The 41,460-nt window shown below is 41.5% G+C and carries 30 protein-coding genes and 1 pseudogene; 8 read left to right on the forward strand and 23 right to left on the reverse strand.

Annotation, left to right across the window (positions count from 1 at the left end):
• The first annotated feature begins 767 nt into the window (after positions 1-767).
• Entirely contained in the window at positions 768-1,577 is an 810-nt protein-coding gene (locus QYT14_RS03155) for a phosphoribosyltransferase family protein (protein WP_004319498.1), read from the forward strand.
• 393 nt (positions 1,578-1,970) lie between these two features.
• On the opposite strand, the gene QYT14_RS03160 is transcribed toward QYT14_RS03155, so the two are convergent.
• The 4 genes from QYT14_RS03160 to QYT14_RS03175 form a co-directional block, all read right to left on the reverse strand.
• Positions 1,971-2,759 carry a site-specific integrase gene (locus tag QYT14_RS03160; protein WP_288324220.1) on the reverse strand — a complete coding sequence of 263 codons (789 nt, stop codon included), beginning with the start codon at positions 2,757-2,759 and terminating at the stop codon, positions 1,971-1,973.
• A gap of 158 nt (positions 2,760-2,917) precedes the next feature.
• On the reverse strand, positions 2,918-3,616 hold the full coding sequence (locus tag QYT14_RS03165; RefSeq protein ID WP_005940641.1) for a response regulator transcription factor: 699 nt from the start codon (positions 3,614-3,616) through the stop codon (positions 2,918-2,920).
• A gap of 1 nt (position 3,617) precedes the next feature.
• Entirely contained in the window at positions 3,618-5,183 is a 1,566-nt protein-coding gene (locus QYT14_RS03170; RefSeq protein WP_288324219.1) for a HAMP domain-containing sensor histidine kinase, read from the reverse strand.
• 264 nt (positions 5,184-5,447) lie between these two features.
• Positions 5,448-7,607 (reverse strand): elongation factor G, encoded by a 2,160-nt coding sequence (locus tag QYT14_RS03175; RefSeq protein WP_237040446.1) that lies wholly within the window; start codon positions 7,605-7,607, stop codon positions 5,448-5,450.
• Positions 7,608-7,886: 279 nt separating this feature from the next.
• On the opposite strand from QYT14_RS03175, the gene hemW reads away from it, so the two are divergent.
• The 6 genes and pseudogenes from hemW to QYT14_RS03205 all read left to right on the forward strand — a co-directional run bounded on the left by hemW (position 7,887) and on the right by QYT14_RS03205 (position 14,743).
• Positions 7,887-9,023: a radical SAM family heme chaperone HemW gene (gene hemW / locus QYT14_RS03180; protein WP_288324218.1), complete on the forward strand. Its 1,137-nt coding sequence runs from the start codon at positions 7,887-7,889 to the stop codon at positions 9,021-9,023.
• Between the two features lie 47 nt (positions 9,024-9,070).
• Positions 9,071-9,623: pseudogene (locus QYT14_RS03185) on the forward strand (RNA polymerase sigma-70 factor).
• A 70-nt stretch (positions 9,624-9,693) separates the two neighbouring features.
• Positions 9,694-10,098, forward strand: coding sequence for a hypothetical protein (locus tag QYT14_RS03190; RefSeq protein ID WP_237040449.1), 405 nt, complete (start codon positions 9,694-9,696; stop codon positions 10,096-10,098).
• 26 nt (positions 10,099-10,124) lie between these two features.
• Positions 10,125-11,021 carry a FecR domain-containing protein gene (locus QYT14_RS03195; RefSeq protein ID WP_288324217.1) on the forward strand — a complete coding sequence of 299 codons (897 nt, stop codon included), beginning with the start codon at positions 10,125-10,127 and terminating at the stop codon, positions 11,019-11,021.
• Positions 11,018-13,705 carry a carboxypeptidase-like regulatory domain-containing protein gene (locus QYT14_RS03200; RefSeq protein WP_288324216.1) on the forward strand — a complete coding sequence of 896 codons (2,688 nt, stop codon included), beginning with the start codon at positions 11,018-11,020 and terminating at the stop codon, positions 13,703-13,705. Before QYT14_RS03195 ends, QYT14_RS03200 begins: the two co-directional genes overlap by 4 nt.
• A gap of 6 nt (positions 13,706-13,711) precedes the next feature.
• Positions 13,712-14,743 (forward strand): DUF4249 domain-containing protein, encoded by a 1,032-nt coding sequence (locus QYT14_RS03205; RefSeq protein ID WP_288324215.1) that lies wholly within the window; start codon positions 13,712-13,714, stop codon positions 14,741-14,743.
• 86 nt (positions 14,744-14,829) lie between these two features.
• Here the strand turns inward: QYT14_RS03205 and glmM are convergent, their stop codons facing one another.
• The 7 genes from glmM to QYT14_RS03240 all read right to left on the reverse strand — a co-directional run bounded on the left by glmM (position 14,830) and on the right by QYT14_RS03240 (position 22,866).
• Positions 14,830-16,218: a phosphoglucosamine mutase gene (gene glmM, locus QYT14_RS03210; protein ID WP_288324214.1), complete on the reverse strand. Its 1,389-nt coding sequence runs from the start codon at positions 16,216-16,218 to the stop codon at positions 14,830-14,832.
• Complete coding sequence (locus tag QYT14_RS03215) at positions 16,215-16,847, reverse strand: DUF4827 domain-containing protein (protein ID WP_237040454.1); 633 nt, start codon at positions 16,845-16,847, stop codon at positions 16,215-16,217. Before QYT14_RS03215 ends, glmM begins: the two co-directional genes overlap by 4 nt.
• Before the next feature lie 83 nt (positions 16,848-16,930).
• A complete protein-coding gene (locus QYT14_RS03220) occupies positions 16,931-17,971 on the reverse strand; it encodes a bifunctional oligoribonuclease/PAP phosphatase NrnA (protein ID WP_237040455.1) in 1,041 nt (346 codons plus the stop codon).
• Between the two features lie 49 nt (positions 17,972-18,020).
• On the reverse strand, positions 18,021-19,955 hold the full coding sequence (locus QYT14_RS03225) for a ComEC/Rec2 family competence protein (protein WP_288324213.1): 1,935 nt from the start codon (positions 19,953-19,955) through the stop codon (positions 18,021-18,023).
• Between the two features lie 136 nt (positions 19,956-20,091).
• Positions 20,092-20,745, reverse strand: coding sequence for a ribulose-phosphate 3-epimerase (gene rpe, locus QYT14_RS03230; RefSeq protein ID WP_237040457.1), 654 nt, complete (start codon positions 20,743-20,745; stop codon positions 20,092-20,094).
• 307 nt (positions 20,746-21,052) lie between these two features.
• The gene (locus QYT14_RS03235) at positions 21,053-22,321 is read right to left on the reverse strand and encodes an outer membrane beta-barrel protein (RefSeq protein WP_288324212.1); all 1,269 of its coding nucleotides are present in this window, start codon (positions 22,319-22,321) and stop codon (positions 21,053-21,055) included.
• Between the two features lie 2 nt (positions 22,322-22,323).
• Entirely contained in the window at positions 22,324-22,866 is a 543-nt protein-coding gene (locus QYT14_RS03240) for a sigma-70 family RNA polymerase sigma factor (protein ID WP_237040459.1), read from the reverse strand.
• 158 nt (positions 22,867-23,024) lie between these two features.
• Between QYT14_RS03240 and QYT14_RS03245 the strand changes: the two genes are divergently transcribed.
• Complete coding sequence (locus QYT14_RS03245; protein WP_288324211.1) at positions 23,025-23,771, forward strand: NigD-like C-terminal domain-containing protein; 747 nt, start codon at positions 23,025-23,027, stop codon at positions 23,769-23,771.
• A gap of 128 nt (positions 23,772-23,899) precedes the next feature.
• On the opposite strand, the gene fmt is transcribed toward QYT14_RS03245, so the two are convergent.
• The 12 genes from fmt to QYT14_RS03305 all read right to left on the reverse strand — a co-directional run bounded on the left by fmt (position 23,900) and on the right by QYT14_RS03305 (position 41,269).
• Positions 23,900-24,874 carry a methionyl-tRNA formyltransferase gene (fmt, locus tag QYT14_RS03250; protein WP_237040461.1) on the reverse strand — a complete coding sequence of 325 codons (975 nt, stop codon included), beginning with the start codon at positions 24,872-24,874 and terminating at the stop codon, positions 23,900-23,902.
• Positions 24,875-24,885: 11 nt separating this feature from the next.
• Positions 24,886-26,685: a chloride channel protein gene (locus QYT14_RS03255; RefSeq protein WP_237040462.1), complete on the reverse strand. Its 1,800-nt coding sequence runs from the start codon at positions 26,683-26,685 to the stop codon at positions 24,886-24,888.
• Between the two features lie 6 nt (positions 26,686-26,691).
• Positions 26,692-27,267: an L-threonylcarbamoyladenylate synthase gene (locus tag QYT14_RS03260; protein WP_288324210.1), complete on the reverse strand. Its 576-nt coding sequence runs from the start codon at positions 27,265-27,267 to the stop codon at positions 26,692-26,694.
• 148 nt (positions 27,268-27,415) lie between these two features.
• Positions 27,416-28,579, reverse strand: a complete 1,164-nt coding sequence (gene nagA / locus QYT14_RS03265; RefSeq protein WP_288324209.1) for an N-acetylglucosamine-6-phosphate deacetylase — start codon at positions 28,577-28,579, stop codon at positions 27,416-27,418.
• Between the two features lie 108 nt (positions 28,580-28,687).
• Positions 28,688-29,242 (reverse strand): hypothetical protein, encoded by a 555-nt coding sequence (locus tag QYT14_RS03270; protein ID WP_288324208.1) that lies wholly within the window; start codon positions 29,240-29,242, stop codon positions 28,688-28,690.
• A gap of 7 nt (positions 29,243-29,249) precedes the next feature.
• Complete coding sequence (locus QYT14_RS03275) at positions 29,250-29,621, reverse strand: DUF3244 domain-containing protein (protein ID WP_288324207.1); 372 nt, start codon at positions 29,619-29,621, stop codon at positions 29,250-29,252.
• Between the two features lie 152 nt (positions 29,622-29,773).
• Entirely contained in the window at positions 29,774-31,513 is a 1,740-nt protein-coding gene (locus tag QYT14_RS03280) for a hypothetical protein (protein WP_288324206.1), read from the reverse strand.
• Between the two features lie 346 nt (positions 31,514-31,859).
• Positions 31,860-32,384 carry a hypothetical protein gene (locus QYT14_RS03285; protein WP_288324205.1) on the reverse strand — a complete coding sequence of 175 codons (525 nt, stop codon included), beginning with the start codon at positions 32,382-32,384 and terminating at the stop codon, positions 31,860-31,862.
• A 34-nt stretch (positions 32,385-32,418) separates the two neighbouring features.
• Positions 32,419-35,607 carry an efflux RND transporter permease subunit gene (locus QYT14_RS03290; RefSeq protein WP_288324204.1) on the reverse strand — a complete coding sequence of 1,063 codons (3,189 nt, stop codon included), beginning with the start codon at positions 35,605-35,607 and terminating at the stop codon, positions 32,419-32,421.
• Complete coding sequence (locus QYT14_RS03295; RefSeq protein ID WP_288324203.1) at positions 35,604-37,088, reverse strand: TolC family protein; 1,485 nt, start codon at positions 37,086-37,088, stop codon at positions 35,604-35,606. Before QYT14_RS03295 ends, QYT14_RS03290 begins: the two co-directional genes overlap by 4 nt.
• Positions 37,075-40,155, reverse strand: a complete 3,081-nt coding sequence (locus QYT14_RS03300) for an efflux RND transporter permease subunit (RefSeq protein WP_288324202.1) — start codon at positions 40,153-40,155, stop codon at positions 37,075-37,077. Before QYT14_RS03300 ends, QYT14_RS03295 begins: the two co-directional genes overlap by 14 nt.
• A 46-nt stretch (positions 40,156-40,201) precedes the next feature.
• Complete coding sequence (locus QYT14_RS03305; RefSeq protein ID WP_288324332.1) at positions 40,202-41,269, reverse strand: efflux RND transporter periplasmic adaptor subunit; 1,068 nt, start codon at positions 41,267-41,269, stop codon at positions 40,202-40,204.
• Positions 41,270-41,460 lie beyond the last annotated feature (191 nt).

Genomic DNA, 41,460 nt, shown 5'->3' on the forward strand with positions numbered 1-41,460 from the left:
GCTATCGGATATTGCAGGTATAGGGCGGCACCAAGGATAGCACGCAAATACGCTATATTTTTCACGCAGTAGAAAAATGTCGGAAGATTTTCGTGTATGTCATTGGTCAGAACGGAGTGACCCGTAGATGCTTCGGCATCGCTGCATTATATCTTTGCATCTGAAAAATATTGTGACTTCGCCATCAAAAAGAGATTGGCGAAGGAAGGGTGAAGAAAATAGCAGTAACAGTCGGAAAGGAAGCTGAAGTATGCTAATAACCGCACGTGGCTCTATCCATGAGGTAAAGGAGCAAATCAGAATGGAAACTTCATTATGAAATGGGGAAGCCGTGAAAATTAGCAACCATATGGGTATTGTTGATATAAAGGCAATACTCATTGGGATATAGATAACGTAAGGCTGACTATAAAAAGTGGAGAAACGATATTGCCGGCAGTTTCAGTAGCCTATCGGTTGATAGAAGAAGGAAAAGGCTGTTAAACAAAGAAGAAGTTATCAGAAGGTTACTTTTCCTGTCAAAAAAGACTTTGGCTGTCTATTGGAAAAAGGATTGCGGTGAAACCTTTTATAACAGGAATGTATGTAAACAGATGATATATTAAGAAGAAAAACAAATGGAATAAGTTAAAAAAGGTGGATTGGAATACGCTGTTTCTGCGTATCTTTGCAAATGGAAGCGTAACATTATAAGAACGAACTATGACCTTCCAAAAGAAAAGGCATAACGTGCCTATAAAGCGTATCAATAACAAAGAAGATAGAGAATGGAAAAACTGATTATATGGATTGTCCTATTGGTGTTCTTTTACCTGATGAACAGGATAAGCACATGGAAAAAGAGAGCGGCTACGGCCTTTCTGGTGGTGGGGCAACGTGCGACAACAAAGGAGGAACGCAAATGGGGGTATCGTAATGCGCTGCGTGCAGGGGAACAGAAAGCGGAAAGATTCTATGTATATTCAGCTTTGGAAGATTTCATGGATGGGAAACCGATGATGCCTTTCAAGATGAAACTTTCCAATGGCAAGAAGATTCCGGCAATATTCATTGACTATTACATACCCAAAAGGGATTGGAATTTTATCACTGAGGAACAACGGAAGTTTGTACAAATGGTGTATGACTTTAAAGACGGACGTGTGTCTTGCAGCCGTTTATTCAAAGAAGCATTGGCAAAGCTGGATTTGCCGGATAGTGTTACTGTTGTATTCATGCCATGCAGCAATCAAAGCAAATACCTTACCCGATTCAGCCGGTTGAGCAATGCTTTGTCGTATGAAGAAAAGTTGCATCCGATGCTGTACAGTCTTACTTATCTGGAGGCTCGTGAAAGCAAACACAACATAAAAGACAGGGATAAGGTAAATGCGGATTCCAATGTCATTATCAATGCAGACATCGTAGGCAAGAAAGTCGTGATTATCGACGATGTGATTACAACAGGAAGCAGCATCAAGGAACACGCAGAGGAACTTGGCAAATATGGGGTGGAAGTTGTCGGGATTGTCTGTTTGGCTAAAACCGTGAAATATCCGGAGAAAGTAGAGATTTGGATTGAATCTCATTTCAAATAGGAAAATGTAAAGGAGTACAGGTTTAGTCCGGTTCTTGTAGTATATATACAAGATTTCATTAAACCTGTTTTTCTAAAGCTGGAGAATCTTGCTTTCCAAAAAAGGAAATCTTAAAAGTAAAATGTGACAGGTTTAGTTTAGTCCTTGTAGTATATATACAAGATTCAATTAAAACTATTATTATAAACTCATCCGGCTGATTACTTGATTATGCACTGAGTGGAAAATACAGTTGGTGATTTTTCTTTTGGGAGGCAAAAAATATCAAATATAGGGAGTGATTTGAGGTTGGAACTTACTTCTTACGATTTTGTATTGATTGGCTGAATTTTGAATAATTATGTTACTATCTTGTTAATCTAATAAATCTATTGTTTTGTATATTATTGTAATTCAGATATTTATAGTGCTATTTTTGTGATATTCCCATTTATGGCGCGGTACATAAGTAGTGAGATGTAGATGGGGAATATTCAACAACTTCTCTATTTTTTTAAGTTGAGCATTCTGATAGCGTAACGCATTGTAATATTGTTCTTGTAAGTCTCGAGAAATATTAGAATGAAGAATAGGCAATACATAATCTGACCCCTCAGTGAGGGAACTATATTTCTCTATAATTTCTTCCATACAAGGTTCAAGACCTATAATCAGCTGCCGACCTGTCTTTTTACGATGATAAGTGATAAGACCATCTTTGATATCCTTTTTACACAAATGGGCCATATCTACAAAAGCCATACCACGTGTATAGAAACTGAACATGAACAAATCACGAGCTAATTCCAACTTTTTCTTACCACTTAAATCCAACTCTTTCAACAGACGTAGTGCTTCTATACTTAAAGCACGTTTCTGCGTCTTATCAATTCCAGTGTACACACCCTCAAACGAATGTTGTTGAACAGCCAAGTTCTTGCTTACAGCCTTATTATACACAGCACGCAATACACGCATATAAAACGAGGAGGTATTCGACACCACACCACGCTGTTTCAGCCAAGATTGATAACTCTTAATCTGCTCGGAAGTTATCTCTTCTATACTGAGGTCTTCTCCCTTACGGAAGTTAAAGAAACTATTAAAAGTACATGAGTAAGAAACGGCGGTCTTAAACTGACCGTTGTTTTGCAGAAGTTCTTCCTGCTCTTTCATAAAAGAAAAAAATGAATTGCTACACATAAATTATTTATTAAAATAGACAATGCCAACATGACATTGCGAGGTTAAATGTATAACAACGGTCGCGGTTAAAAAAGGATTCGTTTATTTAAATTCTTAACAATCAATAAAAAAGCCCGAAACGTTCGCTTCGGACTTTTCTATATACTTGACTTCATTTATTCAACTTCCGGTGTAATCAGTTTATAACCCTTACCGTGAATGTTGATGATTTCGATAGAGTCGTCTTCTTTTAAATGTTTACGCAATTTAGTGATATACACGTCCATGCTTCGGGCATTGAAGTAATTATCATCAATCCAAATAGTTTTCAATGCAAAGTCACGCTGCAGAATTTCATTGGCATGCGCACACAGCAATCCCAACAATTCTGACTCCTTAGTAGTAAGTTTGGTGTTCTTGCCATCAATAGACAGAATTTGTTTCTGAGTATCGAAAGTAAAGCGACCAATCTTATAAATATTACTTTCCTTATTTCTCTTACCACGCACACGACGCAAGATGGCTTCGATACGGAAAGTCAATTCTTCCATACTGAACGGCTTGGTGATATAATCATCAGCACCGATTTTAAACCCTTCCAAGATATCTTCTTTCAGCGTCTTTGCTGTCAAGAAGATAATAGGAATTTCAGCATTTGCAGCACGAATTTCCTGTGCCAGCGTGAAACCGTCCTTTTTAGGCATCATCACATCCAGTACACACAAATCATATTTGTTCTTCAAGAAAGCCTTGTAACCGGCATCACCATCCGGACAAAGTTCAGCCGAGTAGCCTTTTGCCTGCAAATATTCTCTCAAAAGCATGCCAAGATTCTCATCATCTTCGCATAACAAGATACGCAATTTCTCGTCCATATTATTCATTTTTTAATAAAGGTAATACAATAATAAATTTAGTTCCTACATTCAGTTCACTGTCAGCACGTATAACGCCTTTATGATCCTGAATTATTTTCTTCACGTAAGCCAAGCCCAAACCGAATCCTTTCACATCGTGCAGGTTACCGGTGTGTACCCGATAGAACTTATCAAATATCTTTTTCAGGTTTTCCTTCTTGATACCGATACCATTGTCCTGTATCGAGATATAAAGTTTACCTGACTCGTTCCATGTCCGTATGTTCAGCAGCAGTTCTCCTTCCGGTTTCTTATACTTCACTGCATTGTCCAGCAAGTTAAAGATAACATTCGTAAAGTGCATTTCGTCCACAAATATATCAGGATTCTCTGCATCTAAACTGGAAGTGATTTTCCCATTATACTTTTCCACTTTCAATGTAAAAGTATTAACGACTCCCGCTATCAGTTCATTTGCATTCACTTCCTTCATCTTGAGCGTTGCCTTCTGCCTTTCGAACATTGACATCTGCAATACTTTCTCTACCTGAAAACGCAAACGTTTCGTCTCGTCATTGATAACCCCCGAAATATGCTGGAACATAGCCGGAGACTTACCCACTGCAGGGTCTTTCAACATCTGTGCCGCCAACGAGATGGTAGAGATAGGTGTCTTAAACTCATGCGTCATATTGTTGATGAAGTCATTCTTTATCTCTGTCAGCTTCTTCTGGCGGAAGATGATATAGATGGTAAAGATGAATGTCACAAGCAATACAAACGTAAAAATGAGCGACGGTATCATAAATTTAACAGAACTGAATATGTAACTGTTCAAATCAGGGAAGTGAACATTTACCATTCCCATTCGTGCAGGCGGATCATTCTGGAATATTACCTTGCGGTAAGTGTTCTCGCTACCCTCGTTCGTATAGTCGGGACAATGATAAGCCTCCGTTCCCTCACGATCCGTTACTGTAAAATGATACGGAATATCAATACCGTTATTCAGTAATTCCGTCTTTATAAACAAATCCAACTGCTTAAAGTTAATACGCTCTTTAAGCGGTTTATCACTGGCTGTACGCAAAATAGTATAAACCACTTCGTCTAACAATGCCCGCTGGTATACATATCGCTCCTTGATGATCTCCTGCAACGCTCTGGCTGTTTGCGGGATATTTTTACCGGTAGAGATAATTGCCTTCGGAACATTGGCCGGGCGGTTTGTACTAATCTTCATCTTGAGTTCGAAAGTAGAATAACCGTCCAACCCATCCGAAGAGACAGCATAATGCTGTGTGTGTGCAACCACTTCGCCTTCATCCTTTCCTTCTTGTGCAGCCTGCTGCCGGGATAATTGAGCAGCTCTTTCGGTAGCAATAACATCGTCTTCCAAATATTTCTTTGTTTCTACCAGCTCAATATTCCTGCACGCCTGGTCCAAACTGCGCCGAACCGATTCATCAAATTGCTCTCTGCGCATCTTCACCATTTCTTCAATATAGCTTACCTGCAAGTAAAGCAAACTCAGAAATGAGAGACCCATTACAATTCCTAATATCCAAATAGTAGACTTTTTCATGCCAGCAAAATTAAAAGCGTTAAACCTTATTACATAATGGATTAACCAAATTTAAACGGCAATTCTCTATAATTAACCGAAAAAGTCATTTAAACTAATAATCTGACTACTATAACAAAATTAACGCCACTTGGTTTGCAAAAATAATAAAAAATTAAGTTCAAAACCAAATAATAAACCTAAAAGTTTAAGGTTACTTAAATAAAAAGGAACGCCTTTTTAACGAAAAGCGTTCCTTTTAGATGCTATTTTTTACAGTTTACATTATTCGTCCTTATTTTCATTCGCCTCAAATTCTTTCATTAATTTATCTTGAACGTCACCCGGAACGAGTTCGTAGCTGGCAAACTTCATAATGAATGAAGCACGGCCACCGGTCAATGAGCTCAAAGAAGTGGAGTAAGAGGACATTTCTTTCAAAGGCACTTTAGCAACTAATTTCTCATAACCGTTTTCGCTGCTCATGCCCATAATCATACCACGACGACCCTGCAAGTCGCTCATCACATCGCCCATCTTGTCACTTGGAACAAATACTTCAACATCATAAATAGGTTCCAGAATCTTCGGACCGGCATTCTTAAACGCTTCACTGAAGGCATTACGTCCGGCAAGCATAAAGGAGATTTCATTGGAATCTACCGGGTGCATCTTGCCATCATAAACAATCACGCGGACGTCACGGGCATAAGAACCGGTCAACGGTCCTTGCTCCATACGGCTCATGATACCTTTCAAAATAGCCGGCATGAAACGTGCATCAATAGCACCTCCCACTACACTGTTAATGAACACTAATTTACCGCCCCATTCCAATGGAACTTCTTCAGTACCCTTTACGTTTATCTTGAATTCCTGTCCGTTAAACTTATAAGTATCGGGAACCGGCATACCTTCATAATAAGGTTCTACGATAAGATGAACTTCACCAAACTGTCCGGCACCACCTGATTGTTTCTTATGGCGGTAATCGGCACGGGCTGCTTTGGTAATTGTTTCACGATAAGGAATCTTCGGCTCTTCAAATTTAATCTGCAACTTCTCGTTGTTTTCCAAACGCCATTTCAATGTACGCAGATGGAACTCACCCTGTCCGTGAACGATGGTCTGTTTTAATTCTTTAGACTGTTCGATTTCCCAAGTGGGATCTTCTTCACGCATACGGTTCAGTACAACCATCATCTTTTCCACATCCGCCTCGTTCAGCGGTTTGATAGCGCGAGAATATTTAGCATTAGGATATTTGATGAAATTGAAACGGTTGTCGCAATCTTTACCGTTCAGCGTATTGCCAGTTTTTACGTCTTTCAACTTCACTGTACAGCCGATATCACCGGCACGCAATTCTTCAACGGGAATACGGTTTGAACCGGCGCATACAAAGAGCTGTGCCATACGTTCCTTTGAGCCACGATCCGCATTTGTCAAATCATCACCTTCATGTACGGTTCCACTCATTACCTTGAAATATTGAACTCCGCCAATATGCGGCTCAACAGCTGTTTTAAAGAAATAAAGTGAAGTAGGACCTTCAGCATTCGGTTCTACCACCTCACCTCTGGTATTGTGTACTTTCGGCATTTCATCTACAAACGGAACTACATTTCCCAAGAATTCCATCAAGCGGCGAACACCCATATCTTTACCTGCACATACACAGAACACGGGGAACATGCCACGTGCAGCCAATCCCTTACGGATACCTTCACGCATTTCGTCTTCGGTCAATGACTCCGATTCAAAGAATTTCTCCATCAAAGTTTCATCGTGTTCGGCAGCAGCCTCAACCAATGCTTTGTGCAGTTCCATCGCCTTTTCTTTTTCCGAATCCGGAATTTCTTCAATGGTAGGTGCACCACCTTCAGGACCCCATGAATATTTCTTCATCAACAGCACGTCAATTAACTCATGGAAATTAGGCCCGGTCTCAATCGGATATTGTACGGGAACTACTTTAGATCCATAGATGGCTTGCAATTGTTCCAATACATTGTCATAGTCACACTTTTCATTATCGAGCTGGTTTACCAGGAAGATGACAGGTTTACCTAATTTTTCGGTGTAGCGGAAATGGTTTTGTGTACCTACTTCGGGACCGTATTGTCCGTTCAACAAAAGGATAGCAGTGTCTGTTACATTCAACGCAGTAAGGGCGGCACCTACAAAGTCATCACTGCCCGGGCAGTCAATTATATTAAGTTTTTTTCCGTTCCATTCTACATGATAAACGGTAGAGAACACTGAATAACCATATTCTTGCTCTACCGGAAAATAATCACTAACCGTATTTTTGGCAGTAATTCTGCCACGACGTTTTATAATACCACTCTCAAAGAGCAATGACTCTGTGAGGGTGGTTTTACCTGATCCATCATTGCCTAGGAGTGCAATGTTTTTAATTTCGTTAGTCTGATATACTTTCATGATATCTAAGATTTAATTATTAACAAACGGATATGTGTCTCATATCTCCTTAAAAGTGGAGCGCAAATTAGGAAATAAAGACAAAAAAAGCAACCTCAAGGCAGGTGTTACTAAACTATGTTTTACGGCAGGATTATCAAACTCCCAAACGTTATGCCCTCTTATTCTTAACCTTAATACTATCTACTCTTCCGATAATCCCTCAAATAAATATAAATATCTGTTCGATACCGCGAAAAGCAATGATAGTTTTCGTAGTTTTGCGCATTATTTTAATATATGGCCGGACTCTATTTACATATTCCCTTTTGCAAACGACGTTGCATCTACTGCGATTTCTTTTCCACTACCCAAAGTGAAAAGAAAACAGCTTATGTATCTTCTTTATGCCGTGAGCTGGAGATGCGCAAAGATTATGTTTCGGGAGAATCAATAGAAACCATCTATTTCGGTGGAGGAACTCCTTCCCAGCTGTCACAAGAGGATTTCATCAGAATATTCTCTCTTATATATAAGGTGTATAATGTGGAGCCCGATGCCGAAATCACACTTGAAGCAAATCCGGATGACCTGACGCCGGAATATATCACTATGCTCCGCAGCCTGCCTTTCAACCGTCTGAGCATGGGAATCCAAACGTTCAATGAGGACACATTGAAACTATTACAGCGCCGCCACACTGCCGCACAAGCCATCCACGCTTTTAACGACTGCCGCCGAGCAGGATTTCATAACATCAGTATCGATTTGATGTACGGACTTCCCGGTGAAACACTCGATTCGTGGCAGAAAGACTTGGTTCAGGCGATAAACCTGCATCCCGAACACATCTCCGCCTATCATCTGATATACGAAGAAAATACTGTTTTATGGAAACTTCGCGAACAACATAAAGTAGCCGAAGCCGATGAGGACTTGAGCGTTGCCTTGTTCAGCACTCTTATCGACAGCCTGAGTGCTGCCGGATATGAGCATTATGAAATATCCAACTTCTGTCTGCCCGGACTGCATTCCCGACACAATTCCAGTTATTGGACCGGAAAGAAATACTTGGGTTGCGGACCGTCGGCACATTCCTACAACGGCATTTCACGTCAATGGAATATTGCTTCACTGGACGAATACACTAAAGGCATAGAAGACGGAACTCCGGCGTTCGAGATTGAGGAGCTCGATTTATACACCCGCTATAACGACTTTGTAATTACCAGTATCCGTACCGAATGGGGAATGCCGCTCTCCAAACTCCGCAGAGAATACGGTGAGAAATTATATGCCTATTGTCTGCGTATGGCACAGCCCCACTTGAAACAGGGAACACTGGAGATAGTCAACGATACACTAAAACTGACACGAGCGGGTATTTTCATTTCAGACGGCATAATGAGTGATATGCTCCGTGTAGAAGATTTTTAGTAAATTTGTCATCGATTTAACAACCAACAGACACACCCTACACAGCAATGGAGGAAACTGAATTACTAAAGAAAATACAAAAGCATGACTCCGAACAAGCTTTCCGGTCTTTATACAATCTGTATTACGACCGCTTTTTCCGTATTGCTTTCTACTATCTGCAACGTGACGAATGGGCACAAGAAGTGGTATTGGATGTTTTCACCGGTCTATGGAACAATCGGAAACGACAAGTGATTCCCGATGACTTCAATAAATACAGCTATGCACTGATACGCAACGCCGCCCTTAATTATCTGGAAAAGGAGCAACGCCGCGAAGCCATGCCATTGGACAATATCCCCGAAAGAATATCCTCCTCCCCCTTCCCCCGAAGAACGGATTATTAATGAAGAATTATTCGCTCTGTACGAAAATTCACTGAATGAACTGCCCGACCGTTGCCGAGAAGTTTTTATCAAAGTACGTGAAGAGAAACAAAGCTATGCTGCTGTTGCCGAGGAACTTAACATTAGTCCTAAGACAGTAGACGCCCAACTGCAGAAAGCCGTTACCCGACTAAAAGAAAAAATAAATAATTATTTTAGGAATAAAGAGTAGGGAGATTTACCGATATGCCTGTCTTTACTTATAGAGAAAACTAATAAACTAAAACTAAAAAGTAAAAGACATGAGAACAAGTACACGTATGGCCCTCCCCTTCTTCTATGCATTATTAGTAGGGGCGTGCAGCAACAATGACAGTTATCCGAAAGAGTACATCGGATTTGAACGCGCTATGACCGACCACACTTTTGACGCCAACAACCAGGAGGAAACAATCACAATCAAGATTGTTGCCGGCGAAAAGCAAGACGAAGACCAAAAACTAAAACTAAATTCATCACAACCACAAGTATTAAAAATTACAGAACCTAATCCGATTATTGCCAAAGGCAAAAAGTCTGTAAAAGTAGATGTTATACTTTATCCGCAGAAGATTGCCAAGGGCCAGCGTATGCTTACTCTCACTTGCAAACCTGAAAGAAAAGATACAAAAGTTTCGGAAATGTCCATTCATCTGCGAAAGAAGTAGTATCTTTACCGGGCAAATGAGATAACATGAATTCACCGAAATCCGATAAAGAGCTGAACGAATGGCTGGAGCATCTGGCTTCATCTACTCATTCACCGCAGGGAAAATTCTCGGCGGAAGAGGGTTATGACATCTTGCAAAAACGCCTTAAACCGGCATCCCACAAACGCAAAGTATTTACCATTCGATACATTGCGGCGGCTGCCGTCCTCGTTCTCCTCTTAGGATTCGGTTGGATGTTCTATTCTTATCAGCATCCTTCTCCCCTGTTGATGGCATCGACCGGAGCCGAAACCCAAGTGCTAGAACTGCCCGACGGTTCAACTGTGACTCTAAACCGACATTCGCAATTGAGTTATCCCGAAACTTTCGGTAAGGAGCGTATCGTGGAACTGAACGGGGAAGCTTACTTTGAGGTCAGCAAGAATCCGGAAAAGCCTTTCCGGGTAAAGACTTCCGGGGTAACAGTCTGCGTATTGGGAACACATTTCAATGTCAATGCCTATGCCGCCGATTCTTTAGTTGAAACAACTCTGCTGGAAGGAAGTGTTGCCGTAAGCGACAATGCCAATGGCAGCCAAGTGATATTAAAACCTAATGAAACGGCCATTTATCATAAACAGGCCGGAACGCTCACCACACAACCAGACGAGGATGCAGGTAATGAAATAAGCTGGAGAGACGGTGTCTTGTCCTTCAATGATATTTCGATGGAAGACATTGTCCGCCAATTATCTCATCACTTCAATGTAAAGATTGAGATTACAGGGGAACAATTGCGTACATACAAGTTGAATGCCCGTTTTAAGCACAACGAAACGCTGAAAGAAATTCTGGACATGCTCGCCGTAATCGGTGACTTTACGTATCAAACTACACAAGCCAACGTAATAGAATTAAAACAGAAAACTAAAACTAAATGATTTTTGTATTTTACCGAAAGCATAGCATCAGGAAACTAATCTTGATGTTATCACTTTGCTTTTCAATTTCCATCGCTAAGGCACAGACACCGGATATGCCTGTCAGTCTTCATCTGAAACAAGCTGACCTGAAAGAGTTCATTGCCCGAATAGAGGAAGCAACAGGATATTCTTTTATCTATGGTGAAGAGGTGGTATTGAAACATCCTATAACTATCAGCCAAAAGAAAGTACCTTTACAAACCGTACTGACCAAGGCATTTATGGGGCAGGATATCAAATTTGAGTTTGTGGCACATCATATCCTATTAAAGAAGGAGAAACCGCAAACTGTCAAACGACATGTTACATTAAATGGTTACATGCTGGACGCCACTTCTAAAGAAACACTGATTGGCGCCAACATCTATAGCAAACAAAACGGACTGGGAACCATTACCAACCCGTTTGGTTATTTCAGTATAACATTACCCGAAGGAAACACAAAACTAAACTTTTCATATATCGGCTACACGACGCAGGAAATGAATCTGAACTTATGCAATGACACACTGATTACCATCCAAATGTACAATGATAACCAGTTGGATGAGGTCATTGTCTTATCCGAGAAGCCGGAAACAGGTATCCGAAGCAGTCGCATGGGAGCCAGCAACATTCCAATTGCACATATCAAGAACACACCCGCCTTACTTAGTGAGGCGGATGTGCTTAAAACCATCCAACTACTGCCCGGAGTACAAGGTGGTGTCACCGGTACCAGCGGCTTGTATGTGCGTGGAGGAGGGCCCGACCAAAATCTGTATTTATTAGATGGAGCGCCCCTATACAATGTAGACCATACTCTAGGCTTCCTGTCGGTCTTTACACCCGAAGCCGTCAAGAAGGTAGATTTATACAAAGGCAGCTTTCCGGCCCGTTTCGGCGGCCGCCTCTCATCAGTAGTGGATGTACGCACCAACGATGGAGACATGCAGCACTATCATGGAAGCTTCAGTATCGGATTGCTTACGTCGCGTCTGCATTTTGAGGGACCGATATGGAAAAACCGCACCTCTTTTCTGATTTCAGCACGTCGCAGCTATCTGGATTGGTTGATTAAGCCCTTCTTGGACAAAGACAGTAAAGGAGGATATTTCCTTTACGACATCAATGCCAAACTCAATCACCGCTTCAACGACCGCAACCGACTTTTTCTGTCCTTCTACAACGGTCAGGACAATATAAACTTCAAGAACAAATACACCGTCAACGGAAATGAGCAACTATGGAATGAAAAGGAAAAACAGGTCATTAACTGGGGCAGCACTCTAGCTACATTGCGCCTGAACCACGTTTGCAATGAACAATTGTTCAACAATACCACGCTGTCTTACAACCATTTCCGATTTCATATCAAAAACGATGCATCATACAAAGATGAAACCTTTAAGAGCCGTTACCAATCAGGTATTGATGACATAGGAATGATTTCGGATTTTGATTTCCATCCCTCCCCTTCCCATTTTATCAAGTTTGGAGGCAAATATCTGTATCACCTGTTCCGACCGGAAGTGCAGCATGTGCTGACACGTCACCAAGATAACCAAGAGCTTGCCAACATTGGAGAAGGGCCTATCCGTTCTCATGAAATATCGTTCTACGCCGAAGACGACTTTAAACTGAACGACCGATGGAAAGCGAACATAGGTGCTCACCTCTCTTTATTTCATGTACAGCACCACACCTATTCCTCTCTGGAGCCCCGACTCTCATTAAGTTATAACGCACGTCCCGATTTGACATTCAAAGCGGCATATACCCACATGACACAATACGTTCACCTCCTGACCTCATCAGCCATTGCAATGCCCACAGATTTGTGGGTACCTGTCACCAAAGACCTTCATCCGATGCTGGCACGTCAGTTTTCGGTAGGTGCCTACTACACCGGAATCCGTGGATGGGAATTTTCTGTAGAAGGCTATTACAAAGCCATGAAAAATATACTGGAATACAAAGACGGCAATGCATTGGGAGGCAACTCTACCAATTGGGAAGATAAAGTGGAAATGGGAAGAGGACGCAACTTCGGAATAGAATTCATGGTAGAAAAGAAAAGCGGCCGTACCAACGGATGGATTAACTACACCCTGGCCAAAGCTGACCGGAAATTCAGTGAGCATGGTATCAATGGCGGACGCCGTTTCCCCTACAAATATGACCGGAGACACTCAGTTAATATCACCCTCAACCATCAATTTACCAAAGGCATATCCATGAGTGCCTCATGGACGTTTGCATCAGGCAATACAGCTACCCTCCCAATGGAAAAAGGTACTGTGATATTGCCGGACGGACATATCTGGTGGGAGAATTATTACTATTATATGGGATACTCAGGCACTCAGAATCCTATAAACAATAATCAGAATATATCACCTACCGAATATTGCAGCTCACGAAACAACTATCGTTTGCCTGCCAGCCACCAACTGAATATAGGAGTCAACTTCCGAAAGAAGACCAAGCATGGCGAGCGCATTTGGAATGTAAGTCTGTTTAATGCATATAATGCCATGAACCCTAACCACATGTATATCGAATATAAAGAACCCAGTCCCGGAGAACAGGCAGTCCCCATACTCAAGAAACTGACACTGCTTCCCTGCCTTCCTTCTTTTTCGTATACCTATAAATTCTAAAGAATAATGAAACAGTTATCTTTACTTCTCGTATTGACAGCATTACTGACAGCCTGCACCACCGAGATAGGACCTGTCACTACCAATGAGCCGAAAAAACTCATTATCAATGCAATTCTCAGCACTGACAAAGTGGAGAATGCCATTTATCTGAATTTAACCGACCGTGTAAATCCTGAAATAGTAAAAAACGGAATCATCAGATTATACATCAACGGAGAACTGTCCGAAACGATAGATGAATGTAAGTATAATCCTTTATATAATGACAGAGACAGCTATTCCGACTATTACTATCCGGTGCACAGCCGTTTTCAAAGTGGCGACAACGTACGTTTGGAGGTCGAAACCAAAGACGGTCATTTCAGAGCGGAAGCAGAAACCAATGTTTATGAAAATTTGAAAATAGCCGGCTTGGATACCACTCATATAACGACATCCGGCGTATATTCATGGATTGGTACAGCTATACGCCTCAAAGTAAAACTGGAGGCTCCCATGTCCGAAAAGAAACAACCCCATTACTACCGCGTCCATTTAAAAGAAGATTGCACGTACCGGCTCACCAATAAGGAAACCCTGAAGGACTCCATTGCACAATCCAACTACTGGAATTCTCCGGCTTATTACTATGATATCGCTTTGATGGATGGCAAACCGGGAGATCAGAACAACAATGACTTTGACATTACTATCCTGCCTACTACCAGGAATGACTACAGAGTATTTAGTGACATATACTTCAACAACAGGAAATATACAATGGATTTAAGTATCTTCCCCGGTGCTTGGTTTAACGGCCTAGTCTATCATATCCGTCATGCCACCGTCCGTGAGACACTCCATTTTTATGCCATTTCCCAAGAAGAATATCTATATCTGCGTGCATTATCCGCCCACAACGAACATGACAGCAGTGATCCTTTCGAAAATCCTGTTATCTTCCCCAGCAACGTAAAAGGAGGCATCGGCATTTTTGCCATCGAAAACCCGACCGAATACCCTTTTGACGCTTTCGATAAAGATATCGCGGAGTAACTCTCATAAAAGACATTTGCCATATCGGACGGTGATTTTGTTCACCTTCCTGATATGGCAAATGCATATAGGGACTATATTAGCTCTTATTTAGCCAAGCTATAAACAACGTCCATAATCTTTTGTCCGATTTCATCAGCAGCCTCCATAGTAGATGCCTCCGAATAAACACGGATAATCGGTTCGGTGTTACTCTTGCGCAAGTGCACCCATTTATCGGGGAAGTCAATCTTCACACCGTCAATGTCATTGATTTCTTCGTCTTTATACAGTTCTTTCACCTTCGCCAAAATTGCATCCACATCTGTCTCAGGAGTCAGGTCGATACGATTCTTCGCAATAAAGTAAGGAGGATAAGAAGCACGCAGTTCGCTCACCTTCTTTCCTTCGTGTGCCAGATGGCTCAAGAACAATGCAATACCTACCAATGCATCACGTCCGCAATGGCTTTCCGGATAGATAACTCCACCATTACCTTCACCACCGATTACTGCATTTGTGGCTTTCATCTTCGCTACCACATTTACTTCACCTACGGCAGAAGCATTATATTCGCAACCATATTTGCGGGTTACATCACGCAAAGCACGAGTAGAACTCAAATTGGAAACTGTATTTCCCGGAGTATGTTTCAATACATAATCGGCAACGGTTACCAATGTATATTCCTCACCATACATTTTTCCGTCTTCACAAATCATAGCCAGACGGTCAACGTCAGGGTCAACAACAAAAGCCACATCACAACCGCCTTTTGCCATCAGCCCCATGATATCTCCCAAGTTCTTTTCAAGAGGCTCGGGATTATGCTGGAAGTTCCCCGTCGGTTCACAATATAGTTTCTCTACATGTTTCACACCAAGACGTTCCAATAATTCGGGAAGAATAATTCCTCCTACAGAGTTTACGCAGTCAATAGCTACATGGAAATCAGCCTTGCGGATAGCCTCCACGTCAACCAACTTCAATGCCAACACACTGTCAATATGCTTTTGATTGTAAGTATTGTCTTCACGATAGCTTCCTAAATGGTCTACATCGGCAAAATCAAATTCTTCAGCCTCAGCAATACGAAGGACTTCATTTCCTTCTTCCTTATTCAGGAACTCACCTTTTTCATTCAATAGTTTCAGGGCATTCCATTGTTTGGGATTATGGCTCGCAGTCAGAATAATACCTCCACACGCACCTTCCATAGTGACAGCCAATTCGGTTGTCGGAGTAGAAGCCAAACCGATGTTTACCACATCGAAGCCCATTCCCATCAAGGTTCCGCATACCACGTTCTTTACCATCTCACCGGAGATGCGGGCATCGCGTCCTACTACAATTTTATTACTCTTTACAGTCGTTGTTTTACGTATCAGCGTTGCATAAGCTGATGTGAATTTTACAATATCCAGCGGGTTCAAACCTTCCCCCGCATGGCCACCGATAGTGCCACGGATACCTGAGATTGATTTAATTAGTGTCATCGTCCTAATTGATAAGTTATTTCATAGTAACAAGGATAAACGTAAGCAGAAGCGTTCTTTTGTCCCTCGCTATGGGGAACAATCAATCTTACTTTTGCGCGGCCGGATATTTCGCGACCGGCCCTGATATAATTAAACGGAACCAGCCAACCACTGGGAACAAACGTGCTGCTATATACAGAGGCCATTTGTCCTGTAGTGAAAGAGGCCGAAAAATTCTTTCCCGACTTAGTCAACATAAATTCATCGGGGTGTGGTGCAAGATTACCAATGGTATTCAAAGATAAAGTGTCGCCTGTTCCATCTGCCGTTATCTGCTCTTCTACATAACGGGCCAGCACTTCATAACGTCCGTCTTTCAGAACATCCCCATTTCCTTTTTCCACAATTTGCATATACACACCATTGTCTGAGAAAAGAACAAACTCATTGTCCTTAACATTCGTAGTTGAGTCTTGTTCCTGAAACTGCTCAAAGCTGATTACCTTGATATCTTCCTTCTCAATAAACCGCTTAATAGCTTCTCTTTCCTCTTCCTTCATCTCAGCATAGGTCTTTCCGTTGTTACAAGACTGGAAAACCAATCCTAAAAGAAACACTGATGTGAACAGTATACTTAATTTCTTCATTCTTATTCTGTTATAATTTCGGGCAAAAGTAATAAATCACCCGCAAACTTTTATATTGTTTTTAGGCAATTATACTAAAATAACTATTTTTTTGCCAACAATAGCTCTTCATACTTCAATAAAGCCTGTTTAAACAAGTCTATGGCTTCTTCCATCGTGCCATAAAACTCACCTCCCGAAGCATTCAAATGCCCGCCTCCGTTGAAAAAATCAGCGGCTACCTTATTACAGGGGAAGGTACCGACCGAACGCAAGGAAACTTTAATCATATTTTTCTCCGTATCTTCGCGCAAGAAAGCAGAGAAACGCACATTCTTAATAGAAAGGGGAATATTCACAAAACCTTCTGTATCTCCCTTCACATATTGAAATTTGCCTTGTTCCTCTTTCGTCAGCCAAATCAATGCCGAATTAAATTCGGGAAAGACCTGCATCTTATCATAAAGCACATACCCCATCAGGCGCAAGCGTCCTTCGGAATACGTATTATATACTTTGCGGTAAATCTCATCCTTGTCTATACCTTTCGAAAGAAGTTCACCGATGATGAAATAAATTTCCCGGCTATTCGAATTATAAGTGAAACCGCCCGTATCTGTCATCATTCCTGTATAAATACATTCAGCCCCTTCTTTGGTGATATCTTCAAAATACCCCAAACGACAAATCAAACGGAATACTAGTTCGGAAGTAGAGGAAATGTCGGGATGAGAAATGACAATCCGACAAAAATCGCCGGGATAAAGGTGATGATCTACCATCATCTTGCGCCCTTTTGAAGCAGCGACAGCATCCGCCATTGCATCAATACGCGACAGGACATTGAAGTCTAAGCAGCAGATAACATCTGCCTCAGCTATCAACTTATCGGCAAACTCTTTATATTTATCGTAACGGATGACATCTTTTGCCCCGGGCATCCAACGCAGGAAATCGGGGAAAGCATTGGGCACAATCACATTCACAGTCTTCTCTTGCGACTCAAGGAAATGGCATAGCCCCAGTGAAGAACCCATCGCATCTCCATCGGGAGATATATGAGTGACAATTACTATTTTTTCAGCTCTCTCAAACCATTTCTCTACATGGTCAATATTAGCTTGTGAAATTACTTTTGATAACATATATACTTCTTTTCTTTTGAAATGGCAAAAATACAAATTTATTCTTTATTCACAGAAGAATCCGGAAAGAACCTTTCTCTGAAATATCAATATAATCCAACCCCAAGGTCTTGCACTCCTCTTTATAGGCTTTTGATTTATAATCGCTGAGTGAGGCATCCAAGACTATCTTCTTTATTCGGAACAGTTTTTGCAATGGAGCAATCTTTCCTTTATATCCTTTACACAGATACATATAATCAATATTCAACAGATTTGTGGCGGACTTGTTGTGCCAATACCCATCAGTCACCATACAAATATTCATGCCTTTCCAATGGACAATCCCTTCATGACTCCATACCCTCTTGTCTTCATAGTCGGACAACAGCAGATAGGGTGTCGGCATTTTCTCGCGTCTCCAATAGGTTTCGCCGATGTTTTCCATATAAACATAGGTGCTGTCCTTCCGGTTTGAATATAAATAAGAGGAATTGTCCGCCTCTATAAAATGGACGGCAGCACAATTATACAGATTATAGAACACTATGGAAGGAGTGGTTGTATGAGGCAAATGAATATAGAACAATAGTGCCAGAATCACATTTATTCCTGCAAATACCCTGATTAATGCTCTTCTGCACCTGTTAGCCCAATAGTACAGGCCCAGTATGAAGAGCCCGTAGGACAAGCATACTTCCAACGAAGACAAATACAGCGAATCAATAAAAGCCGAAGGCAATCGGCTGATAGTCCATGTACCCCAATTCAAACATTTAATAACTTCTTCCAGCACAAACAGGATGTAATGATGAAGTCCTGCGGCCGATGCAAAGACAAAAGCCAGCAATGCCAAATAAATAATAATAGGAATCAATGGTGCAACCAGCAGATTAGCCAATAAAAAGTAAAGAGAGAAACCGGAAAAATAGTACATCACCAATGGGGCCGTACCTAATTGTGCCGCCACAGACACTACTGCTATTCCCCAGACATATCTCAAGACACGGTTGCGGATAAACCACAGCCGGTGCAATTCTGTATAACATACCGAAATAGCCAAGACCGCCATAAAAGAGAGTTGAAAACTCACATCAAACAAATAGAAGGGAGAATATAGCAGCATAGAGAATGCAGCTATTGCCAATATATCTAGAGGTTGTCCCCTTCTCCGTCCCAGCGCTCTGAGCTCGACCAACATACACATGATAACGGCACGCACCACCGAGGGCATCAGCCCTGCCACAAAAGCAAAACTCCATAACAACAGCGTGACAACTATCCATCTCAGAATACGCATTGTCTGATTACGGCAAAACGGCCGCAATACACGCCCTAACAGAAACCAAAGTATCCCGACATGAAGTCCTGACAATGCCAACACATGGCTGATACCCGCCACCGAATAAGACTCCCGTAACTCATCACTCAACTCTTCCTTATATCCCACCGTCAATGCAGAAAGCACGGCAAACTCCTCTCCTTTGAATCCCCATTTCCGATAATACCCTACAATTTTATCTCTGCAAGCCAAAGCCTGTTGCTTGACGCTGAGCACACGCGGTCGGTCCATGATATGCCAATATCCGGCATACACATACGCCGTACCGCTAATCTGTTTCCGCAACAAATAAGAGGCATAATCAAACTCATACGGATTACCTGCGTTATGCGGAGGATGGATTTCACTATAGAACAGGATATGCTCCCCACTTTGCAAGGCTTGCGACAAACTGTCCCTATAAACATATAGCAATATCTGCTTATGCTCCGTCTTCACCTTACATACCATCGTTTTCTCCTTAGCCACCGGAGGTTCTAAAACGACGCCTTGATACATTTTCTTTTCCGGCACCCACTCACAATTTACTTGATTCCACTGTATCTGTGTCACCATACTTCCCAAAACCAGCAGAAACAGACCGACCGTTCCTCCAAAAAGCCACCGATAGCGGTAAGCACTTGTCTTCAGCATCCACAGAAGAGCGGCAAAAAGCACAGCCATCACCCCAAAGTGCATGGACAGTAAATTCAAAGACCGAAAGTAAGTGTCGGATAAAAAAATTCCGACTACCAATGGAATGGTCAGCCGGAATATAGAACAAGGCTTCAAAGCCGAAGACAATCGCACCGCCGGATAATCAAAGATTCTTCAACTTATGAATCATTTCTCCCATGTCAGGAGCTTTGAATACCGCATTTCCCGCCACGAGGACATCCGCTCCGGCTTCCACCAGCAGCTTACCGGTTTCCAGATTCACTCCTCCATCTACTTCTATCAAAGCCTGCGAACCGGTACGGGCTATGAGCTCGCGCAGTTCTCTCACTTTATCCAATGTATGTGTAATGAACTTCTGACCTCCGAATCCCGGATTTACACTCATCAGCAAAACCATATCCACATCACAGATTATGTCCGCCAACATAGCAACAGGAGTAGAAGGATTAAGTGTTACAGCCGCTTTCATGCCTGCATCTTTTATCTGCTGCACCACTCTGTGCAAATGTATGCATGCTTCATAATGTACATTCATCATCATGGTGCCCAAGTCTTTCACTTCTTTTATGAACTTCTCAGGGTTGACAATCATCAAATGCACATCCAACGGTTTTTCCGTCAGTTCTGCTACATATTTCAATACGGGAAACCCAAAAGAAATATTAGGTACAAACACGCCGTCCATCACGTCAATATGCAACCAATCAGCTTCACTGCGATTGATTTGCTGTATGTCTGCCTGCAGATTAGCAAAATTGGCAGACAGTAAAGAAGGGGATATTAGAGGTTTAGCCATAATTCACTGTTCTTATTTCTTAGCATATATGTTGCAAAGGTACGACAAAAAAATGTGTTTACTTACGAATATCCGGTAAAATTGCAAATATTACATGAAGCCTGTTTAAATTTTCCTCAATCATAATCTTACAGTTGTCACAATTTGACCGGTACACTTCACACATATATACGTGCAGGCCGATGCGTACGTACGTGTAGGCTGATGCGTATATACGTGTAGGCTGATGCATACGTACGTGTAGACCGATGCGTACGTATGTGTGAAAATGCGTACGCGCACCCTTATTCTGCCGGCTAGCAGGAAATTATTTATTCAGAGTAAACCGCACTCCCAATTGAATATTAAAATTAAAAGGATGCTCTTTACGAATGGTCTGCCAATTACTGCCGTCATCAAAATAATAAACCACACCGGGCTCAGCATAAATGCCCACCTTATCTGTAATCTTAAACTGTGCTCCGGCAGCAGCCGACAACGACCATTGCAATGGTTTCACATGAATATTTTCGTTTGTTGCGTCTTTGTCCTGCTTATTCACAATACCCACCTTGTGCATCGTGCCCGCAACACACTTTTCAACCATTCCCCCGGCCGAAGCATAGACCTCAAAGCGTTTACTGCTCCACAAACGGCGGTCTACCTTTAAAGGAATTCCGACATAATGCAAGCGTTGCTCTTCTTCAAAATAAGAATCTTGAGAACCGGAACGTAAGTCAGTGGAAAGCAGAGTATACGTCACCCCTGTCTCAATGCCCCATTTCTCATCCAACTCAAAACGAAGAGACGCACCGAATGTGACAGGCATATGGTGCTCCACCTTTGTACTATTATCGGCATTCAGATTAGCAAAATAAACAGGCTCGGTCACCTCACCTCTGGCTTCCAAAGAAGCATAAGGTGAATTTTTCTTCGGTCCTTTATTCAATGGTGCCAGACTTCCGTATCCCGAATAATTCATATTGGAAGAAAAAGGAACGTTACCGGTGGAAATGCCGACCGACCACTTCCTGTCTCTTGTCTTCCGGGATGCAGCGTAGGCATAATAATTATTGCGTCCGGCAGATTTTGCAATCGGTTTCTGCTTGGGCTTCTCTCCTACTGCCTGTTTCGTTTCTTTCTCTTCTTTTTCCGTTGTCTCGGTTTGTTTCTCTTCTACCGCTTTTTCAGTCACCGCCTCATTATTATTAAATGCAGATACAGCTTTCTGCATAACAGCCTCCACACGGCCCGCTTTGTTTTGTGCCAATGCCACTGAGGGAACGATATGTGTCACTGAGGGACGGACAGGAATTACCTCCTCCATATCCGCCGAAGGAGGGAGAGACGCAACCTCAACAGATTTTCTTTCTATATATTCTGCCGAAGGAGAATGCCAAAACCATACGGTCACTGACGATATGACCACCAGCACGGCAATTGCTGCTACTGCCTGCCAGCGACGCCACAACGGAATAATCTTCGGAGTACCATTAAGTTCCTTCTCCAACTGATTCCAAAGATTAGCAGGAGCCGGTTCGGAATAGTCCTCCATCCGATGGCGTAAATTTTTTATCCATTTATCTTTCTCTTCCATTCCTATATCCTCTTTCTATAATCATTAATCTTCTTTATAAGTAAACTTTTGGCACGATACAATTGCGATGAAGAGGTATGCTCCGTTATTCCCAACATCTGAGCTATCTCTTTGTGTCCTTTCTCTTCAAATACGTATAGATTAAAAACGGTTCGGTAGCCTTCCGGCAATTCTTTTATAAACTGCATTAATACAGACTGGGGAATCTGTTCCATTGTATCATCGTCCCCATCCACCACGTCAGGCAACTCTTCCACTACAACTTCCTGATTGGCCGAAGACTTTTTGCGTAAATAGCCCAAAGCTTCATTTACCATCACACGTGCAAGCCATGCTTTGAGTGACCCTTCTCCTTTGTAGGTAAACTTGTCGAAAGAACGAAAGATATTCAAGAAACCATCATGCAAAACATCTTGTGCCGTCTCTCTGTCACCAATATAACGAACACAGATAGCCATCAATTGTCCGGCATAACGCTCATACAACTGCTTGCGAGCAAGGTTATCTCCCTTACCGCATCGTTTGACCAACTCTGTTTCATTCATTGTTTGTGACACTATTTTATTCTATAAATGATGAGACTGCAAAAATACTGCATTAATGAAGCATATTTTTTTGCTTAAGCAGATTTAACACTTCTAGAAGCAGTAAACACGCAGTCTGTACATTTATGCCATAGAAACACTCAAAAAGGAATAATGAAATGAAGCATATAAAGAATATAGCAGTCCTACTCTTTCTGTCGATTGTAGTCTGCATGACACAAGCATGCAGTCAAGACGAAGACATAGATGATATGCAAAACTGTATAGATAATTATAATGCAGACATGGCCATCATTGTCAATCCCATTACCTTGTCGGGGAGTACTTTGATTGATACCGACTTGAACGGATATACTTATATAGCCAACCCGCAAATCTTGTCTGACAATAAGATGAACCAAAAAGGGCAACGCATATTTTATACATACTCTACCATACCTCAAAGTATAGGTGCCGACAACATTCCTTATATTACTATTATTCAAGTAAATAAAGTGCTGACCAAAGAACCTGTTCTCTTAGAAGAAAATAATACGAAAGATTATGGTGCAGACCCGATTGACATTAGCGGGCAAAGCATAAGCAAAGCGCATCTCAACTTACGTTACACCATTTTAAACGGAGGTAACCAACTCATAGCACACACCATCAACTTGGTCATTGCCAAAGATGCCCGGCCTGACGCACAGGGATATTTGAGTGCCGAGCTGCGCCATGATGCGGCCGGTGACCTGCAAATCAATGCCAACAGTGGTTATGTTTCATTCACATTAGAGAATATGCCGGGATTTAAAGAAGGTACATTGAAGGGATTTAAGATAAAAACAAGAACTATTAAGAATGGAACAGATATCGTAGAAGTAACGATGAACAACAATAAGAAAAGTCTGAATTTTAATATCTAAACCATAACCTCAACCCAAAAACTAAACGACCGTTATAATATAATGCCTTATTTATTATAACGAAAGGCGCAGCCGGCAAATGCCATCCTGCGCCTTTTTATTTTCCATCCGCGTTTTGCTGATAAATCTTACTCTACACGGTTGTCATTAGCTGTCCTGTAACCTCTTAAGAAATCCGCAACGTGCATACGCTTCTTTCCTGCCAGCTGTAAAGACAATATATTGATGAAACCATCTTTCACCGCTATTTGGAAATCAGTCTTTAAATCTGTACGAATCTCCCCTATCTGCATATCATGCTGACAAAAGATTTTCTCAGCCTCATAAATCTTCATCACCTGCTTGCCGGCCCCGCCCATATACAGTTCTGTCCATGCAGCCGGATAGGGAGATAAACCGCGAATAAAATCATAGATTTCTTTCACGCCTTTACTCCAGTCTACGCGACACGTTTCCTTAAAGATTTTAGGAGCCGGGCGCAATTCCGCTTCCGCCTGCATCAGTTCTTCTTGCGGGATAGCCTTCACCGTACCGGCAAGAATAGCATCTACCGTTTCAAGCACCAACTCCCCTCCCAACATCATCAGTTTGTCATGCACAATTCCCACATTATCCGTATCGGCAATAGGCACACGCACCTGCTGTATGATTTCGCCGGTATCAATTTCATGCTTCAAAAAGAAAGTGGTTATGCCCGTCTCAGTATCTCCATTGATGACTGCCCAATTGATGGGAGCCGCCCCTCTGTACTGCGGCAATAAAGAAGCGTGAAGATTAAACGTTCCCAAACGAGGCATATTCCAAACAACTTCGGGCAACATTCGGAATGCCACCACAATCTGTAAGTCAGCCTGCAATGAGCGCAGTTCTTCGACGAAAGATTCCTCTTTCAACTTTTCCGGTTGAAGCACGCGCAATCCCTGCGAAACTGCATATTGCTTTACAGGACTAGGCTGCAACACGCTTCCGTGACGCCCCATCGGTTTGTCGGGCATCGTTATCACACCCACTACATTGTAACCTCCTTCAACCAAGCGTTTGAGACTCTCTACCGCAAAGTCGGGAGTACCCATATATACAATTTTCAAATCTTTCTTTTCCATACTTATAACTATTAATCTGCAGAAAAATCCACCAAAACCTGACGGTATGAGTTGAATATCTTCGACTTAGAAACAAATCCCTTATATTTGCCGGCCTCGTCTATCACAGGAAGATTCCAAGCCTTCGTATCATCAAACTTCCTCATAACTTCTTCCATCGAATCATTGACATAGATTCTGGCGGCAGGTGATACCATAAACTTTTCTACCTTGAAACGATGATATAACTCCTGACGGAACATAATGTTTCTGATATCGTCCAATGCCACGATGCCCAGCAACTCTCCATTCACATCCACAACAGGAAATAAATTACGTTTTGCCTGCGAAATGACCTTTACCATTTCACCCAAATCCATATCGGGGCGGACTTTCTCAAAGTCTGTTTCCACTACGCTTTCGATATTCATCAATGTTAATACAGCCTTATCCTTATGATGAGTCAGCAACTCCCCTTTTTTAGCCAGACGCATGGAATAAATACTATGCGGTTCAAACACCATAATAGTAAGATAAGAACTGACAGACACCATCATCAAAGGTAAAAACAAATCGTAGCCTCCGGTCAGCTCTGCAATCAGGAAAATACCCGTCAAGGGTGCATGCATCACCCCCGACATCAATCCTGCCATCCCCAACAATGCAAAATTCTTTTCCGGAATATACGGACCCAAATGAAATTCATTGCAGAAATGGGCAAAGATAAATCCGGTGATACATCCCAAAAACAAGCTGGGGGCAAAAATACCGCCACAACCGCCACCGCCATTAGTAGCACTGGATGCAAAGACTTTGAACAGAATTATCAATGCCAGATAAATCAGCAACAGACCGCCATATCCATAAAAGATTGAGTTATTCATCACCGTATCCCAATCCTGATTGGATACCCCGTTGAGCAATAAGTTAATCGTATCGTATCCTTCACCATAAAGAGGCGGAAAAAGGAAAATCAGGATACTTAGCATGATACCGCCGATAGCCAGTTTCACATACGGACTATTATAACGACGGAATACATTTTCCACCGAATTCATGGCACGAGTAAAATACAGGGAGACTAATCCACAAGCAATACCCAACAAGATGGCCGATGGGATACGCTCCATTAGAAACGGCTCATCCATGTGGAATTTAAACATAGCTTCCGAACCGGTAAGGATATAAGAAACCGTAGCGGCCGTCACACACGACACCAACAACGGCAACAGAGAAGCCATCGTCAAGTCTATCATCAAAACCTCCAAGGTGAATACCAATCCGGCAATAGGAGCTTTGAAAATACCGGCCACTGCTCCTGCAGCGCCACATCCCACCAAAAGCATCAGCGTCTTATGTTCCATCTTAAAGACACTGCCCAAATTGGAACCGATGGCAGAACCGGTCAGCACGATAGGTGCCTCAGCCCCCACCGACCCACCAAAACCGATGGTAATGGCACTTGCAATCATGGATGACCATGTATTATGCCGCTTGATACGGCTCTGACGCCGCGAAATGGCATAAAGAATCTTTGTCACACCATGGCTGATATCATCTTTCACAATATAACGAATGAATAAGCCGGTCAAAAAGATACCCACCACAGGATACACCAAATACAACCAGTTCACCCCTGTCGAGTCAAAATTCTCTGTCAGGAACTCCTTAATCCATTCCACCAGAAATTTCAGGAACCAGGCTGCCAGCGCAGTAAAGATACCAACCAAAAAGCTCAGTATCAGAATGAAATGTTTTTCCTTTATCCTTTGTTCGCGCCACAAAATAAAGCGCTGCAATAAACTCTTCTTATCTTCTATTATAGCATCCATTCTTTCTTATTCTCTTATAATCTTCACTTCTCCTCCTTTACCCAGCTTAATAATACTGGAAGGTTTCGGATGTCCGACTTCATCTTGTCTATAACCGACAATATAGTCTACCGCCTGTTTTACTTCCTCACTTATCTCACTGAAATTGGCAGGTGAAGGCTGGCCGCTAATGTTTGCCGAAGTAGAGACTATTGCTTTACGAAAGCGGAAACAGAGCTCCTTAGAAAATTCTTCACTTGTCACACGAATACCGACACTACCATCTTCCGCCAACAGGTTTTCGGCCAAATTACGAGCACCGTCATAGATAATAGTCAGCGGTTTGGTAGCATAATCTATCAAGTCCCATGCAACTGCAGGCACATCTCGTACATAGAAATCAACTTTCACCGAACTGTCTACCAGTACCAACATCGCCTTACTGTCTGCACGTCTCTTTATGTCATATACACGCTTCACAGCTTCTGCATTAGTTGCATCGCAACCTATTCCCCAGATGGTATCAGTAGGATAAAGAATTACCCCGCCTTTCTGCATAACCTCACAGGCTTTCTTCACATCTTGTCTAATCGCTTCGTCCATATCGATTTTATTGTTTGGGTTTTCAATTCTACGAATTGCAAATGTAGCAATTTTCCCATTGATAACGACTACTAAAACTAAAAAAAGATGCCTAAACAATTACTTCGAACTGTTTAAACATCTTCCCCAAACTATTTAAAGAGTATATTTAGAACAATGTATTCGTTCCTTCTATCAGATTACCCATTGCCCATGCAGCACGGATATTCAAGTCATGGTCTAAAATCAACAAATCGGCATCCTTATCTTTTTGCAATGACCCTTTCCTGTCATCTACTCCCATAATGCGTGCCGGAGTTTCCGAAACCATATTAATGGCATCGCCCAAAGGAATGCCGGCTTTAACCATCGTACGTACCAATACATCCATTGTAGCAATACTTCCTGCCAGTGAAGAACGGTCTGCCATCTTGCATACGCCATCCTCGATAATTACATTCGAATCAGTGATTTCAACTCCCTCGGCAGCGGCATAAGCCAGCGCATCAGTCACCAGACAAGTATGGTTCACCCCTTTCAGTTTATAAGCCAACCGCAAAATAGTAGAAGGCAAATGAATACCGTCAGCAATAAGTTCGATGGTCATTCCATCTGTCAGATAGACACTCTCCACCGTTCCTTCATATTTATATTCACGGCGTTTATGAAATCCCGGCATTGCATTATAAAAATGGGCCGCATGAGTATATCCGGCTTCATAAGCAGCTTTGATACCGTCATATTCAGCCTCGGTATGGGAAACAGCAGCCACTATCCCTTTAGATTTCAGATAGCCGGCAAACTCCAAAGCTCCCGGCAGTTCGGGAGATGAATCCCAGCGCTTGATACAATTGGTTTCATCCAACAATGAGGTATATTCTTCTTTATCCGGATTTTTCACCTTACCGGCAAACTGCTCACCTGCCATCTTAGGATTCAGGTAAGGCCCCTCCACATGAAGTCCCAATACCGGACTGTCTTTTTCTTCCATCAGCTTTTCGCATACACTTACGGCTTTACGAATCTCTGAAAAAGGAGAAGATGACAATGTAGGGAAAATGCTGGTGGCACCGTGTCTCTGATGTGCTTTGACTGCTGTGCGGAATGCCTCTTCCGTACACTCTGTAAAGTCGTGACCACCGCCTCCATGAGCATGCATACATACAAATCCGGGGACAATATACATGCCTTTGGCATCAATCAGATTAGCACCAATCAGCGCTAAATCGCAGTTAGTAACTTCAAGTATTTTATTATCCCGCATCAACACCGAACCTTCGTCCAGCCAACCCTGTGGGGTAAATATCTTACCATTGATAATTTGAGTTAACATAATATGTAAGTATTAGAATGTTTATTGACCTGCAAAGTAAGACATTTTATTTTATTCCTCTTTATAAAATTGGGATTTCTTTCTACTTTTTCCAATCGGCCATACAAACTATTCCATGACATTGGCCATTATCTTCATATATTTTTCTTTCACTTCCACATCATTTATAGGATTGCCCATCGTTATCACTTGGTCTGCCTCATCTAACAGAAAAGTCTGCGTATGCAGTTCTTTTGAAAATTGATTGAGATGGTTAAACAAATCTGTTTCATCCACACAGACAGGGTAAATAAAATGATTACGCTTTGCTATGTTGCACAGATTATCCCTATCTTTTGTATTAAAGTAAAAGACAAAAAACACATCATTTCCCGTCAAAGAGTCAACTTCATGGATAAACGTTTTCCAACGGTCGAAATGAAATTTATTCTCCTTACAGCCCAAGGAGTCTACATAGGTTACAATCTTATATTCAGAATGGGGAAAAGTAAAATGCACGGTATCACGTCCCTGAATAGTAAAAGTCGAATAGGAAGGAAAAGCCAATGCTTTCCCTTCCCACTCTTTAACCAAACGTGTATTCTTCTCCTTTTCTGTCTCTTTACAAGCACAAAACAGACAGAGAAACATGAAGAGAAGCAATGATGAGCTTACATGTTTCACTTCGTGGCTATTCTATTTTAAATGTGCCACTTAGGTACGTACCTCGCGGTGTCGTTATAGTTATAATATAAGTGCCTTTTGAATAACCACTTATATTAAAAACTTCAGGAGTAGAATCAATAAATGAAATAGTACGCTCTTCCATCTCCTGATTGTTTTCTTCTGATGCAACCGTCACTGTAGCATCAGAAAGGTCAACATAAAAAGTAATGGTAACTTGTGCACCTTGAAGATAAGCTTCTACAGGGAAAGAAGCAGATCGGAGGTCATCCATTTCATAAGTTCCCTTAAAATCGATATCTTTAGGGATCTCATATATTTGTGCCCATGCAGACACACTCAACAGCATAAAAAAGCAAGTCATTAATACGTTTTTCATAACAAATGGTTTTATAACAACTGCGAATTTAGAGAGCATTTCCCCATCATCCAAATAATCATCCCATTGATTTGCGACATTAGCTTTTTCTGATTATCAATAATATACATTAAAAGAACAAGCTTTTTTGCGACAAAACTTGAATAAAACACCTACCGTATTTCTCTCAATTCTAATATATAGGTGGTAAAATCATCTTTACTACCTTTAGAAAATCCAAATTTCTCGCATATACGATAAATCCATCGTTCTTCTGAGCGCAACTGTATCTTTAACAAATCAGAGATTTCATCATCAGAAAAATCCAATGCCTTTAAATAACAAACATCTCTTTCTCTCCCTGTCAACTGATATCTCTCCAATAATCGACTGGCAAAATTATTATAAACCAAGTCTAACCAGATATGTAGCTTCTCTCTATCTACAGCCGGGTCATAAGAAGGAAGCTCTTTAGATTTCAATTTCATTATCACTTCCAAAGCTTCAATATATTCCAGCGGGATATCTTTATCTTTCGACTTACAAATAATTTCCAATCTACGAATACTGACATCTTTCTGCTTCTTTTCAGCTTCCAGCTGCACAATTTGCAACTGCAATTTTTCTTTCTCCCCATTATGCATGGTATCATCTTCTGCTATTTTTATTTGATTAGCATCAATCCTTGCCTGCAATTCAGCCTTTTCTTGCATATTCCGTAATAATAACTTTTTATTATTCCTTCTATTAATAATAAGTATCAGATAGATACTTCCAATCAATATGATTATTGTGGTAATAGAAATTAAGATAGTAAGATACCAATGATTACGTATTTCCGCATTCTTATTTATCAAAACAGCCCGATCATACTTCTTTTGCATTGCCAATAATTCAACTTGATTCACACGATTACGTATAGAGTCCGTCAATGATATAAAGTTCGATAAATTAGACAATGCATTCTTATAGTCGTTTTTTTGAGAAGCCTCAACATACCATGAATAATATATTTTAGCTTTTATCTCCAAATCCGATTTATCTAAAGCACACTGCCATAAACTATCTACCTTTTCCCGATATCCTTTTTTTGAATATATATCAGCTAGCAAAAGCAATGTTTTATAATTGGTTTTATGTGTTTGCCTTATCAAAGCTTCTCTTAAATATTCTTCAGCCTCCATCCACTTCTCCTCTTTTTTGAGGTTAGCACCTATATTATAATATATTTTAGATTGAAGAGTAGAATCTACAGATGGAATCATTTCTAATAAATCAGAATAATATAAATTTGCACTATCCTTATTTCCCCAACAATATTCTATATTGGCTACGTTCATTAAGTTACTAGCTTTCCACTCTAACTGACACTCATGTGTATTTATCAAAATTGCCTTTTTAAAATAAGAGACAGCTAAACCATAATTATCATGCTTTTGATTCAAATAACCTAACCCAGTATAAATAAAAGAAGTAATCTTATTATCCTTTATTCTCGGAATATAGCTTTCCGCTTCTTTATAGGCCAACATAGCTTCCTCATCCTTACCCATATCTTTTAATACTCCCCCTTTATATAACAATGAGGCTGTTCTTTTTTCTACATCTTTATCCTGATAATATTCGACAGCGATATTAATCAATGAATCCGAAGTGGCGATAATGTTGGAACGATATTGCGCTTGTGTTAACAGCAATGCATAATCTGCCCGCTCTTTTCCCTCCAAAGCTTCCGGCATAATGATAGACTCTAATACTTTTAAAGCAGAATCAGGTTCATCCCACATTTGTTTTTCTGCCATATCCAATGCTGTTCTCACCTCTTTATGACCACAAGAGACACAAATACATAGGATTATCAACAACATACCAAGCACTTTACAACATGTCAACTTGTCGTTCTTCTCTACCATATACATAACTTTTTGTTTTTTATAATAAGCTTAAGCGTATACAATATTACAATTACCCGATAATACCACCAAATAATTTTATACTAATCTTTCCGATTTATACCAATTCAGCGATATTAGTATCTAAATAAACGTTCAAGGAAAAATGTACATACGTATGTGTAGCCCCATGCGGACGTATAGGTTAGACTAAAAAATAAACGTAATGATTTTTACAACCCTGAAAAAATCTTCAGGGTATAGAGCGCACGCACTTCTTATCCAACAGGAATATTATAACAACAATCAATCATTGGGAAAAGCCAACTCATCACAACATCAAGAAACTCGATATAAACAAAACAGCTCATCTACAAAAACGATGTCCACAGTCTTTACATCTACGATTCATATTACAACGCTTGCTAGCACCTAGAATAAAAAGTATAAGAGCGATAAGCAATATCGCAATCATAAGCATTGACACTGTAGGAGAAGAAAAAACATTACTTAAAGGAGTTAAAAAGTAACAGCCTGCAATAAGCAAGGAAAATAGAATAAACATTGATATGGCTGTTCGGTGTTTAAGATACGGAGTGTTACTGATAATGTTTTCGCTACCACACTTCGGACACCAACAGACCGACTGTGCCTTTCGCTGACTTTCAATTATTGAAACTATTTTTGTAGCCTGGTCATAATTGTCTTTAGACACATAGATTGCAATGCCTTCATTGGGACCGTGAGCTCCATGATGCCCATATTGCTTTTCATCATGCCGATAGGAAGTAATACCTGATGCAAACAATGCATCGGTTACTTCATCAGCATAAATTGAATTATCACACTGTACCAACAATATTTCAACTTCTTGAATACTTTTATTCTCCATCACAATAAGTTACGAGTTATAACCATCATCATTTTTATCTCTTTATTCTTTCCGACTTAATTCTTCTTTTCTGTTTCTTTAAAGAGAATATAGGCAAGAACATGAAAATGCCAAGTATAGAAGCTGTCAACCCACCAATCGTTCCGGCTGCTAACGGAAACCAAAAGGCCTCTTTTCCCTGACCAATCATAAAAGGAATAAACCCTAAAATGGTAGACACAACAGTCAGGAAAATAGGGATAATCTTTGAATTCCATGCTTTAGTATACGCCTGCACATCCGACAGTAACGGATAACGTCTGCGAATGGAGTTATACTCATTCAAAATGTAAATACTTGCATTCACCGTTATACCGCATAATAGTACAAAAGATGCAAACCCACCCTGGTCAAAGTTCAAGCCAAAAAGATAGAACGTCAAAAATACGCCAATATACGAAATAGGAATCACAAAAATGATAGCCAACGGTTGCTTGAGTGAATTAAACAAAATGCTGGTGGTAAAGAAAATAATCGCAATCACTATTAAGAGCAATGCATATTGTGCGTTGTCCTTCTTTCCCCATGACCACTGTTCCTGCTCATCTTCCGCCGTATATCCCATCGGCAATATCTTATTAAAGGCTTCCAAATCCTTTTTTAACAGTTTCCTTCCTTGCTCGGAAGAACCGATGTATTCATATTGCAGACACAGACGATACTGCTGGTTCTCTTTTGCCACCTTCTGTGGAGACTGTCCTTTCTCTACCGTTGCAAAATCCGCCAATTTATAAGAGTGTCCGTTTATCATCAAAGGAACATTTACCAACCCCCATACATCATATTTCTGCCCCTGCATGGAAGACAACTTCAACCATTCTGCCTGATTTTCAAACAATACACTTCCGCAATAAATATCACGTCCGAACACAGGGCCCAAGGCATTGAACAACTGTGTAGCCGTAATATTCTCCTTGGCCATCCTTTCCCTGTTCAAGTCAAGATAGAATTCACTGTAATCGTCCTTCCACCATGAGAATTCCGAATTAATAATCACCTCTTTTATTCGACGATGCTCCAAAAGTTTTTCTTTCAAGCGGTCTCCCCAATAGGCCAACTCATCATAATTATATCCGTACATCTTCACCCGGAAACTTCCCGCGCTCTCACGCACATCATTGTTAAAACCCTGGTCTTGCAAGCCATATACTCCCCAGCTTCCTCCTCCCAATGTCAAAGCTTTGCTGATAATGTTAGACTTCAATGTATAAGGAAATCCACTGTGCTCCACTTCTTTCGTAAAATAAATCTGTAAGTTTGCCTGCCGTGCACTATATATAGATGTCTGGAACTGCCTAATCTCTTTAAAGTCACTCAGATAAGTCTCCATCTTCTTGACCAATGCATTCATTTGCTCCAAGGTACTTCCGTTAGGCAGATTGGCATTCACATACAGCACCACTTCCCCCTCATCACGATTAAAGTAACTGCCTTCGTACACTTTCTCGACAAAAAGACGCAAGCTGCCTCCCAGTGCCTTGTCCACTATCGGCTTCACTTTCTCTTTATATGTGGAGTTACTGAATACTTTATTATAATATTCGGCAAATTTTCCTTCACCTTCCATCTTCTCCGGCAACATAAAGACGGGCAAACCAAAGCCCAAAGCCAATAGAATGCAAGCTATCACCCTAAAACGACACAGATAATAAATGAAACCTTGATAGAAACGGGTGAAATAAACAGCAAAACGCTTCATCCAAGTGCGTCTGTGCTTCTTCACCTTTTTCTTCTCCAAGCCAATCTTGTCAATCATAGAAGGAACAAAGAACAAGGCTACAAACAATGAAACGGCCAGATTTATGATTACCACTGCTGCAAAATCCTGCAAGTTCAGCCGAATCTTTTCATCGAGGAAGAAAATAATGACTAATGCCCCGATGGTGGTTAAGGTAGCAGCCAACACAGAGACAAATGCCTTTAAGTTCCTACGATGCAAAATATGGTCGGTCATGACAATCGTATTGTCTATCACCAAATTAAGAGATATGGTAATACCCGCCAAAGAGTAAAGCTGCATTTCCAGTCCGAATGTATAATAGAAAATAGCCGCTACGGATATGTTGATAGTCAAACTGGTGACTATCAGAAACAAGTAACGCAAATTGCGGGTTATCAATGCGACAAACAGCAATAAAATCAGTACAGTCAGTCCGGTACGGAAATAAATCTTATCCAACTCCTTTTGGATATATTCTGTAGCATCATAACCGATATGCACTTCATATCCGGCCGGCATCTTCGCCTGCAATTCCGCCATACGCTCTTTCACCTGGCGGCTCAATTCCAACTGATTGGCCGTTTCTTCGGCCGTAATATAAAGATAGATAGAATTCAATCCATTGATGCGGTAATAACTCTGCGGTTGTTCTTCCACATGCTTTACTTTTATCAACTTATCCAGTGTGACCACCGTGCCGTCTCCCGCCTTCAGTTGAATGACATCGGGCTCAAACTCCGTTTCCTTACCTGTAGCAGTGCGCACCACCCGAATCCAATCCTTATTATCCGGACCTTTCTCTATAGAACAAATACCTAGAAATTCTTTTTCGTAATGGCGGTTGATGGCGACCTGTACATCTCCCAGTGTTATCCCCAAACGAGACAACTGTTCACTGTCATATTCCAATTGCCATTCCATCGGAGTAGCCCCATTCAGCTCCACCTTATAGATGCCTGCCAATTGCCCCAGTACTGGCTTTATATTCTCCTCGGCATAGTTCTGAATCAAGATAGGATTGGAAGGGGCATTGAGAGTATACGTCATAAATGGCCGCGACGCTTTATCATCCGACCGGCGGGTACTAATCTGAGGATAACTTACTCCGTCAGGAAGTTGTGCCCACGTTTGGCGGATAATGGTTGACACCTCAAAACGAGCGGCATCAATATCCGCATGCTTATCCAGTTCCAGTGTTATGCTTCCTCTTCCATTGTCGGAAGTAGATATTACATTTTTTATTCCGTTTACCCTTGCCAGCATCGATTCCAGTTTACTGGTCACTTCAGCCTCTATCACTCGTGATGAGTTACCCGGCATCCTAAATGAAATAGTCAGCCCCGGCAAGACACGCGACGGCGCCAGTTTGACCGGTAATAACGGAACCAAAGCCAAACCTATCAACGCCAAACAAACAAAAGTTACTATCAGCGTAAACGAAGAGAAAGTACGAGAGTTGCTCATCGATACATACCTACATTAAAATCAAACTTATCAGACAATGAAAATCCCGAAGCAAAGTCGTGCAATGTCAGTTTCCGTATCTTATAATAATTCAACCAATAATTCTGCAAAGCTGAAATATAATTCTTCTGCGCTTCCTGCTGGCGGTTTAGCGAAAGAGTCAGACTGTTCACATCCGCTTTACCGATAATAAAGCGTTGCCGTGTCTGTTCATAGGCCATTACCGCCAAGTCCAATGCTTCTTCGGCACTGGTAATCAGGCGTTGCTGGATATTAAAATCACTTACTGTCATTATAACCTCTTCTTCCACACTAAGCTCTTCCTGGCGTGCGGCAATCTTTACCACATTCAGGTTATTCTTTGCCATGTTGTATTTCCCTTTTCTTACTCCCCAGTCCACCAATGGAATAGAAACACTCACCGACACCAAATCCTGTTGCAGAGGATGGCGGTAGGCATCCCCGAACTTATCTGCCACCTGATTGAATCCGACACTGGCATTCAGGCTGGCATTAAAACGAGATTCCACCTTAGTCTTGTTCACATTCTGTTCCGCTTCCAAAATATTCTGGCGTTGTTCCAGAAAAGAGGGGTTGTTCTCTTTTGCTTTAGCCAAAGCCACATCTACCGGAATCTCCATTGCAGAAGGGCGGCCGGGCAAAGACAATTCGATAGTCGTATTCTTATCCAGATTCAGAAAAGAGGCCAATGAGAACATGGCACGCTTCAGTGCAATCTGTGCATTTTCCAATGTGTTATGCGCATTTACTTTATCCAATTCAAGAGTCAATAAATCGGCACGTGAAATGGCTGCTATTTTATGACGTTGCAGTCCGATACTGTACAGGGTATCACTGGAGGCCACATTCTCTTTAGCCAATTGATAGTCGGCTTGAGCCATCGCCAATGCAAAGAAGTAAGTGACCGCCTCTTCTGACACCGTCTCCGTATTGTAAATGAATTGTTTCTTTACCTTTTCATATTTCAACGGCTCAATCTTACGGTCCCAACGAAATGCATTATACCCCAATAAGCTCTGCTGATAACCTACCCGGATAGGCACACTGGAATATTGAGTAGACTTCGTATCACCAAAGTTGCGCATAAAGTCGAGTTGGGAATCTATATAGAAGGTACCGCCTGTCCAGTCCAAATTCTGCCTAATACTCAGTCCACCACCGGCACTGAACATCTGCTGTTCACGATATACGTCCATATCCTCATTTGAATCATAACGCTGAGTGATATAGCGATAATACTTTGCCGGAGTCAAATCGAGCGTCAGACTGGGAAGACGATTCGCTTTATACGTTCTGAATTCCCAATAACCCGATAAATACATGTTCTGATATCTGAATGCCGACAACGAACTGTCATTCGCAATCTCTATCGTATGTTGCAAATCCAGCTTCACCGTCTGCTGTGCCTTTGCTCCAAGCGATAAAAGGCACCCTATGATCCATATACTAACGTACTTCATTTTTGTCATGTTTTCTATAAATAAACCAATATATCAAAGGAATAATGAACAAACTGACCAATGTTCCCACTACCATCGAACCAATCATGGCAATAGACAATGGTTTTTGCAATTCCGACCCCATATCCGAAGTAAACAACAATGGCACCATTGCAAAAATAGTAGTCAATGACGTCATGATAATGGCTCTCAAACGCCTTTTACCCGCAGTATGGATAGCCTCAACCAAAGGCACTCCCGCCTTGCGTAACTCATTAATGGTGTCTAGTTTCAAAATAGAGTCATTCACCACAATACCGCAGGTTACAATGATACCAATGGCCGACATCAGGTTCAGCGTATGCCCAAGCGCCCATAAGGTAATCAAAGCAAAGGCTGTGTCAATCGGTATTTCCAACAACACAATGAGTGGCTGCAAGAAACTCTCGAACTGTGCGCACAAGATAAAGTACATCAATAAAAGTGACACAAACAGAATGACAGTCAGTTCGCCCATCATCTTTTCATTCGAGAAGAAACTACCTGAAAAATCAACTTCCCATTCATTCTTTTCTTTAACTGTTTCCTTCACCTCCTTCATAAGTCGTGTCGGATTTTCAACATCATAAAAACTCAACGGAATATATTCCCCGTTCTTACCGGCCGTAATGCTCTTCAAATCCTCTGCCGGGACAATAGACACCAACTCGCTCAGCGGAATATAATTCACCTGTCTATTCTTATCAGGCAACGTTTGAACCAAAGTTTCATTCAGAATACGGTTTACACTCTTTTCTTCTCCGGCAATGCCGATGGGCAAGTATTGCTGGTAAGAACGCAAGGTAGATACTTTATTTTCTTTAAAAGCTGTGCGCAACACTCTGGTAAGCTCTTCATAGGCTATGTTATACAACAACAACTTTTCCTGGTTCACCACCAAGTTCAACTGATTACGGAAAGCAATACCTGTCGGTGTCATTCCCGTTGCTTGAATAACATCCTTTTCCAATTGCTGTAACTGCTCGGCTTCGGGAGCTTTTGATTTATTGGCAACATGAAGTTCAGCTACGATATCTGCCTCTCCTGTTACAAATAACTTCTCGAAAATAGTTTCGGGGGGAGAAAAAGAGACCACTGCCAAAGGATATTTCTCTTCCACTTCTTTTGTCAGCAAATCCTGCAATGGAAGTATTTCTGTCGGTGTCCCGGTCTTAAAATAAAGCTCCGCTTCAGTGGAAGACAACTCACTTCCTCCATTCAATATATAATCCTGCATACCCACGTAAGCCGTATGCTCAGTCACCTTACCATCCGTCAGTTTCATCAACTCGTCCACTCTTCTGTTATTCTCGTCCACATGAATGTTTTCATTCCATTCGATACGCATTATCAGTTCATTCTGATCTATCTCCGGCATCCTTTCCTTTTCCATAAAATAGAAGAAGAACACACAGACTGGCAAAGTGGCCAAAGTACCCAACAGACTAATCTTTTTATGAGAAAATACCCAATCGATACCTTTATCATAAAAACCCTCCAGCCATTCATTTTTCAACAGATTATCAAATCTCTTGGACAAGAAGCTCTTGCTCCGTATGCCTGCTCTGTAAAATAACAGATAAAGCACCGGCAAAAGCATGATGCCGGTAACATACGAAATCATCAATCCCACTGTGATAGAAAAAGCCTGGTCCATAAAGATAGCACCTGCAATACCGCTCATAAATATCAACGGCAGGAAGACGGCAATGGTCGTCAGTGACGAACTCAACATCGGAGTAATCATTTCCGTAGTTCCCACAGCACATGACCGCTTCAATGAATATCCCCGCTCCCGATACTGAGAAATATTCTCCGTCACGATGATGGAGCTGTCAATCATCATACCCACAGCCAAAATCAAGCCCGACAATGAGATGACGTTCAACGAGACATGACAGAAATAGAAGAAGAAAAAAGTAATGACAATAGAAGTCACCATGCTGATACCGATTACCAACGGCGAGCGGATATCTCCCAAAAACAATATGGCAACAATGAAAATAAACAAGAAACCTAAAGACAAATTCTGTTGCAAGTTAGAAATGGTATAATCCAACAATTCCGTCTGGTTACGGCTTACACTGAATTCAATATCGGGATAAAGAGAAGCAAAATAATCGGTCGTTTCTTTCAACTTCTCTTTCATTTCATCCATATTCTCGTCACTCTGCTTTATGATAGCCAAGGTCACCGCTTTTTTACCTCCGGCAACGGAGAGCCCGCTTTCTTTTTGTGAGACGACATCCACTTTGCAAAGTTCCTTCAATTGCAAAATACGGTCTCCCTTACGAATATAGATATTCTTCACATCTTCCGGAGTACGGAGCAGCGTAGCGATACGGATATTATATTCATAATACCCATCTCTTACCAGCATACTTCCCGGCTCCACATTATTGGAAGCCAATGCATTCTCGATATCCTCCACCGTGATACCCGTCATGGCCAGTTTATCTTTATCGGGAACTATCTGAAGCAGTTTTCCGGGAACCCCCGTAATATCTGCCATTGCCACTTCGGGCAACTGTTCGATACGGCGTTTAACCACATTTTCCGCCAATTCGCACATATCCAGAAACTGTTGCTCATTCGTGCCCTCATAAGGCCGGTCATTCTTCAGTGTCATGTTCAGATAGAACACCGGAATATCCGTTGCACTAGCCTTTATTGCTTTAGGACGCGCCACCTCTTTGGGCAGGCTGTTCATGGCAGCATCAATCTTTTCATTGACCTCTATAAACGCCAAATCCGTATTGACACCAAACTCGAACTCCATGCGGATAATACCCGCACCGTCACGAGTCTCACTTTTTATTTCTCTCAATCCGGCCACCTGCAACAATTGTCTGCGGACCGGTGTAACGACCGTATTCTCCAGTTCACGCGCCGAAGAGTTTTCCCCCGATACCTGAATGGTAATTTGGGGAATAGCGATATCAGGCAGCAGAGATACCGGCAATGAGAAGTACGTCACCAGCCCGACAATAAAACAGGCAGTGAACGCCATCAGCACGGCTATAGGACGTTGTAATAAGAACTTTACCATCTATTAATTCTTTTCAGATTCTTCAATTCATTCAGAATGACAATTCTCAATTCTTAATTACCTTGACCGGAGCTTCATGTGCTAAATTTACATTACCGGTGGCTATCACTTCCATTCCTTCCTCCAGACCGTCTGTGATAGTATATTCTTCCATATTTTCCAGTCCGGTATGCACATAGTTCCACATAGCCTTACCATCTTTCAGTGTAAACACCACCTGCTTACCCGAACGCAGGACAACAGCCGTTTTAGGAATCACCAACTGCTCTCCTACCGAACGCTTCACACTGACTCTGACATTCATTCCGTCAAAAAGTTTATTGCCTCCATTCACCCGCGCCTTTACACGCACCATACCGTTTTCGTCCACCAGCGGATTGATTTCACTGATATTTCCCTGACGTACACCGGCAGCGGAAGCATAAGGAGTCACTTCCACTTTATCCCCTACCTTAATCAGAGGCAGCTCACTTTCGAGCACAGTGAAATCAACTTCCATCGTACCGGCGTTAATCACCCGGCAAAAAGCTTCAGATGTTTTTGGGATGTTATGTTCTTTTTCGAAAAGATTGGCGACAACGCCATCAAAGGGTGCCACCAGCGTAGCTTGTTCCACATCATATTTGGCAGATTCATATTGGGCTTTACTTTGCTCATAACCACTTTTTACTTTTGCCAATTCCAATACATCGGCCGGCACAGCTTTCAAGTTGTCGGGTGCATACCCCTGTCCTATCAATACATCCTGCATCTCCAATGTAGACTGGGCCAGTCCATTCTTCTGCTGAGCCAACGTATTATTCAGCTTAAACAAATCAAGTTCGGCTATTTTTTGCCCCTTACGCACCACATCTCCATTTTTCACCCAAACGTGGGCTACCACTTCTGCAGTGCGGAAATACAGGTCGGCATAATCCTTTGCCGTCACTTTTCCATTACTGATTAGTTCATGATTGAACACTCGTTTTTCCAGCGGTACTACCGTCACCTCATTGGGTAATGAGGGCAATACAGTTTCCACACCTTCTTTTTCCTTAGAATCTTTCTTTTCATCAGAACAAGCTACCATTGTAGTGGCCAGCACCAGCCCATAAGCCAATATGTGTAGTTTCATAGTCATGTTATTCTTGTTTTAAAGGCAAAAAAAAATATTATAATTGAATAAAGCTCATTTTTACTCTTCTTTTTTTGTTAAACTTTCCTTATTAGGTATTTATACAACTCAGCCAAAATAGGAATATCAAAGTAATTTCTTTATTTCCTCCCTCATTTGCCTGATGGCCGTGGATTGCACCTTCGGCTCTT

This window comes from uncultured Phocaeicola sp., assembly GCF_948499155.1.
GTDB classification, from domain to species: domain Bacteria; phylum Bacteroidota; class Bacteroidia; order Bacteroidales; family Bacteroidaceae; genus Phocaeicola; species Phocaeicola faecalis.

Coding starts and splice junctions, on each gene's coding strand:
- QYT14_RS03155 (WP_004319498.1), top strand. CDS start 768: ATGGAAAAACTGATTATATGGATTGTCCTATTGGTGTTCTTTTACCTG.
- QYT14_RS03160 (WP_288324220.1), bottom strand. CDS start 2,759: ATGTGTAGCAATTCATTTTTTTCTTTTATGAAAGAGCAGGAAGAACTT.
- QYT14_RS03165 (WP_005940641.1), bottom strand. CDS start 3,616: ATGGACGAGAAATTGCGTATCTTGTTATGCGAAGATGATGAGAATCTT.
- QYT14_RS03170 (WP_288324219.1), bottom strand. CDS start 5,183: ATGAAAAAGTCTACTATTTGGATATTAGGAATTGTAATGGGTCTCTCA.
- QYT14_RS03175 (WP_237040446.1), bottom strand. CDS start 7,607: ATGAAAGTATATCAGACTAACGAAATTAAAAACATTGCACTCCTAGGC.
- hemW (WP_288324218.1), top strand. CDS start 7,887: ATGGCCGGACTCTATTTACATATTCCCTTTTGCAAACGACGTTGCATC.
- QYT14_RS03190 (WP_237040449.1), top strand. CDS start 9,694: ATGAGAACAAGTACACGTATGGCCCTCCCCTTCTTCTATGCATTATTA.
- QYT14_RS03195 (WP_288324217.1), top strand. CDS start 10,125: ATGAATTCACCGAAATCCGATAAAGAGCTGAACGAATGGCTGGAGCAT.
- QYT14_RS03200 (WP_288324216.1), top strand. CDS start 11,018: ATGATTTTTGTATTTTACCGAAAGCATAGCATCAGGAAACTAATCTTG.
- QYT14_RS03205 (WP_288324215.1), top strand. CDS start 13,712: ATGAAACAGTTATCTTTACTTCTCGTATTGACAGCATTACTGACAGCC.
- glmM (WP_288324214.1), bottom strand. CDS start 16,218: ATGACACTAATTAAATCAATCTCAGGTATCCGTGGCACTATCGGTGGC.
- QYT14_RS03215 (WP_237040454.1), bottom strand. CDS start 16,847: ATGAAGAAATTAAGTATACTGTTCACATCAGTGTTTCTTTTAGGATTG.
- QYT14_RS03220 (WP_237040455.1), bottom strand. CDS start 17,971: ATGTTATCAAAAGTAATTTCACAAGCTAATATTGACCATGTAGAGAAA.
- QYT14_RS03225 (WP_288324213.1), bottom strand. CDS start 19,955: ATGGCTGTGCTTTTTGCCGCTCTTCTGTGGATGCTGAAGACAAGTGCT.
- rpe (WP_237040457.1), bottom strand. CDS start 20,745: ATGGCTAAACCTCTAATATCCCCTTCTTTACTGTCTGCCAATTTTGCT.
- QYT14_RS03235 (WP_288324212.1), bottom strand. CDS start 22,321: ATGGAAGAGAAAGATAAATGGATAAAAAATTTACGCCATCGGATGGAG.
- QYT14_RS03240 (WP_237040459.1), bottom strand. CDS start 22,866: ATGAATGAAACAGAGTTGGTCAAACGATGCGGTAAGGGAGATAACCTT.
- QYT14_RS03245 (WP_288324211.1), top strand. CDS start 23,025: ATGAAGCATATAAAGAATATAGCAGTCCTACTCTTTCTGTCGATTGTA.
- fmt (WP_237040461.1), bottom strand. CDS start 24,874: ATGGAAAAGAAAGATTTGAAAATTGTATATATGGGTACTCCCGACTTT.
- QYT14_RS03255 (WP_237040462.1), bottom strand. CDS start 26,685: ATGGATGCTATAATAGAAGATAAGAAGAGTTTATTGCAGCGCTTTATT.
- QYT14_RS03260 (WP_288324210.1), bottom strand. CDS start 27,267: ATGGACGAAGCGATTAGACAAGATGTGAAGAAAGCCTGTGAGGTTATG.
- nagA (WP_288324209.1), bottom strand. CDS start 28,579: ATGTTAACTCAAATTATCAATGGTAAGATATTTACCCCACAGGGTTGG.
- QYT14_RS03275 (WP_288324207.1), bottom strand. CDS start 29,621: ATGAAAAACGTATTAATGACTTGCTTTTTTATGCTGTTGAGTGTGTCT.
- QYT14_RS03280 (WP_288324206.1), bottom strand. CDS start 31,513: ATGGTAGAGAAGAACGACAAGTTGACATGTTGTAAAGTGCTTGGTATG.
- QYT14_RS03285 (WP_288324205.1), bottom strand. CDS start 32,384: ATGGAGAATAAAAGTATTCAAGAAGTTGAAATATTGTTGGTACAGTGT.
- QYT14_RS03290 (WP_288324204.1), bottom strand. CDS start 35,607: ATGAGCAACTCTCGTACTTTCTCTTCGTTTACGCTGATAGTAACTTTT.
- QYT14_RS03295 (WP_288324203.1), bottom strand. CDS start 37,088: ATGAAGTACGTTAGTATATGGATCATAGGGTGCCTTTTATCGCTTGGA.
- QYT14_RS03300 (WP_288324202.1), bottom strand. CDS start 40,155: ATGGTAAAGTTCTTATTACAACGTCCTATAGCCGTGCTGATGGCGTTC.
- QYT14_RS03305 (WP_288324332.1), bottom strand. CDS start 41,269: ATGAAACTACACATATTGGCTTATGGGCTGGTGCTGGCCACTACAATG.